Source organism: Aquipuribacter sp. SD81 (genome assembly GCF_037153975.1).
Lineage (GTDB): Bacteria > Actinomycetota > Actinomycetes > Actinomycetales > JBBAYJ01 > Aquipuribacter.
The window spans coordinates 1-56,167 of record NZ_JBBAYJ010000022.1 but is presented as its reverse complement, the minus strand read 5'-3'; the positions used below and the strand labels follow the sequence as shown (position 1 = coordinate 56,167).

At 76.4% G+C, this 56,167-nt stretch carries 58 protein-coding genes, 2 tRNA genes and 1 other RNA gene (1 of these 61 cut by a window edge); 20 read left to right on the top strand and 41 right to left on the bottom strand.

Annotation, left to right across the window (positions count from 1 at the left end; translation table 11 throughout):
- The 3 genes in view from WAA21_RS13715 to WAA21_RS13705 are tightly spaced (at most 51 nt apart) and all read left to right on the top strand, a layout consistent with a single transcriptional unit that may run on beyond the window.
- A protein-coding gene (locus tag WAA21_RS13715; protein ID WP_336923382.1) for an endo-1,4-beta-xylanase crosses the window boundary here: on the top strand, positions 1 to 498 show its final stretch. Its footprint begins 732 nt before the window's first position; only the last 498 of its 1,230 coding nucleotides appear in the window; its start codon lies off the left edge, out of view; its stop codon occupies positions 496 to 498.
- Between the two features lie 34 nt (positions 499 to 532).
- Complete coding sequence (gene arfA, locus WAA21_RS13710; protein WP_336923381.1) at positions 533 to 2,089, top strand: arabinosylfuranosidase ArfA; 1,557 nt, start codon at positions 533 to 535, stop codon at positions 2,087 to 2,089.
- Positions 2,090 to 2,140: 51 nt separating this feature from the next.
- A complete protein-coding gene (locus tag WAA21_RS13705) occupies positions 2,141 to 2,332 on the top strand; it encodes a PspC domain-containing protein (protein WP_336923380.1) in 192 nt (63 codons plus the stop codon).
- Positions 2,333 to 2,336: 4 nt separating this feature from the next.
- On the opposite strand, the gene WAA21_RS13700 is transcribed toward WAA21_RS13705, so the two are convergent.
- The 7 genes from WAA21_RS13700 to WAA21_RS13670 all read right to left on the bottom strand — a co-directional run bounded on the left by WAA21_RS13700 (position 2,337) and on the right by WAA21_RS13670 (position 11,458).
- Positions 2,337 to 3,491, bottom strand: a complete 1,155-nt coding sequence (locus WAA21_RS13700) for a glycosyltransferase (RefSeq protein ID WP_336923379.1) — start codon at positions 3,489 to 3,491, stop codon at positions 2,337 to 2,339.
- Positions 3,481 to 4,713: a hypothetical protein gene (locus WAA21_RS13695; RefSeq protein ID WP_336923378.1), complete on the bottom strand. Its 1,233-nt coding sequence runs from the start codon at positions 4,711 to 4,713 to the stop codon at positions 3,481 to 3,483. Before WAA21_RS13695 ends, WAA21_RS13700 begins: the two co-directional genes overlap by 11 nt.
- Entirely contained in the window at positions 4,710 to 5,849 is a 1,140-nt protein-coding gene (locus tag WAA21_RS13690; protein ID WP_336923376.1) for a glycosyltransferase family 4 protein, read from the bottom strand. Before WAA21_RS13690 ends, WAA21_RS13695 begins: the two co-directional genes overlap by 4 nt.
- Positions 5,846 to 7,282, bottom strand: coding sequence for a lipopolysaccharide biosynthesis protein (locus tag WAA21_RS13685; RefSeq protein ID WP_336923375.1), 1,437 nt, complete (start codon positions 7,280 to 7,282; stop codon positions 5,846 to 5,848). Before WAA21_RS13685 ends, WAA21_RS13690 begins: the two co-directional genes overlap by 4 nt.
- Complete coding sequence (locus tag WAA21_RS13680) at positions 7,279 to 8,712, bottom strand: glycosyltransferase family 4 protein (RefSeq protein ID WP_336923374.1); 1,434 nt, start codon at positions 8,710 to 8,712, stop codon at positions 7,279 to 7,281. The genes WAA21_RS13685 and WAA21_RS13680 overlap by 4 nt, the downstream gene beginning before the upstream one ends.
- Positions 8,709 to 9,593: a glycosyltransferase gene (locus WAA21_RS13675; protein WP_336923373.1), complete on the bottom strand. Its 885-nt coding sequence runs from the start codon at positions 9,591 to 9,593 to the stop codon at positions 8,709 to 8,711. The genes WAA21_RS13680 and WAA21_RS13675 overlap by 4 nt, the downstream gene beginning before the upstream one ends.
- Positions 9,594 to 9,763: 170 nt before the next feature.
- A complete protein-coding gene (locus tag WAA21_RS13670; protein WP_336923372.1) occupies positions 9,764 to 11,458 on the bottom strand; it encodes a phospholipid carrier-dependent glycosyltransferase in 1,695 nt (564 codons plus the stop codon).
- Between the two features lie 161 nt (positions 11,459 to 11,619).
- Between WAA21_RS13670 and WAA21_RS13665 the strand changes: the two genes are divergently transcribed.
- Positions 11,620 to 13,692: an Ig domain-containing protein gene (locus WAA21_RS13665; RefSeq protein ID WP_336923371.1), complete on the top strand. Its 2,073-nt coding sequence runs from the start codon at positions 11,620 to 11,622 to the stop codon at positions 13,690 to 13,692.
- 30 nt (positions 13,693 to 13,722) lie between these two features.
- On the opposite strand, the gene WAA21_RS13660 is transcribed toward WAA21_RS13665, so the two are convergent.
- Positions 13,723 to 14,502, bottom strand: a complete 780-nt coding sequence (locus WAA21_RS13660; protein WP_336923370.1) for an alpha/beta fold hydrolase — start codon at positions 14,500 to 14,502, stop codon at positions 13,723 to 13,725.
- A gap of 117 nt (positions 14,503 to 14,619) precedes the next feature.
- Between WAA21_RS13660 and wrbA the strand changes: the two genes are divergently transcribed.
- A complete protein-coding gene (gene wrbA, locus WAA21_RS13655) occupies positions 14,620 to 15,222 on the top strand; it encodes an NAD(P)H:quinone oxidoreductase (RefSeq protein WP_336923369.1) in 603 nt (200 codons plus the stop codon).
- Positions 15,223 to 15,240: 18 nt separating this feature from the next.
- On the opposite strand, the gene WAA21_RS13650 is transcribed toward wrbA, so the two are convergent.
- Positions 15,241 to 16,146 carry a DMT family transporter gene (locus WAA21_RS13650; RefSeq protein ID WP_336923368.1) on the bottom strand — a complete coding sequence of 302 codons (906 nt, stop codon included), beginning with the start codon at positions 16,144 to 16,146 and terminating at the stop codon, positions 15,241 to 15,243.
- 4 nt (positions 16,147 to 16,150) lie between these two features.
- On the bottom strand, positions 16,151 to 18,895 hold the full coding sequence (locus WAA21_RS13645; RefSeq protein WP_336923367.1) for a cation-translocating P-type ATPase: 2,745 nt from the start codon (positions 18,893 to 18,895) through the stop codon (positions 16,151 to 16,153).
- A 248-nt stretch (positions 18,896 to 19,143) separates the two neighbouring features.
- Between WAA21_RS13645 and WAA21_RS13640 the strand changes: the two genes are divergently transcribed.
- From WAA21_RS13640 to WAA21_RS13625, 4 genes are all read left to right on the top strand, one after another.
- Positions 19,144 to 19,386 (top strand): hypothetical protein, encoded by a 243-nt coding sequence (locus tag WAA21_RS13640; protein WP_336923366.1) that lies wholly within the window; start codon positions 19,144 to 19,146, stop codon positions 19,384 to 19,386.
- A 60-nt stretch (positions 19,387 to 19,446) separates the two neighbouring features.
- Positions 19,447 to 19,519: transfer RNA gene (locus tag WAA21_RS13635), tRNA-Lys, on the top strand.
- A 56-nt stretch (positions 19,520 to 19,575) separates the two neighbouring features.
- Positions 19,576 to 20,283, top strand: a complete 708-nt coding sequence (locus WAA21_RS13630) for a DUF308 domain-containing protein (RefSeq protein WP_336923365.1) — start codon at positions 19,576 to 19,578, stop codon at positions 20,281 to 20,283.
- Positions 20,283 to 21,539, top strand: coding sequence for an AI-2E family transporter (locus WAA21_RS13625; protein ID WP_336923364.1), 1,257 nt, complete (start codon positions 20,283 to 20,285; stop codon positions 21,537 to 21,539). Before WAA21_RS13630 ends, WAA21_RS13625 begins: the two co-directional genes overlap by 1 nt.
- Here the strand turns inward: WAA21_RS13625 and WAA21_RS13620 are convergent.
- From WAA21_RS13620 to WAA21_RS13585, 8 genes are read right to left on the bottom strand one after another with little or no spacing between them, the layout of a single operon-like run.
- Positions 21,496 to 22,479, bottom strand: coding sequence for a DUF3152 domain-containing protein (locus WAA21_RS13620; RefSeq protein WP_336923363.1), 984 nt, complete (start codon positions 22,477 to 22,479; stop codon positions 21,496 to 21,498). The two genes, WAA21_RS13625 and WAA21_RS13620, sit on opposite strands and share 44 nt — an antisense overlap.
- 51 nt (positions 22,480 to 22,530) lie before the next feature.
- Positions 22,531 to 23,925 (bottom strand): cytochrome P450, encoded by a 1,395-nt coding sequence (locus WAA21_RS13615; RefSeq protein ID WP_336923362.1) that lies wholly within the window; start codon positions 23,923 to 23,925, stop codon positions 22,531 to 22,533.
- The gene (locus WAA21_RS13610) at positions 23,922 to 24,215 is read right to left on the bottom strand and encodes a GroES family chaperonin (protein WP_442893294.1); all 294 of its coding nucleotides are present in this window, start codon (positions 24,213 to 24,215) and stop codon (positions 23,922 to 23,924) included. Before WAA21_RS13610 ends, WAA21_RS13615 begins: the two co-directional genes overlap by 4 nt.
- 41 nt (positions 24,216 to 24,256) lie before the next feature.
- Positions 24,257 to 24,751 (bottom strand): DUF427 domain-containing protein, encoded by a 495-nt coding sequence (locus WAA21_RS13605; protein WP_336923361.1) that lies wholly within the window; start codon positions 24,749 to 24,751, stop codon positions 24,257 to 24,259.
- 33 nt (positions 24,752 to 24,784) lie between these two features.
- Positions 24,785 to 25,105 (bottom strand): DUF3618 domain-containing protein, encoded by a 321-nt coding sequence (locus WAA21_RS13600; RefSeq protein WP_336923360.1) that lies wholly within the window; start codon positions 25,103 to 25,105, stop codon positions 24,785 to 24,787.
- 21 nt (positions 25,106 to 25,126) lie between these two features.
- Complete coding sequence (locus WAA21_RS13595) at positions 25,127 to 25,954, bottom strand: energy-coupling factor ABC transporter ATP-binding protein (protein ID WP_336923359.1); 828 nt, start codon at positions 25,952 to 25,954, stop codon at positions 25,127 to 25,129.
- Between the two features lie 5 nt (positions 25,955 to 25,959).
- Positions 25,960 to 26,823: a cobalt ECF transporter T component CbiQ gene (gene cbiQ, locus WAA21_RS13590; RefSeq protein WP_336923358.1), complete on the bottom strand. Its 864-nt coding sequence runs from the start codon at positions 26,821 to 26,823 to the stop codon at positions 25,960 to 25,962.
- 7 nt (positions 26,824 to 26,830) lie between these two features.
- A complete protein-coding gene (locus tag WAA21_RS13585) occupies positions 26,831 to 27,901 on the bottom strand; it encodes an energy-coupling factor ABC transporter permease (protein ID WP_336923357.1) in 1,071 nt (356 codons plus the stop codon).
- A 92-nt stretch (positions 27,902 to 27,993) separates the two neighbouring features.
- Here WAA21_RS13585 and bcp point away from each other — a divergent pair, with 92 nt between their 5' ends.
- Entirely contained in the window at positions 27,994 to 28,497 is a 504-nt protein-coding gene (bcp, locus tag WAA21_RS13580; RefSeq protein WP_336923356.1) for a thioredoxin-dependent thiol peroxidase, read from the top strand.
- Positions 28,498 to 28,541: 44 nt separating this feature from the next.
- Here bcp and WAA21_RS13575 read toward each other — a convergent pair whose 3' ends face one another.
- Positions 28,542 to 29,051, bottom strand: a complete 510-nt coding sequence (locus WAA21_RS13575) for a Fur family transcriptional regulator (protein ID WP_336923355.1) — start codon at positions 29,049 to 29,051, stop codon at positions 28,542 to 28,544.
- Positions 29,052 to 29,104: 53 nt separating this feature from the next.
- On the opposite strand from WAA21_RS13575, the gene WAA21_RS13570 reads away from it, so the two are divergent.
- From WAA21_RS13570 to WAA21_RS13560, 3 genes are all read left to right on the top strand, one after another.
- A tRNA-Leu gene (locus WAA21_RS13570) sits at positions 29,105 to 29,190 on the top strand.
- Between the two features lie 57 nt (positions 29,191 to 29,247).
- Complete coding sequence (locus WAA21_RS13565; protein WP_336923354.1) at positions 29,248 to 29,877, top strand: hypothetical protein; 630 nt, start codon at positions 29,248 to 29,250, stop codon at positions 29,875 to 29,877.
- A gap of 5 nt (positions 29,878 to 29,882) precedes the next feature.
- Positions 29,883 to 30,512, top strand: coding sequence for a hypothetical protein (locus WAA21_RS13560; protein WP_336923353.1), 630 nt, complete (start codon positions 29,883 to 29,885; stop codon positions 30,510 to 30,512).
- 178 nt (positions 30,513 to 30,690) lie between these two features.
- Here WAA21_RS13560 and WAA21_RS13555 read toward each other — a convergent pair whose 3' ends face one another.
- From WAA21_RS13555 to WAA21_RS13500, 12 genes are all read right to left on the bottom strand, one after another.
- The gene (locus tag WAA21_RS13555; protein WP_336923352.1) at positions 30,691 to 31,590 is read right to left on the bottom strand and encodes an endonuclease domain-containing protein; all 900 of its coding nucleotides are present in this window, start codon (positions 31,588 to 31,590) and stop codon (positions 30,691 to 30,693) included.
- Between the two features lie 215 nt (positions 31,591 to 31,805).
- Positions 31,806 to 33,350, bottom strand: coding sequence for a molybdopterin-dependent oxidoreductase (locus tag WAA21_RS13550; protein ID WP_336923351.1), 1,545 nt, complete (start codon positions 33,348 to 33,350; stop codon positions 31,806 to 31,808).
- 52 nt (positions 33,351 to 33,402) lie between these two features.
- Positions 33,403 to 34,314 (bottom strand): cytochrome c biogenesis CcdA family protein, encoded by a 912-nt coding sequence (locus WAA21_RS13545; protein ID WP_336923350.1) that lies wholly within the window; start codon positions 34,312 to 34,314, stop codon positions 33,403 to 33,405.
- Between the two features lie 11 nt (positions 34,315 to 34,325).
- Positions 34,326 to 35,006, bottom strand: a complete 681-nt coding sequence (locus WAA21_RS13540; protein ID WP_336923349.1) for a redoxin domain-containing protein — start codon at positions 35,004 to 35,006, stop codon at positions 34,326 to 34,328.
- Between the two features lie 49 nt (positions 35,007 to 35,055).
- Positions 35,056 to 36,102 (bottom strand): sensor histidine kinase, encoded by a 1,047-nt coding sequence (locus tag WAA21_RS13535; RefSeq protein WP_336923348.1) that lies wholly within the window; start codon positions 36,100 to 36,102, stop codon positions 35,056 to 35,058.
- Entirely contained in the window at positions 36,099 to 36,818 is a 720-nt protein-coding gene (locus WAA21_RS13530) for a response regulator transcription factor (protein WP_336923347.1), read from the bottom strand. The genes WAA21_RS13535 and WAA21_RS13530 overlap by 4 nt, the downstream gene beginning before the upstream one ends.
- A 63-nt stretch (positions 36,819 to 36,881) precedes the next feature.
- Entirely contained in the window at positions 36,882 to 37,523 is a 642-nt protein-coding gene (gene rdgB, locus WAA21_RS13525) for an RdgB/HAM1 family non-canonical purine NTP pyrophosphatase (RefSeq protein ID WP_336923346.1), read from the bottom strand.
- A gap of 11 nt (positions 37,524 to 37,534) precedes the next feature.
- Complete coding sequence (gene rph / locus WAA21_RS13520; RefSeq protein WP_336923345.1) at positions 37,535 to 38,299, bottom strand: ribonuclease PH; 765 nt, start codon at positions 38,297 to 38,299, stop codon at positions 37,535 to 37,537.
- 66 nt (positions 38,300 to 38,365) lie between these two features.
- On the bottom strand, positions 38,366 to 39,148 hold the full coding sequence (locus tag WAA21_RS13515; RefSeq protein ID WP_336923344.1) for an MBL fold metallo-hydrolase: 783 nt from the start codon (positions 39,146 to 39,148) through the stop codon (positions 38,366 to 38,368).
- The gene (gene murI, locus WAA21_RS13510; protein WP_336923343.1) at positions 39,145 to 39,969 is read right to left on the bottom strand and encodes a glutamate racemase; all 825 of its coding nucleotides are present in this window, start codon (positions 39,967 to 39,969) and stop codon (positions 39,145 to 39,147) included. Before murI ends, WAA21_RS13515 begins: the two co-directional genes overlap by 4 nt.
- Positions 39,970 to 39,987: 18 nt before the next feature.
- A complete protein-coding gene (locus tag WAA21_RS13505; RefSeq protein ID WP_336923342.1) occupies positions 39,988 to 40,935 on the bottom strand; it encodes a PLP-dependent cysteine synthase family protein in 948 nt (315 codons plus the stop codon).
- 8 nt (positions 40,936 to 40,943) lie between these two features.
- The gene (locus WAA21_RS13500) at positions 40,944 to 41,243 is read right to left on the bottom strand and encodes a MoaD/ThiS family protein (RefSeq protein WP_336923341.1); all 300 of its coding nucleotides are present in this window, start codon (positions 41,241 to 41,243) and stop codon (positions 40,944 to 40,946) included.
- A gap of 85 nt (positions 41,244 to 41,328) precedes the next feature.
- On the opposite strand from WAA21_RS13500, the gene WAA21_RS13495 reads away from it, so the two are divergent.
- On the top strand, positions 41,329 to 41,880 hold the full coding sequence (locus WAA21_RS13495) for a pyridoxamine 5'-phosphate oxidase family protein (RefSeq protein WP_336923340.1): 552 nt from the start codon (positions 41,329 to 41,331) through the stop codon (positions 41,878 to 41,880).
- 20 nt (positions 41,881 to 41,900) lie between these two features.
- On the opposite strand, the gene WAA21_RS13490 is transcribed toward WAA21_RS13495, so the two are convergent.
- Genes WAA21_RS13490 through clpS form a run of 3 tightly spaced genes read right to left on the bottom strand, consistent with a single transcriptional unit; the run spans position 41,901 to position 43,428 of the window.
- Positions 41,901 to 42,314 (bottom strand): M67 family metallopeptidase, encoded by a 414-nt coding sequence (locus tag WAA21_RS13490; RefSeq protein WP_336923339.1) that lies wholly within the window; start codon positions 42,312 to 42,314, stop codon positions 41,901 to 41,903.
- A gap of 54 nt (positions 42,315 to 42,368) precedes the next feature.
- Entirely contained in the window at positions 42,369 to 43,088 is a 720-nt protein-coding gene (locus WAA21_RS13485; RefSeq protein ID WP_336923338.1) for a DUF2017 family protein, read from the bottom strand.
- Position 43,089: 1 nt separating this feature from the next.
- Positions 43,090 to 43,428 (bottom strand): ATP-dependent Clp protease adapter ClpS, encoded by a 339-nt coding sequence (clpS, locus tag WAA21_RS13480; protein WP_442893293.1) that lies wholly within the window; start codon positions 43,426 to 43,428, stop codon positions 43,090 to 43,092.
- A gap of 112 nt (positions 43,429 to 43,540) precedes the next feature.
- Here clpS and WAA21_RS13475 point away from each other — a divergent pair, with 112 nt between their 5' ends.
- Both WAA21_RS13475 and WAA21_RS13470 read left to right on the top strand, forming a co-directional pair.
- The gene (locus tag WAA21_RS13475; protein WP_336923337.1) at positions 43,541 to 44,836 is read left to right on the top strand and encodes a nicotinate phosphoribosyltransferase; all 1,296 of its coding nucleotides are present in this window, start codon (positions 43,541 to 43,543) and stop codon (positions 44,834 to 44,836) included.
- Entirely contained in the window at positions 44,833 to 45,453 is a 621-nt protein-coding gene (locus WAA21_RS13470) for a cysteine hydrolase family protein (RefSeq protein WP_336923336.1), read from the top strand. Before WAA21_RS13475 ends, WAA21_RS13470 begins: the two co-directional genes overlap by 4 nt.
- 49 nt (positions 45,454 to 45,502) lie before the next feature.
- Here WAA21_RS13470 and WAA21_RS13465 read toward each other — a convergent pair whose 3' ends face one another.
- A complete protein-coding gene (locus tag WAA21_RS13465) occupies positions 45,503 to 47,311 on the bottom strand; it encodes a DEAD/DEAH box helicase (protein WP_336923335.1) in 1,809 nt (602 codons plus the stop codon).
- Positions 47,308 to 47,637 (bottom strand): DUF3039 domain-containing protein, encoded by a 330-nt coding sequence (locus tag WAA21_RS13460; RefSeq protein ID WP_336923334.1) that lies wholly within the window; start codon positions 47,635 to 47,637, stop codon positions 47,308 to 47,310. The genes WAA21_RS13465 and WAA21_RS13460 overlap by 4 nt, the downstream gene beginning before the upstream one ends.
- 121 nt (positions 47,638 to 47,758) lie before the next feature.
- Here WAA21_RS13460 and WAA21_RS13455 point away from each other — a divergent pair, with 121 nt between their 5' ends.
- Positions 47,759 to 48,631: a GTP-binding protein LepA gene (locus WAA21_RS13455; RefSeq protein ID WP_336923333.1), complete on the top strand. Its 873-nt coding sequence runs from the start codon at positions 47,759 to 47,761 to the stop codon at positions 48,629 to 48,631.
- 29 nt (positions 48,632 to 48,660) lie between these two features.
- Here WAA21_RS13455 and WAA21_RS13450 read toward each other — a convergent pair whose 3' ends face one another.
- Positions 48,661 to 49,260: a YqgE/AlgH family protein gene (locus WAA21_RS13450; protein WP_336923332.1), complete on the bottom strand. Its 600-nt coding sequence runs from the start codon at positions 49,258 to 49,260 to the stop codon at positions 48,661 to 48,663.
- A complete protein-coding gene (locus tag WAA21_RS13445) occupies positions 49,257 to 50,651 on the bottom strand; it encodes an NAD-dependent malic enzyme (protein WP_336923331.1) in 1,395 nt (464 codons plus the stop codon). The genes WAA21_RS13450 and WAA21_RS13445 overlap by 4 nt, the downstream gene beginning before the upstream one ends.
- Before the next feature lie 209 nt (positions 50,652 to 50,860).
- On the opposite strand from WAA21_RS13445, the gene WAA21_RS13440 reads away from it, so the two are divergent.
- Positions 50,861 to 51,103 (top strand): hypothetical protein, encoded by a 243-nt coding sequence (locus tag WAA21_RS13440; protein ID WP_336923330.1) that lies wholly within the window; start codon positions 50,861 to 50,863, stop codon positions 51,101 to 51,103.
- Between the two features lie 48 nt (positions 51,104 to 51,151).
- Here WAA21_RS13440 and WAA21_RS13435 read toward each other — a convergent pair whose 3' ends face one another.
- Together WAA21_RS13435 and WAA21_RS13430 are read right to left on the bottom strand one after the other, a co-directional pair.
- Positions 51,152 to 52,087, bottom strand: a complete 936-nt coding sequence (locus tag WAA21_RS13435; RefSeq protein ID WP_336923329.1) for a ribokinase — start codon at positions 52,085 to 52,087, stop codon at positions 51,152 to 51,154.
- Between the two features lie 152 nt (positions 52,088 to 52,239).
- Positions 52,240 to 53,574 (bottom strand): LVIVD repeat-containing protein, encoded by a 1,335-nt coding sequence (locus WAA21_RS13430; protein WP_336923328.1) that lies wholly within the window; start codon positions 53,572 to 53,574, stop codon positions 52,240 to 52,242.
- Between the two features lie 326 nt (positions 53,575 to 53,900).
- Between WAA21_RS13430 and WAA21_RS13425 the strand changes: the two genes are divergently transcribed.
- Both WAA21_RS13425 and WAA21_RS13420 read left to right on the top strand, forming a co-directional pair.
- Complete coding sequence (locus WAA21_RS13425; protein ID WP_336923326.1) at positions 53,901 to 54,572, top strand: DUF305 domain-containing protein; 672 nt, start codon at positions 53,901 to 53,903, stop codon at positions 54,570 to 54,572.
- 79 nt (positions 54,573 to 54,651) lie between these two features.
- Positions 54,652 to 55,566 carry a diacylglycerol/lipid kinase family protein gene (locus WAA21_RS13420; protein ID WP_336923325.1) on the top strand — a complete coding sequence of 305 codons (915 nt, stop codon included), beginning with the start codon at positions 54,652 to 54,654 and terminating at the stop codon, positions 55,564 to 55,566.
- Between the two features lie 51 nt (positions 55,567 to 55,617).
- Here the strand turns inward: WAA21_RS13420 and ssrA are convergent.
- Positions 55,618 to 55,985, bottom strand: a transfer-messenger RNA (tmRNA) gene (gene ssrA / locus WAA21_RS13415).
- Between the last annotated feature and the right edge of the window lie 182 nt (positions 55,986 to 56,167).

The window sequence follows — 56,167 nt, the reverse complement described above, 5'->3', positions numbered from 1 at the left end:
GTCGAGCGCACGACCGAGGTGCTCGACCGCTTCGCCCGCTACGGCCTGCCGCTGCACCTCACCGAGACGACGCTGCTGTCGGGCGACCTCATGCCCGCAGACGTCGAGGACCTCAACGACCACCAGCCGGAGCACTGGCCCTCGACGCCGGAGGGCGAGGCGCGGCAGGCCGACGAGCTCGTGCGGCACGTCGAGGCGCTCATGGCGCACCCGTCCGTCGAGGCCTTCACGTACTGGGGCCTCACGGACACCGGCGCCTGGCTGGGCGCGCCCGCCGGGCTCGTGCGCCGCGACGGCACGCCCAAGCCCGCGTACGACGCGCTGCGCTCGCTCGTGCGCGGCGAGTGGTGGCACGCCCGGCGCGGCTACCGCACCGACGCCGACGGCCGGGTGCGGGTGACCGGCTGGCGCGGGGACTACGCCCTGCTCCTCGGGGGCAGGAGCGTCGACTTCGCAGTGACGGTCGACGGCCACGCCGACGTCACGCTGCCGTCCTGACCGAAGGTCCACCCCACCCCGCGAGGAGAGCCCCGTGACCGAGCCCGCCCGCCGCGCGACCGTCTCGCTGGCCCGGGACTTCACCGTCGGCCCGGTGCCGCCGCGGCTGTTCGGCTCGTTCGTGGAGCACATGGGCCGCAGCGTGTACACCGGCATCTACGAGCCGGGGCACCCCAGCGCCGACGAGCACGGCCTGCGCGGTGACGTGCTCGACCTCGTGCGGGACCTCGGACCGGCGGTCGTGCGCTACCCGGGCGGCAACTTCGTGTCCGGGTACGACTGGGAGGACGGGGTCGGGCCCGTCGGGGACCGGCCGCGCCGCCTGGACCGGGCGTGGCGCTCGGTCGAGACCAACGAGTTCGGCCTGTCGGAGTTCGTGCGCTGGGCCGGCCTCGTCGGCACGGAGCCGATGATGGCGGTGAACCTCGGCACCCGTGGCGTGCAGGAGGCGTGCGACCTGCTGGAGTACGCCAACCACCCCAGCGGGACGCGGCTTTCGGACCTGCGCCGCGCCCACGGCGACGCCGACCCGTACGGGATCCGGCTGTGGTGCCTCGGCAACGAGATGGACGGCCCCTGGCAGGTCGGGCACAAGACCGCGCACGAGTACGGCCGCCTCGCGGCGGAGACCGCCCGCGCGATGCGCCTCGTCGACCCCGGCGTCGAGCTCGTCGCGTGCGGCTCCTCCGCCCGCTCGATGCCGACGTTCGGGGAGTGGGAGCGGGTCGTGCTGGAGGAGTGCTACGACCAGGTCGACCACGTCTCCGCCCACGCCTACTACGAGGAGCACGAGGGCCCGCACGGCCTGGCCGACTTCCTCGCCTGCGCCGCGGACCTCGACGCCTTCGTCGAGCAGGTCGTCGCGACCGCCGACGCCGTGCGCGCGCGCGGCCGGCACGCGAAGCGGCTCACGGTCTCCTTCGACGAGTGGAACGTCTGGTACATGAGCCGGCACCTCGGCTCCGACGTCGCGCAGGGCCGCAGCGAGTGGCGGGTCGCGCCGCGCGTCATCGAGGACGAGTACTCCGTCACCGACGCCGTCGTCGTCGGCACGCTGCTGCACGCGCTGCTGCGTCACGCCGACCGCGTGGCGATCGGCTGCCAGGCGCAGCTGGTCAACGTCATCGGCCTGCTGCGCAGCGAGCCCGGCGGCCCCGCGTGGAAGCAGACGACGGCGCTGCCCTTCGAGCGCGTGCGGCGCCACGCCCTCGGCGACGTCCTGCTCGCCCGCCCCGGCGGCGACCGGCACACCAGCGACGCGTACGGCGACGTCCCGGTCGTCGACGCCGCGGCGACGTGGGAGACCGAGGGCGGCACCCTGTCGCTGTTCCTCGCCAACCGCGACGCCACGGCACCGACCGCGGTGACGGTCGACCTCCACGGCTTCCCGTCCCTGCGTCCCCTCGACGCCGTCGCGCTCGACGCGCCCGACGGCGACCGGCACGCGAGCAACACGCTCGAGCGGCCCGGCCGGGTCGCGCTGCGACCGCTCGACGGGGTGGTGTGCGACGCGCCGGAGCGGGGCACGGCGAGCGCCGAGGTGGTGCTGCCGCCGCTGTCGTGGGCGCACGTCCGGCTCGTGCGCCGCTGAGCGGGTCGTCGGGCAGGCGTCGGTCCGGGCCGGCGCGGGTACTGCTCCCGCATGGCCTCCTCGCGACTGGTCCGACCCCGCTCCCGCAAGGTGATCGCCGGCGTGTGCGCCGCCCTGTCCGACCGGTTCGGCCTGCCCCGCTGGGTCGTGCGGCTCGGCTTCGTCCTGTTCGGGCTGTTCGGGGTCGGCGAGCTCGTCTACATCGCGCTGTGGATCATCATCCCCAAGGAGACGACCGCCTGACGGCTCAGGTGGCGCCGAGCAGCTCGGCGTACAGCTCGCGGTAGCGCCCGACCATCGCGTCGCGGGAGAACTGCTGCTCGACGAGGGCCCGGCCGCGCCCGGCGACCACCTGCCACTGCTGCGGCCGCTCGAGCAGGTCGCGGACGGCGTCGGCGAGCAGGTCGACGCGGCCGGGCGCCGTCGTGACGGCCGTGCCGACGAGCGCCCGCATCTCCGGCAGGTCGGTGACGACGACGGGGCGGCCGGTGGCCATGGCCTCCAGCACCGTGAAGGGCACGTCGGCCTTGCCCGCGAGGCGCCTCGCGGGCAGCAGCAGCAGGTCGACGCCGACGAGCGCCGCGGGCATGTCGTCGACCCGGCCGCGCACGACGACGTCGTCGAGACCCGCGGCCCGGGCGCGGGCGGTGAGACGGTTCGCCTGCTGCCGCTCGTCCTGGCCGGGACGGGGCCGCATGAGGAACAGCCCCCGCAGGGCCGTGCCCTCGCGCGCGAGCCGGCCGAGCGCCTCGACGGTGTCCCAGAGCCCACCGTCGTCGTCGTAGTGCCCCGCGAAGGCGGCGACGGCGGGGCCGCCCGACGGTCGCGGCGAGGCGGCCCAGCGGGTGAGGTCGATGCCGGGCGGGAACAGCCGCACGTCGGGGTAGCCGGCGTCGAGCAGCAGGTCCTGGGTGGCCTTCGACAGGACGACCGTCGTCCCGAGCGCCGGCGCCTCCCGCAGCGCGGCCGGGTCGGCGACGGCCGGCACGGTGTGGACCGCCGGCCGGGCGCGCCGCCCGAGCAGCCGGCGACGCAGCCGCACGTAGTCGGCGAAGCGGGGCCCGACCGTCACGACGGCGTGCAGCAGGTCGACGCGGGGCTCGAGGGCGAGCGCGAGCCCGGCGGCCTGCGCCCGCTCCCCCGGCCCCGGCATGCCGTCGAGCGAGGCGAGCGCGACCCGGCGGCCTCGGCGCAGCGGCTCCCGGCCACGGGCGCCGGAGCGCCCGAACCACGTGAAGCGCACGTCGTGCAGGCCCTCGACGACCGCGACGGCGAGCTCCTTGTCGGCGCCGTCGCGTGCGTCGACGGGGTGGCTGGTCAGCAGCAGCGCCCGCGTGCCGGCGAGGGACGGTGGCGTCCCGGGGTCCTCCGGGGGGCTGGTGCGTGGCAGGTCAGTCGTCATCGTCGTCGGCTCCCATCCGGGCGGCGGCCCGCCGCAGGTCGTCGAGGTCGGCCCGGCCGTCGTCGCCGAGGTCGGCCGCCCCCATCCAGAACAGGCCGCCGAGCCCGAGCCCGAGCACGCGGTCCACGCACCGGTCGAGGTCGGTGGCGTCGTTACCACCGGTGTTCTCCCCCCACACCGGGACGGCGTAGCGCGCGGCCACGCCGGTGAGGTAGCGGCCGGGGCTGGTGTCCGCGGGCGAGGGGCCCTGGTCCGGCGGGTCCAGCCACGTCGTGCACGCCGCGACCCCCGGCACCCCGTCGAGCGCCGCGAGCTGCCGGTCCCAGTCCAGCCCCTCGGTGACGGTCCCCTGGCGCTCGCCGCGCGAGGTGCCGTCGAGACCCGCCTCGACGGCCCCCGCCACCTCGCCGGGCCGCAGGCCCCACGACGGCATGAGGACGAGCAGCAGGGTCTCCTCGGCCACGAGGCCGCGCAGGAGCTCCGCCTGCCGGCGCCCGTGGTCGGCGAGCGCGTCGAGGTACCACTCGAGCACGACCTCGGCGTCCTCGTCCGTGCCCTCGCCGGGCCGGTACCCCGGCATCGGCGACCGCTCGAGCGCGGGGGCGCTGTACGCCCACAGCGTCGTGGCGTCGCCGTCGCGGTCGTCGAAGGGGTAGCGGAGCTCGCCGCGGCCGAGCCCGCCGACGCGCACCGCGGCGAGCGGGAGCCCGTCGAGGGCGCCGAGCAGGCGCCGCAGGAAGGACTCCTGCGCCTCCTGCACGAGCGGGTCGAAGACGGCGTCGAGCACGTCGTCGCCCGTCTCGCCGTGCCACTCGCGCCCGTCCTGGTCGACGAAGCGCGCCGCGCCGCGCTCCTCCAGCCACGAGGGCGGGTACTGCAGCCCCGGGCTCAGCGACACGGCGAGGCCGTCGTCACGGGCCGCCTCGACCGTGCCTCGCAGGTCGTCGACCACGCCGTCGTCGAGGCGGCCGGGCTCGGGCTCGGCCTGCGCCCACGGCACCCCGAGGGTCACCGCGCCCAGGCCCGCGTCGGCGATGGCCGGCAGCTGCTCGCGCGTCGCCTGCAGCAGCCCGAGCACGGGGGCGTGGCCGGGGCGGCGCCACATGGCCCGGTCCGGCGCGGCCTGCCGCGTCGCCAGCACGATCGTCGTCCCCGCGACGGCGACGAGCGCCGTCCCGGCCCCGGCGCGCAGCACGTCGCGGCGGGTCGGCCGCCGGCTCACGCCGGCCCGTCCCCGACCGCGGAGAGGTAGACCTCCTCCTGCTGCGACGCGACCACGTCCCAGTCGTAGCGCCGCGCGAGGCGCCGCCCCTCGGCTCCCATCGCGTCGGCGCGGGCGGGGTCGCGCAGCAGCGCGACCACCTCGCGCGCGAGCGCGCCGGTGTCGAAGGCGGGCACGAGCACCCCGGTGCCGGGCACGACCACCTCGCGCAGGCACGGGATGCCGAACGCGACGACGGGCGTGCCGCAGGCGTGCGCCTCGGCCGCGACCATGCCGAAGGTCTCGAAGCGCGACGGCATGACGACGACCCGGGCCGCCGCCAGCCGGCGGAGCTTGTCCGCGCCCTCGACCCGACCGGCGAAGTCGACCCGGTCGGCGACGCCCAGGCGGGCGGCGCGCCGCTCGAGCTCCCGGCGGTCCGGGCCGTCGCCGAGCAGCACGAGGCGCCCGGCGACCTGAGGTGCCGCGGCCGCCCACGCGTCCAGGAGCAGGTCGAGGCCCTTCTGGGCGATCTCGAGCCGACCGAGGAACACGACGTCGTCGCCCTTGGGTGCCTGCGTGCCGAAGGCCTCGACCGGCACGCCGTTCGGCACGACGTGCACGTCGGCGCCCGGGTTGCCCTCGGCGAGGCGGGCGCCGAGGTCCTCCGACATCGCGACGAAGCGGTCGTGGCGGCGCACGCCCGCCGCCTGCACGCGGTCGAAGGGCAGGTGGTACTGCCGGGCCTTCTCCTCGGCGTTGAGCCACTGCACGACCGCCACGCGCGGCAGGCGGCTCCACCAGGCCGGCAGGACGCTGCCGACCGGGGCGGCGAAGTCCTCCACGAGCAGGTCGGCCCGGCGCCGGCGGGCCGCGAACGGCACGCTCAGCAGGTAGCTGACCATGCCGCCGAAGTAGCCGAGCGGCAGGCCGACCGGCACCCAGCGGACGCCGTTCTCCACGCGCTCGCGCGCCCCGCGGTAGCGGCTCACGAGGACGGTGACGTCGTGGTGGCGCGCGAGTCGCTCGTTGACCTCGCGGGTGCGGACGGCCCCGCCGCCGCTGCCCGGCTTGCGCCAGTCCTCGAACCCCAGGTGCAGGATCCGGAGCCGGCGGGCCGGGCCGGCGGGTCGGTCGGTCCCGGGAGCGGCGCTCACGTCGCCGCCCGCCCGGTCCGGACGCGGGGCGGGCGCCCGCGGAGCGCGACGACCGCCGCCGCCAGACCCGTCGTGCCGACGACCGGGACCCACGCCCACGGCCACGGCTGCAGGAGCACGAAGACCGGGACGACGGCCGCGCCCAGCGCGAGCACGTCCGGGGTGGGGACGAGGGCGCGGCGCCAGCGCGCGGGGGCGGCGACGAGGAGCGCGACGAGCGAGGCCGTGGTCCCCACGACCGCGCCGACCGCCATGCCGACGAGGCCGTCGAGCGCCGCGCCGACCGTGAGGGCGCCCGCGTGCACCGCGAGCCCGGCCACCTGGGCGACGACGCTGCGGACGTAGCGGCGCCGGGCCTGGAAGACGGTCGTCACGAGGTTGACCGCGCCGATGGCGGCGCCGGCCACCGCCGTGAGCGGCAGCACGACCGACATGCGCGAGTACTCGGGCGGGAACACGAGCGCGAGCAGCGGCGCCGGCACGCAGGCCAGCGCGACGGCGTACGGCACGACCATGAGGAGGAAGGAGCGGACGGCCCGCCGGACCACGTCCTCCAGGCCGTCCGGGTCGCGCGACAGGAGCGGGAAGACCGTCGCCGCGACCGCACCGGCGAGGAACAGCGGCACCCGCGACAGGATCATGCTCGCCTGGTACGTGGCGGCCGCCTCGTCGGGCAGCAGGTAGGCGACGAGGACGACGTCGAGCGTGACGAGCAGCGACAGCAGCGCCTGCACCGCGCCGACGCCCGCGGTGGTCCGCCACAGGTGCGGGGCGCGCAGCGTGCCGCGGACGGGGCGGCGCAGGTCGCGGCGCGCGACCCAGCCGCCGGCGGCGATGAGGAGCAGGGAGCCCGCGGCGAAACCGCCGAGGGCGCCCGCCGCGCCCGTCCCGACGGCCACGAGCGCGAGCCCCACGGCGATCTTGAGCGCGGAGTCACCGACCTTGAGCACCCCGAGCAGGCCGAAGCGCCGCGCGCCCTGGAGCACCCCGACCGTCGAGGACGCCACGAACACGAGGAACGTCGCGACGGCGAGGACGAGCGAGGTGCGCGGGCCGGCGAAGCCGAGCCCGAGCCCGTACAGCAGCGCCCCGCCCAGCACGCCCAGCCCCGTGTTGAGCGTGAGGCCGAACCAGACCGCGCGGCGCCGGTCCTCGGCGCCGGTGGCGGTGCTGAGCGTCTGCGCGAGCACCCACGGCACCGCGGCGTTCGACACCGTGCCGGCCGTGAGCAGGAGCGCCTGGCCGGCGGCGAACACGGCGAACGCGCCGACGTCGAGCAGGTGGGTGAGGCCGAGGGAGTAGACGTAGTTGAGCAGGCTGAGCACGAGGGTCGACACGGTGAGCCACCGCACGCCCCGCACGAGCCCGGTCGCGGTCGACTCCTCCTCGGCGCGGGCGCCCGCGTCGGTGCGGCTGTCGAGCCGCCCCGTCACCCGCCGGCCCCGACGAGGAGCTCGCTCGGGGTCGCCAGACCGATGCCGGCGACGTCGGCGCAGCCGTCGAGGCGCGCCACCACGAGCTCGGCCCCGGCCTCGTCGCAGCCGGGCAGCACGAGCCGCACGGCGCCGGAGGCGACGGACACCTGGTCGGAGCGGCGCAGCCGCGCCCGGACCGTCGCCGCGACGTCCTCGGCCGGGACCGCGGGGTCGGCGAGCAGGTCCACGCGCGCGGCGAGGTCGGTGGCGGCCCGACGGCTGCGCGGCAGGTGCCGCACCCGGTCGAGCTCCCCGAGCGCGACGGCCGCGAGGCGCTCGGCCGTGGCGTCCCAGGAGAAGCGGGAGGCCCAGCGACGGCACTCCTCGGCGACGGCCCGGGCGGCCGCGGGGTCCGAGACGTGGATGAGCGCGCGGTCGATGCCGTCGGCGAGGTCGCCCTCGGGCGGCACGAGCCAGCCGGTGCGCCCGTCGACGACGCTGTCCTTGAGGCCGGGCACCGCGAAGGCGACCGCGGGGACCCCGGCGGCGTTCGCCTCCACGACCGTCAGGCCCCACCCCTCGTTCTGCGACGGGCTGACGGTCAGCCACGCGCGCTCGAGGAGCTCCTCGCGGAACGCGGCGCTGACGAAGCCGTGCAGCCGGACCCGGTCCCCGAGACCGCGCTGGTCGACGAGGCGCTGCAGCTGCGCGCGCTCCGGGCCGTCACCGGCGATGTCGACCTGCAGCCCCGGCCAGCGGGGGAGCAGGCGGGGCACGGCCTCGACGAGCAGGTGGAAGCGCTTGTGGCTGACCAGGCGGCTCACGACGACGACGCGCGGCGCCTCGTCGGGCGCGCGGTCGACGTCGCGGACGGGCGAGGCCAGCCCGTTGGGCACGACGTGGATCGGCCCGCGCAGGCGCAGCCGGCGGCGGACGTCGTGGCGGGTCGACGGCGAGACCGCGACCACCGGGCGGCGGCCGTACACCACGCGGCTCACCGGGCCCTCCAGCACCTGCCCGACGCGGCTCGCCGGCCACGGGAAGTGCAGGAGGAACTGGTCCTGGTGCACGTGGTGGACCACGAGGACGACGGCGGTGCGCCGCGAGGCGAACAGCGAGGCGAAGAAGGGGATGCCGTTCTGGAAGTCGAGGACGACGTCGAAGCGCCGCCGGTTGCGCAGCAGGAACAGCGCGGCCGCGAGGTACACGCCGAACGTGCCGCCGCGGCGGACGACGCGCACGCCGGCGTCCTCCTCCTCGGGCGCCGCACCGGGGTGGGCGGCGGTGAACACCGTCACGGCGGCGCCGGCCGCGGCGAGCCGCGTCGCCACCTCGTGCACGTACACCTCCGCACCCCCGGCCCGCGGGTGGCGGCGGTCGCGCCAGTTGAGCAGGAGGACCCGGCGACCGGCGAGGTCGGCGGTGTCGGCGAGCGTCCGCCCGCTCACCGGGCGGCGCCGACGCGGTCGCGCAGGTCGACGACGCGGGTGCCCGCCGGGGTGCGCGAGGGCTGGCCGACCGCGCGCCGGATGCGGACGGTGTCGGCGAAGGAGCGGACGCCGTGGCGGACCGGGTTGAACGACGAGCCCGCCTTGTCCGTCCACACGACGGGCACCTCGAGCACCGGGTGCCCGTCGCGCCACAGCCGCGCGAGCAGCTCGAGGTCGAAGCTGAAGCCGTCGACCGTGCAGCGGCCGAGCACGTCGCGCACGACCTCGCCGCGGAAGAACTTGAAGCCGCACTGGCTGTCGGCGATGTGCGGCAGGACGGTGCGGGCGGTGGCCCGGAACACCTCGCCGCCCATGCGGCGGACGAGGCCCTGCGGCACGACGCGCTGCGCCTCCGCGACGGACCGGGAGCCGATGACGGCCGCCGTGCCCGCACGCAGCAGCGGCATGACGCGGTCGAGGGTCTCAACGGGGGTCGCGAGGTCGGCGTCCATGAAGCCGACGAAGTCCGACGTGCCGGTGGCGAAGCCGCGGCGCACGGCGGCGCCCTTGCCGGGCAGGGCGCAGCCGACGAGGTGCACGGGTACCGGGCCGCCCATGGCCGCCCGCACCACCTCGGCGGTCCCGTCCACGCTGCCGTTGTCGACGACGACGACCGCGCTGGAGAAGGGCTGGTCGGCGAGGTAGCCCAGGGTCGCGGCGAGCGTCTCCGGCAGCCGCCGCTCCTCGTTGAGGGCGGGGACGACGACCTCGAGGTCGACGCGGGGACGGGTGAGACCGGCCGTCGGCCGAGGGGCCGGCGCGGGGGTCGGCGCGGGGGTCGGCGCGGGGGTCGGCGTGGGGGTCGGCGTGGGACGGACGTCGAGCGAGGAGGTCAACACATCTCCGATGGGGGGTCGTTGGCGTACAGGAAGCGCCCGAGAGCCCCTGAGGGCGTGGGCTCTCATCCCCGAGAATTCAGCGCGTGGCCATCTGCTCGTAACCCGCGCTCCGCCAGAAGTGTTCCACCACGGGCGCGACATGACACATCGCGACAGGACCGGACCGGGTCTCAGTCCGCCGCGGGGTCCGGCGCGAGCTCGACGACGAGGAGCTCCCCGACCGTCCGGGTCGAGGACCGGAACACCACGTCGCCGTCCTCGACGAGGGCGGCGAGCTCGTCGTCGACCTCGCTGTACCCCTGGTCGACGAGCTCGCTGACCACGAGGACGTGGGACGCGCCGAACTCGCGCACCTCCGCCCCCGTGCCCAGGCGCTGCACGAGGTGGTCGTCGAGGAGGAACTGCAGCGTCTCCTCCGTGGTGGCCACCCGCGCCCCGTCCGGCAGGCCGGTGGCGGTCCACTCCAGCAGCCGCAGGTACCCGTCGTCCGGCACCGACCGCAGCCGCCACCACACCCCGGCCTCCCACACCAGCAGCAGCGCCGTGCCCACCGCCAGCGCGGCCGCGAGGGAGCGGGACCCCGCCCGCACGCCCGTCGCGCGGCGACGCGCTCCCGCCGTGCCGTCCGGTGTGCCGTCGGGCGTGCTGTCGGGCGTGCCCTCGCTCGTGCCGTCGGTCGTGGTGCCCGCCGACCGCGTCGTCGCACCGGCGCCCGCGACGCGCAGGGCGACCGTGGCCGCGACGGCGAGGACCGGCACCGCCGTGGCCACGAGCAGGTAGAACATCTGCTCCTCGAGCGTGCCGAGGGTGAGCGCGTAGGCCGCGTGGGCGTCACCGCAGGCGACCCACACGAGCAGGACGACGAGCGGCCCGCGTTCGACCGGCACGGGCCGTCGCCGCCACAGCCGCCACACGAGCCACGCGGTGGCGACGCCGCCGAGCCCGATGAGGAGGTACGTGGAGCCGAGCACGCCGAGGTTCGCCACGAGGCGGTCGACGAAGCCCGGGCTGCCCTCGCGGTTGAACCCGGTCTCCTGCACGAGGCCGAGCAACCGGCGCACGCCCGTCGTCTTCTCCTCGAACCACACCCCGAGCAGCCCGTCGGCGGCGACGGAGGCGACGTAGAGCAGGTAGCCGGTCACCGCCGTGCCGAGCGCCACCGCGCTGCTGCGCCGCGGGAGCCCCCAGCCCGTCACGAGCAGCACCGCGAGGGGGAACACGCTGACGAAGGCGTACGTCTCCTTCGACAGCAGCGCCCCGCACGCGAGCAGGCCGACGCCGACCGGCAGGAGCGTCGCCGGCCGGCCGTCGCCCGCGCGTCGCGACGCGCGCGCGGCCACGAGCAGGGCCGCGGCGGCCAGCAGCATGGCCTGCGCCTCGAGCAGCACGCGGCTGTCGAAGCGCAGGAGGAACGGCTCGAGCGCGAGCACGAGCCCCGCCGCGGCGGCCGCGGGCCAGGACCGGGTGACCGTGCGCACGACGAGGGCGAGCACCCCGGGCGTGAGCGCCCCGAGCAGGGCCGGCACGACGCGGAACGAGTAGGCCGACGCCGCCAGTCCGGCGTCCTGCAGGCCCAGGAGGCGCTCGGCCCCGGCCAGCACCCAGAACACGCCGGCCGGGTGCAGGAAGAACGGCTCACCGTGCAGCAGGACGCCCTCCCCCGCGGCGACGCTGCGGGCGATGTCGGTGTACGTCACCTCGTCGATGAAGAGGTCGTACGCGGTCGGCAGGCGCCAGAGCCGGGCCAGCCCGCCGACGAGCACGACACCGAGCAGCACGACGAGACCCGTGACCGACCACCCCCCGCCGGGCGAGGCGTGCCCGGCCCGCAGCGGCGTGGGGCGAGGGCGGGTGTCCGAGGGCATCCGCCGTCCTCCCTCCGGGCCGGCCACCGCGGCCACCCGTGACCTGTCGTCACCTTCGTTACCCGTCGTGGCCGGTGCCTACTCAACGTGATGGTCTCCACCGGCGGTGGACGCCGGGGAAGGCTAACAAGCGACGGGCCGGCACCGACGATCACAGCAGCGTGCCCCTCTCGCCGGCCCGACGCCCCTCCGCCCGCTCCGCGGCCACGGCCGCCGTCGTCGTGCTCGCCCTCGCGCTGCTCGGCCCCCTGCTCGGCGCGCCCGCCCGCGCCGGGACCACCGGCACGACCGGCGGTGCCACCGCGGCCGGACGGGTCTACGGCACCCTGCAGACCTCGCCGGCCCGGCTGGCGGAGACCGGTGCCGCGGGCGTCGACACGGCGACGCTGCAGGTCGTGTGGCGCCGCTTCGAACCGGTCGAGGGTCAGGTCGACGCCGCCTACGTCGCGCAGGTGCGCGAGGAGCTCGCGGCGTACCGCGCCGCGGGGCGCCACGTCGTGCTCGGCACCGGCGTGCAGTACCCGCCGGACTGGCTGCTCGCCTACCCGGACAGCCGTTTCGTCAACCAGTACGGCGACGCCTACGCCCCCGCGGAGACCGGCAAGAAGGTCGCCAACATGGTCTTCAACCAGACCATGCGCGACAAGCAGGCCGCGTACCTGTCCCGTGTGCTCGCGACGTTCGGGACCGACTTCTGGGGCGTCCGGCTCGGCGGCGGCTGGTACGGCGAGCTCAACTACCCCGAGGCGGTGTACGGGACCCGGACGAACGCGTACTGGGGCTTCGACCGGCTCGCCAGGGGAGCCGCGCCGGGGCTGCCGCCGGGTGTGCGTCCGAACCCGGTGCCGGGCTGGGTGCCCGGCACCCCCTCGCCCGACCACGCCGCGGCCGCCGCCTTCGCCGAGTGGTACATGGCCTCCCTCGACGACTACCACGACTGGCAGATCGCGACGGTGCGGCGGCTGTACCCCGGCAGGCTCCTCATGATGTACCCCTCGTGGGGCGTCCGGCCGGGACAGCTCGACGCCGCGGTCGCGGCGGACCTCGCCGGGACCACGTCGGCCGAGCGGAACGGCGAGGTGCAGCGCGGCTTCGACGTCGCCCGCTTCGTCGGCGGCATCACCGACCCGGACGTCGTCGTCTACACGACGTGGCTCAACGCCGACGCCAGCCGCGACGCCGGCACCGACCAGCGGTACTGGAGCCCGGTCCGCTACCTCGCCCACCTCGCGCGCTCGCGCACCGTGCCGCTGGAGGTGATGGGCGAGAACACCGGTCGGGACACCGTCGAGGACATGGCGCTGTCCTTCGAGCAGGCCCGGCGGCTCGACCTCCTCGGCGTGGTGTGGGCCTTCGAGCCCGACCTCTTCGGCGGCGTCTACGCCGGCGTGGGCGACCTCGCCGCGGCCATCGCGGAGGACCGGCGCCTCAGCGCCCCCACCCCCTCCTCCTCGCCGACGCCGACGGCGTCGCCCACACCCACGGCATCGCCCACACCCACGGCATCGCCCACCCCCACCACCACGCCCACCCCCACCGCATCGCCCACCCCCACCGCATCGCCCACACCCACGGCCACGCCCACACCCACCACCGGTCCGACCACCGGCCCGACCCCGCCGCCCGCGCCCCTGGTCGTCACGACGGACGCCCTGCCCCGGGCCTCGACCGCGCTGCCCTTCTCCGCCGCCCTCGACGCCGGCGGCGGCACGGGCGCCCTCACGTGGACCGCGTCCGGCCTGCCGCAGGGCCTCGGCCTCGCGAGCACGACGACCGGCTGGCGGCTGCAGGGCCGCCCCACCGCGACGGGGACGTCGACGGTCGTGCTCACCGTGACCGACGCGACCGGCACCCGCAGCTCCCGGTCGCTGCCGCTGGAGGTGCGCGCCGCGCCGCGCGTACGGCAGCGGAACCTGCCGGGCGCGACGAGCGGCGCCACCTACGCCACGACGCTGACCGCCGAGGGCGGCTGGTGCCCGTGCACGTGGCGGGCGGTCCAGCTGCCGCCGGGGCTCACCCTGAGCGGGGCCGGCGAGCTCCGCGGAACCGCCCCCGCCGCCGGCACGTGGACCGTCACGGTCGAGGTGGTCGACGACCTCGGCGCGGTGGGGCGCACCTCGCTGTCGCTCAAGGTGTCGCCCGCCCGGCTCGTCCGGAGCCGGACGCTCCTCCGCTCGGCCACGACCACCCGGTGGTCGCGCTGGACGCCGACGCAGGAGCTGCGCCTGCGCTGACCGGCACGCTCCCGTCCGGCTCAGCGCCCATCAGCCGGCGACGGGGGCCTCCCGCGCGCGGGCGGCGAGCACGTCCCGGACGACCCGTGCCACGGCGTCCGGGCGCGACCACTGGACGGCGTGCGGCCCGTCGAGCTCGACGAGCCTCGCGTCGGGCAGGCCGTCGACGACCCGACGGGCCCAGCCCCCCGGGACCAGGGGGTCGTGCTGCCCCCGTACCACCACGGCGGGCACCGCGACGTGCGGCAGGAGGTCCTCGACGTCGTGGTCCAGCGCGGAGGAGAACGTCCGGACGAAGCGGCGCGGACCGGTCCGCAGCGCGTCGACCACCTGCACCGACCGCAGGCCGCGCGCCTCGCGGACCAGGTCGAGCGCGAGGCGGGCCGCCTGCCGCGGCCAGCTGCGGTTCGCGGGGTCGACCGTGGGCGCCACGAGCACGAGCGGGCCGACGAGCGACGGCCTGCGGGCCGCGAGGTCCAGCACGACCTGGCAGCCGATCGAGTGGCCGAGCAGCACGCTGCCCTCGCGCCCGGTGGCGAGCAGCCAGTCGGCGAGGGCGTCGGCCAGGTCGGGGACCGCCAGCACGCGGCCGTCGGCCGGCGTGGCACCGAAGCCGGGCAGGTCCGGCGCCGCCACGCGCGCGTCGGCGCGCAGCGCCCCGGCCAGCCGCGCGAGGTAGCGGTGCGAGCTCGAGTGGCCGTGAACGAGCACGACGGACGGGCGTCCAGGCGCGCCGGTCACCCCGGCGACGACCCGGGTCCCGGCGGCCGACGTCACCTCCGTCACGGTCCACACCGGGCGCCTGCTCACGCACCCACCGTCTCCCACCCGGGGCGGCGTCAACCCCTCCGCCCCTCCGGTTGCGCCGTCAACCACCGTGGGGTCCCCTGGCGGTGACCGATGCACCCGAGGAGGAAGGCAGCACGCATGACCCAGGTCGCCGTCGTCTACTACAGCTCGACCGGCACGCAGCACGCGATCGCCCAGGCGGTCGCCCAGGGCGCGGAGGACGCCGGCGCGGACGTGCGTCTGCGCATCGCGCCGGAGACCGTGCCCTACGAGGTCCTGTCCTCCAACCCCGCGTGGAAGGCCTTCGTCGACGACGTCCGTCCGGGCCTCACCGAGGTGAGCGCCGACGACATCGTGTCCAGCCACGGCATCGCCTTCGGGTCGCCGACCCGGTACGGCGCGGTCGCGGCGCAGCTCAAGGCCTTCATCGACTCCCTCGGCGGGGAGTGGGGCCGCGGCGAGCTCGCCGACAAGGCGTACACCGCCTTCACGAGCGCCGCGAACACGCACGGCGGCAACGAGGGCACGATCCACTCGCTCTACAACATCGTCATGCACTTCGGCGGCATCATCGTGCCGCCCGGCTACACCGACGACGCCGTCTTCGCCGCGGGTGGCAACCCCTACGGCACGAGCTGGGGCACCGGCATGAACGGCGACCCGGTCCCCGAGACCGTCCTCGCCGCCGCCCGCTACCAGGGCCGTCGGCTCGCGACCTTCGCCGGACGCCTCGCCGGCTGACGCACGGGGCCGCGCCCGTCACCGGGTGGCGCCACCCGGCGCCTCCGGGACGGGCGCGGCCTCCGCCACCGGCGGGTGCGAGCGGGTCGCGAGCACCGAGCCGATCAGCACGAGCGGGAAGCCGACGGCCATCCCGGCGCTCACCCGCTCCCCCAGCAGCACCACCCCGAGCAGGAGCGCGACGGCCGGGTTCACGTAGGTGATGACGGTCGCGCGGGCCGCGCCGACCTCGGCGATGAGGCCGAAGAACAGCACGAACGCCAACGCGGTGCACACGAGCCCGAGGACCGCGACGGAGCCGAGCGCCGGCCACGACGGCAGCGCCTCCGGCGGGCGCACGAGGGCGAGCGGCACGTAGACGGCGGCGGCCAGGGCGAGCGCGAGCGCGTTGACGCCGAGGGCCGGCACGGCGCCCAGCCGGCGTGCCACGAGGACCGGTCCGACCGCGTAGCACAGCGCCACGGCGAGGAGCTGGCCGACGGCGCGCGCGTCGACGCCCCCGGCGAGGTCGACCCCGAGCAGCAGCGCGACCCCGGCGAGCCCGACGAGCAGTCCCACGGCGCGCACGAGGCCGAGCCGCTCCCGGTGCAGGCCCCACGCGAGCCCCGCACCCCACAGCGGCACCGTCGCGATGACGAGCCCGGCGAAGGCGCTCGGCACCCGCTGCTGCGCGTCGGACAGCAGCCACCACGGCACCGCCATCTCGACCGCCGCGTACGCCGCGACCACCCACCGGTGCCGCCACGCCGCCCGCAGCGCGCCACGGTGCAGCGCGAGCGGCACGAGCACCGCGGCCCCCAGCGCGAGGCGGCCGGCGACGAGCGGGACGGGCCCGAGCTCGGCGACCGCGACAGCGGTGAAGAGGTACGGCACACCCCACACGAGGGACATGGCGGCGAAGAGCACCGCCCCGCGCCTGGTCACCGGATCACCGCCGCCTCGCCCGGACGACCGCCTTGCGCACCTCCTCGACGAGCAGCACCGACGTGGCGACGCCCGCGCACATGAGCCACTCGGTGAGCGTGAGCGCCGTGGTGTCGAACACCGGCTGCGCGACGGGCACGTGGACCACGAGCACCTGCAGCACGAGCACCGCCGCGAGCGCGACCAGCAGCCGCCCGTTCGCGAGGCTGTGCCGCCGGAACGCCGTCGCGGTCTCGCTGCGCGCGTTGAACGCGTTGACCACCTGGAACAGCACGAAGGTGCTGAACGCCATCGTCGTCGCGACCGCCTCGTCGCCGATCACGAGCTCGCCGTACAGGAACATGGCGAGCGTGCCGGCGGCCATGGTCGCGCCGATGAGGGCGAGCACGAGCAGCCGCCTGAGGTCGAGGACGTGCGCGTCCGGGTCGCGGGGCCTCCGTTCCATCACGTCCGGGTCGGGCGGGTCGACGCCGAGGGCGAGGGCGGGCGGGCCGTCCATGATGATGTTGACCCAGAGGATCTGGACGGGCGAGAAGGGTGTCGGCAGCGTGGCCGCGCGCGCGACGACGATGGCGAGGATCGCCCCGATGTTCGTCGACAGCTGGAACCGGACGAACTTGACGATGTTGTCGTAGATGGCCCGACCGCGCTCGACCGCGTTGACGATCGTGGCGAAGTTGTCGTCGGTGAGGACGACCTCGCCCGCCTCCTTGGCGACGTCCGTGCCGCTGCGGCCCATCGCCACGCCGATGTGCGCGGCCTTGAGGGCGGCGGCGTCGTTGACGCCGTCACCGGTCATGGCGACGACCTCGCCGCGCTCGCGCAGCGCCTCGACGATCCGCACCTTGTGGTCGGGGCTCACGCGCGCGAAGACGCCGGTGCGCTGCACGAGGTCGTCGAGCTCGGCGCCCTCGACGCCGTCGAGCTCCCTGCCCTCGGCCGCCTCGGTCGCGATGCCGAGGTCGGCGGCGATGGCGGACGCCGTCACCTTGTGGTCGCCCGTGATCATCTTGACCGTGATGCCCGCGTGCGTGCACGTCGAGATCGCCTCGGCCGCCTCGGGCCGGGCCGGGTCGACGATGCCGACGACGGCCTGCAGGTGCAGGTCGTGGACGTGCTCCTCGGCGAGGGCGTCCTCGTCGGCGTCCGCGTCGGCGGGGGCGTCCATCGCGCGGCTCGCGACCGCGAGCACCCGGCGGCCCTGCTCCGACAGCGCCTGCACGGCCTCGCGCACCTGCTCGCGGCGCTCGTCGTCGAGGTCCTCCTTGCCGTCGGCGCCCCACCAGGTGGCGCACATGGGGAGCACGACGTCCGGGGCGCCCTTGACGAGGACGACAGGCTCGTCCTCCCCGTCGCGGCTACTGTCCTCGCCGGTCAGCACGTGGAACGTCGCCATGTACTTGCGCGCGGAGTCGAAGGGGACCGTGGCGACGCGCGGGTACGCCTCCCGCACCTCGTCGGCGTCGACCCCGGCCTTCAGGCCGACCACGAGCAGCGCGCCCTCGGTCGGCTCGCCCTTGAGCTCGCCGTCGTGCACCTCGGCGTCGCTGCACAGCACGACGGGCAGGAACACGTCGCGCGGCGTGGGGAAGTCCTCGCCGTCGTCGCCGATGCGGCCCTCGGGGTCGTAGCCCTCCCCCGACACCTCCCACGTGCGGCCGTGGCTCACGACCTCCCGGGCCGTCATCTCGTTGAGGGTGAGGGTGCCCGTCTTGTCGGTGCAGATGACGGTCGTGGACCCGAGCGTCTCCACGCTCACGAGCCGCTTGACGATCGCGTTGCGCTTCGCCATCTGGTTCATGCCGACCGCGAGCGTGACGGTGACGACGGCGGGCAGGCCCTCCGGCACCGCGGCGACCGCGAGCGCGACGGCGTCGAGCAGGACGTCGGCGAACGCGTCGCCCTGGAGCAGGCCGAGGGCGAAGACGAGCGCGCACGCGACCCCGGCCACGACCGCGAGGCGGACCGTGAGGCCGCGCAGCTGCCGCTGCAGCGGCGTGGTGTCGTCGTCCTCCTCGCGCAGCCGCTCCGCGATCCGGCCGACCTCGGTGGCCATGCCCGTCTCGGTGACGACCATCTCCGCCTCGCCGCGCGCGACGGTCGTGTTCATGAACAGGCGGTTGTGGCGCTCGGCGAGCGGCGCGTCGGCGTCGACGACGTCGAGGGTCTTGTCGACCGCGGCGGCCTCGCCGGTGAGCGCGGACTCCTCGACCTGCACGCCCTTCGCGCGCACGAGGCGGCCGTCGGCCGGCACCCGGTCCCCGCCCCGCAGCACGACGACGTCGCCGGGGACGAGCTCGGACCCCTCCACGTCGCTCACCCGTCCGCCGCGGCGCACCCGGGCGGAGAACGTGAGCATCGACTGCAGCGCCGACATCGAGTGCTGCGCCTGGTTCTCCTGGTAGAAGCCGATGCCCGCGTTCAGCAGGAGCACGACCCCGATGACGATCGGGTCCTTGAGGTCGCCGACCGCGCCGGCGACGACGGCCGCGACGAGCAGGATGACGACGAGCGGGTCGGCGAACTGCGCCAGGAGCAACCGCCACCACGGCGTCTGCTCGGCCTCCTGCACGACGTTGCGGCCGTGCTCGTCGAGGCGGCGCCGCACCTCGTCGTCGCCGAGGCCCTCCGACACCTCGACCCCGAGCGCGGCCGCGACGTCGTCCGCCTCCCGCGCGTGCCAGCCGGGGTCCCCACCCGGGCCCGCCCCACCCGACCGCGACCCCGGCTGCTCCTTCGTGGTGCTCACAGCGCACAGCCTGGTGCCGGTGCGCGCCCGACGCGCGTCGGCGCCACGGGCACCCGCCGTTCCCCCGCTCACCCCCTCGGGTCCGTCCCGTCACCCGGTTCCCCCGCCGCGGGCACCGCGCGCGCACGCGCGACGGCAGGCGCTCCGGCGAGCGGGCGAACCGGGTCCTACCAGGTCAAGGCCGGGAGCCGGCGCGACGACTCCTCGAGGGTGGACCGCGTGCGCGGTCCCGTTCTGGAGGAGGAGCGATGACGTACCCGGGGGACACGACCGCGGCGACCGGACCGGTGGCCGACGGCCCGGTGGCGGGCGACGGCGCCGGCCACGACGCCGTCGACGGTGCCGTCGACGAGGCCGTGATGGGGCTGCTCGCCGAGCACGTGCCGCTCACGCTGCTCGTCGACCTCGTCGACGCCCCGACATCGGCCGAGGTCCTCGTCGAGGAGGGGCTGCCCGGAGAGGAGTGGTGGGACCGTCCCGAGCCGTCCTGACGCGCGTCCGCACGCCCGCGCGATTTCTGCTGCGCCGCCCGCCGCTGCTACCGTTGCCCCGCACCGCTAGCTCAACTGGCAGAGCAGCTGACTCTTAATCAGCGGGTTCGGGGTTCAAGTCCCCGGCGGTGCACTTCCGCCGCCTCGCAGAGCGGCCACGCCGGGCGTCCGCACCGATACGGTGCCGTCATGGCGACCTCGGACCGGTCCGGAGCGCAGCCGGCGGACCCCGTGGCCCGCGCGCGCCGGCAGGGCGTGCTCACGTGGGTGTGGCTGGCGGCGTCCGGGGCCCTGTGCGTCGTGCTCGGGCTGGTGAGCGTCCTGTCCCCCGGCACGTCGCTGACGGTCCTCGGGGTCGTGCTCAGCCTGCTGCTGCTCGGGATCGGCCTGTCCCGCATCGCGCTGGCGGTCGGGGTGCGCGGCTGGCCGCCGGCGCGCCGGGCCGTGCAGGGCGCCCTCGGCGCGGGGCTGTGCGTGGCCGGTCTCGCGGGCGTCGCCGGCGCGTGGAGCGCCGTCACGGTCGTCGGGATCGTCGTCGGCGCCGCGTTCCTCGTCACCGGGGTGGCCGACCTCGTGACGGCCGGGACGGGCCCCCGCGGGGTCGGGCGCGCCGCGACGGGCGGGCTCGGCGTCGTGCACGTGCTCGTCGGGCTGTTCTTCCTCCTCGTGCCCGACGTCGGGCTCGCGGTGCTCGCGGTGCTCGTCGGGGTCGTCCTGGTGGGTCTCGGGCTGCTGCAGCTGGCCGCGGCCGGGCTCGTGCGCGCCCTGGTGCGCCGCGCCGACGCCCTCGTCGCGCGCATGCGCACCGACGGCGCCGGACGCGACCGGCTGCGAGGGGGCGGCCCGGACGACGGTCCGGACGACGGACCCCGCGTCATCCCCGGTGAGGTCATCTGATGGCCGGCGGCCCGCTCGGCCGGCTCCTCGGCGGAGGCCGGCGCGACACGGACCCGACCCCCGCCGCCGCGTCGCTGCCACCCGGGCCGCTGCTGCCGCCGCCCGTCGTCACCCTCCTCGGACTGGCCGCGGCGCTCGTCGTGCTCGGCGGGCTGCGGACCGCGCAGTCCGTCGTCGCGCCGGTCCTGCTCGCCCTGGTCATCGCCATCGCCGTGCACCCCGTGCAGGCGTGGCTGCGAGCCCGGGTGCCCGGGTGGCTCGCCCTCGTCGTCACGCTCGTCGTGACCTACGCCTTCCTCACCGCCTTCGCGGGCGCGCTCACGCTGTCGGTGCTCCGCTTCGCCGACCAGGCCGGGCGCTACCAGGCCGAGCTCAACCAGCTCGTGCAGGACGCCGAGAACCTCCTGCGAGAGGTCGGCGTCGACCAGGAGCAGATCGACGCCTTCGTCGGCGGCTTCGACCTCAACCGGATCTTCGACCTCGCCCTCGACGTCGCGCTGACCGGCTTCTCGGTCGTGAGCAACCTGTTCTTCGTCCTCCTGCTGCTGTTCTTCCTCCTCATCGACGCCGGCGGCGCCGACGACCGGATGCGCGCGGTCGCGGCCCTGCGCCCGCGGGCGGCCGAGGCGCTGCACTCGTTCACGTACGGCACGCGGCAGTACCTCGTCGTCACGGCCGTCTTCGGTGCCGTCGTCGCGGCCCTCGACGTCGTCCTGCTCGTCGTCCTCGGGGTGCCGCTGCCGCTGCTGTGGGGGCTGCTCGTCTTCCTCGCGAGCTTCGTGCCGACCGTCGGGCTCATCGTCGGCATCGTCCCGCCCGCGGTCATCGCCCTGCTGGACGGCGGTCCCGTCGAGGCGCTGTGGGTCGTCGTCGGGTTCCTCGTCGTCAACAACGTCATCGACAACTTCGTCAAGCCGAAGTTCGTCGGCGACGCGGTCGGCATCAGCATCACGCTGGCGTTCCTGTCGCTCGTCGTGTGGGGCTTCGTCCTCGGGCCGCTCGGCGCCCTGCTCGCGATCCCGGCGACGCTGCTGACCCGCGCGGTCCTGCTGTCGCCCGCCGACCCCCGCCACCGCTGGGTGACGTGGCTGCTGGCCGACCGCGCCCCGACCGACGAGGAGGTCGCGGCCACCGTGGCCGAGGCGAGGGCCGCGGCCGGGTCCGGCGAGGACCGGCCCGGGTCGCTGCCGCCGGCACCGGGGGCCGCCGGGGTCAGGGGAAGGGCCAGGCGTTCGGCTCGCAGCCGTCGAGCCTGATCGTCTGCTGCAGCATGACGGGCGCGGCCTCGCCGGTGGCGGGGCACGGCACGTGCCCGTGGCCCAGCAGGTGGCCGACCTCGTGGTTGACGAGGTACTCGCGGTAGCCCTCGACGTCCTCGCCCCACGTCGTCGCGCCGCGGGTCCAGCGCACGGCGTTGAGCACGACGTCGTCGCCGTTGCGGCACGACACCTGTCCGCGGGTGCGCAGCGGCGCGCACAGCCGGTCGGTCGTGTCGGGGCTCGTCACGACGACGCGGGCGTCACCGTCGGCGGCGACGCGCTGCAGCGCCCAGCGACCGTCCGCGGTCCACGACCTGGGGTCCGCCAGCACGGCGTCGACGACGGCCGCGGCCGCGGCCGCGTCGACCGGGACGCCGCCCTCCACCTCGACGGTGTACGTGACGAGCTCACCGTCGCCCACGACGTCGCTCCCGCCGGGCGCCACGGCGAACGTGCCGTCGCCGGCCTGCGGCACCTCGACCGGCGACGCCGGCTCGGGCGGCGCGGCGGCCGGGTCCTCGCCGGCCGGGTCCTCGCCGGCCGGGTCCTCGCCGGCCCGACCCTCGGCGGCCCGACCCTCGGCGGCCGGGTCCTCGCCGGCCGGACCCTCAGCGGCTGCGTCCTCGACGGCGGGGCCGGGTGCCACGGCGGCGCCGGCCGGGCGCCCCGGCACCCGGTCGGGGAGCGCGGCGCCCTCCCCCGGCTGAGCGTCCGGGACCGCCTGCGGCGTTGGACCGGCCGTCGCCGGGCCGGCGACAGGGGCACCCACCGGCTCGCGGTCGGCGCCGCCGGGCACGGCGAGCCACACGCCCCACAGCACGAGCACGACCGCCGCGGCCCCGAGCGCGGCCGAGCGCTCCCGGCGCGACGCCCGCGGGTCGCGGGCCTCGCCGTCCGGCGCCCCGCCCCGCCGGCGTACCCGCTCGGTGGTGGCCACCACCCGACGATAGGGGCACGAGGGGCGCGGACGCGGCTGACGCGCGCGCCGTCAGCGGCGGCGGGGCCGCGACGCGAGGTGCATGCCCCCGCGGGGGCGCAGCGTCACCGACGCGATGACGCCCGGGCGCGGGCCGGCCGGCGCCACGGTGCGGTCGCGCAGCAGCTCGGCGAGCACGACGACGGACTCCACGAGGGCGAAGTCGCGCCCGATGCACAGCCGCGGCCCGGCGCCGAACGGGATGTAGGCCTCCCGCCGGGCACCGGCGTCGCGGTCGAGCCAGCGAGCGGGGTCGAAGCGGTGCGGGTCCCGCCACACGTCCGGGCGGCGGTGGTGCACCCACGGGGACGTGATGACGAGCGTCCCGGCGGGCACGGCGACGCCGTCGAGGACGTCGGGCTCCAGCGCCCGGCGCGAGACGACCCACGCGGGCGGGTACAGCCGGAGCCCCTCGTCGACGACCGCCCGCGTCACCCGCAGGGCCGGCACGTCGTCCCAGCCGGGGCTGCGCCCGGGGAGCACCTCGTCGAGCTCGGCGTGGACGAGGTCGAGCGCCGCGGGGTGCTCGGCGAGCAGCCGCAGCGTCCACGTGAGGCTCGCCGCGACCGTCTCGTGCCCGGCGATGACGAGCGTGACGAGCTCGTCGCGCACCTCGCGGTCGGTGAGGCCGGCCGCCAGCAGCAGGCCGAGGACGTCCGCGCCGTACCCCCCGCCGGCCGCGACCTCCCCGCGCCGGACGCGCACGAGGGCCGCGCACGCCTCGTCGAGGGTGCGCCGGGCCCGCGCGAGGCGGCGCGAGCCCGGGGTCGGGACGCCGGGCGGCGCCGTCCACGGCTGCTGGGCGCGGCGGACCACCACCGCGAGCGACTCGTGGACCGCGGCCACCAGCCGGCGTCCGTCGGCGGCGCCGCCGTCGACGAGGTCGGCCCCGAACAGGGTGCGGCCCACCACCGCGAGCGTCGCCCGCATGAGCACGTCGTCGACGTCGACGACGCCGCCGGGCGCCGCGTCCCACTCCCGGGCCACGAGCCCGGCCGCGCGCAGCGACTCCGCGGCGACGTGGTCGAGGGTGTCGCGGTGGAAGGCCGGCTGGACCGCGCGGCGGTGCTGCCGCCACACCTCGCCGTCGGTCGTGAGCAGGCCCGCGCCGGTCACCAGCGACAGCGACGTGTACTGCACCGTCGCCTTGCCGTAGGCGCGGTGGTTGTCCTGCAGCACGCGGCGCACCCCGGCCACGCCGTTGACCAGCACGGCCGGGCGTCCCAGCACGGGGAACGGCACGACGTCGCCGTAGCGCGCGGCCGTCCGCTCGAGGAACGGCAGGGCGTCCCGCATGATGCCCGGCACCGCCGCGACCATGTGCCACGGGAGCGGGCCGTCGGCCTCGACGTCGGTGAAGCGGGCGTTGCGCCGGGGGGCGTCGGCGGACGCGGCGCCCGCGCTCACAGGTACAGGCCCGTGCCCCCGTCGGGCACGCGGGGCGCGGCGACCGCGTGCAGGTCCCGTTCGCGCAGCACGACGTAGGTGGCCGCGTGCAGCTCGACCTCGGCCTTGTCCTCGGGGTCGAACAGGACCCGGTCCCCCACCTCCACCTGCCGGACGTGCTGCCCGACGGCGACGACCTCCGCCCAGCCCAGCCGCCGCCCCATCGTGGCCGTCGCCGGGATCACGATGCCGGCGCCCGAGCGGCGCTCGCCGTCGGACTCCGCCCGCACGAGCAGCCGGTCGTGGAGCATGCGCACGGGCATGCGGGCGTCTGCGCCCGCGGTCGTCGGACTCACCAGCCCATGCTGCCAGGTGCGCCCTTGAAGGGTCCGACCACGTCGTCGGTCACCCAGCCGCCGTAGAACGAGCCGGGCTGCGGCCGCACGCGCTCCCCGGCCACCGTCACCTCGTCGACGGCGGCGGCGTAGAGCGCGACGTGGTCGCGTAGCTCCTCGTAGGCGGGGTACGGCTCGCGGTAGGTCCACGCGGCACCCGCGGCGACGCGACCGTCGGAGGCCACGACGTCGAGGTAGGAGGCCTGGCCCTTCCACTCGCACAGCGACCGGCCCTGCGCCGGGCGGAGGGCGCCCGGCCGGAAGTCCGCCAGCGGGAGGTAGAACGTCGGCGGGTGCGACGTCTCACGCACCCGCAGGGCGCGCGTGGTGCGGCACACCTCCTCCCCCGCCGGCCCGAAGCGCACGACGACCGGACGGCGGTCCGCCACCACGTCCGGCGGGCGGGGGTAGTCCCACACCGACTCCTGGCCGGGGCCGGGCTCCTCGGGCACGACCCCACGCGGCAGGCGCACACGAGCCACCGGTCAGCGCCGGCGTCGGCGCACCTGGCGCACGACCACGAGCGCCACGAGGGCGACGACGGCCGCCGCGACGGCGGCGACGCGCTCCTTGAGCAGGTTGCCCTCGTCGTCCGTCACGGCCGCGCGGCCCTTGGCGACCGCCTTGTCCTTCGCCTCGGCGGCGAGGTTGGCGGGCCGGACGCGCTCGACGAGCTCGTCGAGGGTGCCCGCGAGGTGCTCGCGGCGGGCCTCGATGGCGGCCGAGATCGCCTCGGGGGTCTGCGGCACGGGAGCGGGGTCCGCCGTCCCGGACGCGGGGCGGGGGGTGCCGTCGGCGTGGCTCATGGCCCCCACGGTAGTGAGGCCTCAGCCCGGGCGCCCCCGCACGGTCACCCGGGACGGGTCGAAGCCGACGGGCAGCTCCAGCCGGTGCCGGTGCAGCGTCGCCGGGTCGGCGAGCAGCTCGGCGGTCGGCGCCTCGTGGACGACCCGGCCGCCGTCGAGCACGACGCTGCGCTCGCACAGCTCCAGGGCGAACGGCAGGTCGTGGGTGACGACGAGGACCGTCACGGGCAGCGCGGCGAGGACGTCGAGCAGCTCGCGACGGCTCGCGGGGTCGAGGTTGCTCGACGGCTCGTCGAGCACGAGCACCTCGCAGTCCATGGCGAGCACGGTGGCCACCGCCACGCGCCGGCGCTGCCCGAACGACAGGTGGTGCGGTGGCCGGTCGGCGAACCCGGCCATGCCGACGGCCTCCAGCGCCCGCCGCACCCGCTCGTCGAGCTCGGCGCCGCGCAGCCCGAGGTTCGTGGGCCCGAACGCGACGTCGTCGCGCACGGTCGGCATGAACAGCTGGTCGTCGGGGTCCTGGAACACGAGGCCGACCCGGCGCCGCACCTCGCGCAGGGTGTCCTTGGCGACCGTCACGCCGCCCACGCGCACCGACCCGACGGCGTTGGAGCCGGCCGCGGCGCCGAGGACGCCGTTGAGGTGCAGCAGCAGCGTGGTCTTGCCGGCCCCGTTGGGCCCGAGCACCGCGACCCGCTCGCCGGCGCGCACGACGAGGTCGACGCCGAACAGCGCCTGGTGCCCGTCGGGGTAGGCGAAGGCGACGCCGTCGAGCTCCAGCGCCACCGGCGCGCCGGCGTCGCCGTCACCCCGCCTCGCCCCCGGCGCGGCGCCCGTCGTGGTCACGCCCCTCACCCTGCCACCTGCCCCGCCACCGGGCCCGGGCCCCCCTGCGCGTCGACGAGCCACGTCTCCACCGAGGTCGCCGGACCCGCGAGGAGCGCGGCCGCCGTCACCCCCGCCACCACGGCCCACGCACCCGCCACCAGAAGCCACTGGCGCGGCCGCGCCCGCGGCGCGGACAGGGCGGGCATCGTGCCGGTGAAGCCGCGCGACACCATCGCCAGGTGCACGCGCTCGCCACGCTCGAAGGCACGGACGAACAGGGCGCCCGCACCGCGGGCGACCACCGGCACGTGGCCGAGGTGACGGGCCTCGAACCCGCGCGAGGCCCTCGCGACGGCCATGCGGCGCATGTCGTCGACCACGACGTCGAGGTAGCGGACCATGAAGGCGACGATCGTGACGAGCAGGGCGGGCACGCGCAGGCGCTGCAGCCCCACGAGGAGGTCGCGGGGACGGGTCGTGGCGGACAGCAGGATGGCCGCGACGACGCCGATGGTGCCCTTGGCGAGGACGTTGAACCCGCCCAGCAGCCCCTCCACCGACAGCGGGACCCCGAGCACGTCGACGCGCTCGCCGAGCGCGACGAGGGGCAGCAGGAGCGCGAAGACGACGAAGGGGACCTCGATGACCATCCGGCGGGCGACCGTGCGGGCCGGCAGCCCGGCGACGACGACGAGGCCCGCGAGCAGGGCGGCGTGGACGGCGAAGGCCCACGCCTGCTCGCGCGGCGTGGCCACGACCGTCACGACGACGAGCACGAGCCCGACGACCTTCACCTCGGCCGGCAGCCGGTGCAGGACCGAGTCGCCCTCGACGTAGAGCCCGTCGGAGACGCTGCCGCGGGAGCCGTGGGCGTGACCCGCCCCCACGCCCCCCTCAGACCCTCTCGGACTCGGCGGTCCGGGGCCGCGGCCCGGACCGACGCCCGGCGGCCAGCCGGGCGACGAGCAGCATGACGGCGAGCACGACGACGACGCCGAGCAGCCCGGCGAGCCCGGTGGCCAGCACCGGGTTGTCGATGCCCAGGACCGCGTAGTCGCCGACGGGGCTGCCCGCGACGACCGAGTCCTCCGCCGCGTCGAGGAAGCCCAGCCGCTCCGCGACGTACTCCAGGCCGTCGGGGTTCGCGCTCGCGACGCTCGAGACGAGGCCGGCGAGCACGACGATGACGCCGAGCGCCCCGGCCACCCAGCCGAGCCCGATCCGCCGGACGCCGGCCGTCACGGGCCCCTCGGACGCGCCGGCGACGACCTCGCGCGAGGTGCCGTCGGCCCCGGTGACGACGAGGCTCGTGCGGTAGCGGCGGACGAGCCGGACGAGGTCGGGGCGGGTCGCGACGACCGCACCGACCGTCAGGGCGGTGATGACGGCTTCGCCGGCGCCGATCGCGACGTGCCACGTGAGCATGAACGCGGTCAGCTGCCCGAGGTCGAGCGGGGCGGCGCCGCCGACCGCGTACAGCAGCACGAAGACGAGCGAGGTCGCGGGGACCGACACGAGGGCCCCGACGGCCGCCGCGGGCACGGCCGAGGCCGGCCGCTTCGGCAGGAGCGCCATGACGCCCCGGGCGACCGCGTAGCCGACCGCGACGGTGACGACGGCGATGAGCAGCACGTTCGTGCCGAGGGCCGTGATGCCGCCGTCGGCGAAGAGCAGGGCCTGCAGCACCACGACGACCGTGACGGCGAGCAGGCCCGTCCACGGCCCCACGAGCACCGCCGCGAGGGCGCCTCCCATGAGGTGCCCCGAGGTCCCCACGCCCACCGGGAAGTTGAGCATCTGCACCGCGAAGACGAAGGCCGCCACGAGGCCGGCCATCGGCGCCGCGGCGGTCGACTCCGCCACCTCCTCGCGCGCGCGGCGGAGCGCCACCGCGACGACCGCGGCGGAGGCGACGCCGGTGGCGACGGAGGTCGTGAGGTCGAGGAAGCCGTCGGGCACGTGCACGGGAGCTCCTGTGGCAGCGGTCGGGACCCGCAGGGGGCGGTCCGTCCGATCCTGCTCGCGCGGTGCCGGACACGCAATGCCAAACTGCAACCGTGTCGCAGGTTGCCGAGCCCGTCCCCTCCGCCGCGCGCCGCCTGCGGGCCGGTGACGCGGCGCCCGACCTCGACCTGCCCGCGCACGACGGCACGAGGGTGCGGCTCGCCGACCTGCGAGGGGAGAAGGTCGTCGTGTACTTCTACCCCGCCGCCATGACACCCGGGTGCACGACGCAGGCGTGCGACTTCCGCGACAGCCTCGCCGCTCTCACCGGCGCCGGGTACCGCGTGCTCGGGGTGTCACCGGACCCCGTAGAGCGGCTCGCCGCGTTCGCCGAGCGCGACGGCCTCACCTTCCCGCTCCTCAGCGACACCGACCGCGACGTCATGACCCGCTGGGGCGCGTGGGGTGAGAAGACGTTGTACGGGAGGACGGTCACCGGCGTCGTCCGCTCGACGGTCGTCGTCGACGAGGACGGGACCGTGGCGCTCGCCCGGTACAACGTCCGGGCCACCGGGCACGTCGCCTCCCTGCGGAAGGCCCTCGGCGTCGACGCCTGACGGGCGCGGTCCCAGCGCGGTGCCAGCGCGGTATCAGTGCGGTATCAGCGCCGGTCGGTGCCCGCGTCGGGCCCGTCCCCGTGCTCGGCGCACGCCTCGCACGTGCCGGACAGCGCGACGTGCGTGGCGTCGAGGCGGAAGCCGTGCTCGCGTCGCAGGCGACGCGCCGCCGAGGTGAGGACGGTCGCGGGCGCGTCGACGACCCTGCCGCAGCGCTGGCACTGCAGGTGGAGGTGGCGGTCGCCGGCCCCGGGCCCGAGGTCGGCGAGGTGGTAGGCCGTCCCGCCGTGACCGAGGTGGACGTGCTGCACGACGCCCGCCGAGGCGAGCGACTCCAGCGCGCGGTACACGCTCGCACGGTGCACGTCGGGGGCGCGCGAGGCCACCGCCTGCACGACGTCCTCGGCCGACAGGTGCGCCCCGCGGTCGGCGAGGGCCTCGGCGACCACCCGGCGGGGCCGGGTCATGTGCCTGCCCTCGGCGCGCAGCCGCCGCGCCACCTCACCGGACAGCCCGCCGGACAGCCCGGGCACCGCGCCGTCCGCCTCCGCCATGTCCGCGAGCGTAGGTCCGCGACGGCCCTACGCTGGAGCCGGCGCGAGGTCGCGCGGGAGTGGTGGAACTGGCAGACACGCAGGATTTAGGTTCCTGTGCGCTCGGCGCGTGAGGGTTCGAGTCCCTTCTCCCGCACCACCGCTCCCTCGCGCCGTCGTCCGGGGTTGTGACCGGTGGTGCCCCTACGCTCGCTGCGTGTTCGTCCTCACCGCCGACCAGCGCGGCAGCCGCGCCTCGGCGGACCGGGTGGGCACCGGCCTGTCCGCGCTGGCCGCCGCGGTCGCCCGGCCGGTGCGCACCTTCGAGCGGACCGCGGGCGACGAGGTGCAGGGGGTCCTCGCGTCGCCCGACGACGTGCTGCGCGCCGTGCTCGCGCTCGTCCGCGACGAGCGGTGGTGGGTGGGGGTCGGCGTGGGGGCCGTCGAGCGGCCGCTGCCCGCCTCGACCCGCGCGGGCCGCGGACCGGCCTTCACGGCCGCGCGCGAGGCGGTCGAGCGGGCCAAGCGGCGCCCTCACGCCGTCGCGGTCGTCGGTGGCGGGCCCGGCGCGGAGCTGGCGTCCGACGCGGACGCGGTGCTCGCGCTCGTGCTCGCCGTCCAGTCGCGCTGGTCGCCCGAGGCGCGCGAGGCCGTGGACCTCGTCTCGGCCGGTCTCACGCAGACCGCCGCCGCCGGGCGGCTCGGGGTCACGCGGCAGGCCGTCGGCCAGCGGCTGCAGGCCGCGCTGTGGCGCCAGCACACCGACGCCCTGGCGGTGTGCGCCCGGCTGCTGGCCCGCGCCGACGCCGCCGGCGAGCGCGACGCGCCCTCGCGCGGGGGACGGTGACCGCCGTGCCGGACCCGCTCCTCGTCACGCTGCTCGTGCTCGCGGTGGTCCTCGCGGCGGGCTGCCTCGTCCTGCTGCCCTTCTCGATGCGGCCCGGCATCGTCACCGGGCCGCCCTGGCTCGGCGCGCTCGTCGTGGCGGGGCTGCTCGTGCCCCTCGCGCTCGTCGCCGTGCTCGCGCTCGCGGTGGCGCCGGTGCGGGGCGTCCCGCTCGGGGTGCTCGTGACGGCGCTGCTCGTGGCCGCCGCCGCAGGTGGCTCGCCGATGGCCACCGGGGTGCTGCGGCTCGCCGACCCGGCCGCCGCCCGCGCCAACGAGGGCGTCGCCGTCGAGCGGCCGGCGGGTCCGCTGCAGCTGTCCGCACCGCCTCCCACCCGGCCGCCGGCCGCGACGCTCAGCGCGCCGGGCCTGCTGCGCGGCGGGGCCACGCTCGGCCTGCTCGAGCGGCTCGCGACCTTCGGCACGCTCGCCGCCGGCAGTCCCGAGGGCATCGCCGTCGTGCTGGCCGTCAAGGGTCTCGGCCGCTTCGGCGAGCTCAAGATCCCGGCCGCCCCGGAGCGCTTCATGATCGGCACGTTCGCGAGCGTGCTGTGGGCGTGCGCCTGCTGGGCCGTGGTCGTCGCCGCCTACCGCTGAGGTCGCCGGCGGCGCGTCCCGGGTGGCCGGGCGACCACGCCCCACGGACCCGAACGCTCGGGACACACCGGCGGGTCGTCGCAGAACCGTCCACGCCCCCGCCCCGGCCGCACCCCGCGGACACGAACGCGCGGGACGCACCGGCGCGTCGTCGCGGAAGCGTCCGCGCGTGAGTCGCTCAGGCGACCCGGGGACGCTCGAGGGCCTCCCGCACCCACCCGACCACCTGCCGCGGGGACGACAGCAGGTCCGCCCCCGTCACCTCGACGACGCGCCAGCCGAGGGTCTCCAGGCGTCGACGTCGCGAGAGGTCCTGCCGCCACTGCCGCCGGTCCCGGTGGTGGTCGCCCTCGAACTCGACGACCACGCGTCGCGACGGGTACGCCAGGTCGACCCGGGCGACGACACACCCCCGCCGGTCAGTCACCCGGTGCTGCACCGCCTCCGGCGCCAGTCCGGCCAGCACGAGCAGGAGCCGTAGCCGGGACTCCATCGGCGACTCGGCCCGCGGGTCCCGCAGCCGGAGCGCCTCGAGCGCCAGCGCGGTCCCGCGGCGGCCGCGCCGCGACGCGAGCAGCGCCCGCACGGGCGCCTCGACGCCGGGGTCGGCTCGCAGCAGCGCGTCGAGCGCCGCCAGGAGGTCCGCGAGGGCCGACGTCGCGCTGGGCGACGGCGTCACGGGCGCGGTGACCGTGGCGGCGACGTCGCACCAGGCCCACCCGGGCCCGCTGACGGGCAGCTCCCCGGGCCGCGGGAGGGCCGGTGCCGCCGAGCGGTGCACGATGATCCCGTCCAGGCGGCACCGCGTGGCGGTCGGGACGGTCAGGTGGATGCGGTCCTCCTCGGCCGTCGGGACGGGCAGGCCCGCGAGCTGCAGCGCGGTCCAGTGGGACACGACCCCGGCCGGGACCGCGTCACAGACCGCGGCGCAGCGCGTGCGCAGGTCGTCGGCCCAGCACGCCTCCACGTAGCGGCCCCGCACCACCCGGACGAACTCCACCCCGCCGGTCAGGACGCGCACGCTCAGCCCCTCACGGCGCGCCCGCTCCCGGGTCCACACGCGATCCCGGACGCCCACGACGACACGATGGCTGCTGCGAGGGCATCGTGCCGGAGCCCCTGTGGACGACTAGCGGACACATACGCACCCGCCACGCCGGCGTGCCGTGACGCAACCGTCCACACCCGCCCGGCGACCACGCGCCACGGACACGTGCGCGCCCCACACGCCGGCGTGTCGCACCGGAACCGTCCACCGCGGGGGCAGGAAGCGGGGCACCGGCACGCCGGGCGTCAGGTGACGGTGACCTCGACCTCGTCGTAGCCCTGGGCGCCGTCCGGGGCGGGCGGTGCCGGTTCGGCGAGCTGCACCTGGCCGTTCGCGTCGACGGCGCGCACCCGCACCACGTGCGGCCCGGGCTCCGCCTGCCACTCCCAGCGCCACTGCCGCCACGTGCTGCTCGTGCCCGCGTCGGACAGCTCGGCCTCCTGCCAGTCGCCGTCGTCGACCTGCACCTCGACCGCGCCGACGCCGACGTCCATCGCCCACGCGAGGCCCGCGACGACGACGGTGCCGGCCTCGACGCTGCCGCCGCCCGGTCGGTCGATGCGCGAGGAGATCTTGACCGGGCCCATGGCCGACCAGCCGCGCGGTGTCCAGTAGCCCTGGTCGGTGTCGAAGCGGGTGAGCCGGAGCTCCGTCACCCACTTGGTCGCGGAGACGTAGCCGTAGAGCCCGGGCACCACGAGCCGGGCGGGGAACCCGTGCTCCAGCGGCAGGGGCTCCCCGTTCATGCCGATGGCGAGCAGCGAGCCGCGGTCGTCGGTCATCGCCTCGACGGGGGTGCCCGCCGTGAAGCCGTCGGAGCTGCGCGACAGGACCATGTCGGCCTCCGGCAGCGGACGCGCCTCCGCGAGCAGCTCCCGGGTCGGCAGGCCGAGCCACAACGCGTTGCCGACGAGCTCCCCGCCCACGGGGTTGCTCACGCACGACAGCGTCGCCCACTTCTCGACGAGGCGGCGCTCGAGCAGCTCGTCCCACGTGAGCTCGACCTCCTGCTCGACGAGACCGACGACGCGCAGCCGCCAGTCGGCGGCCGCGAGCCGGGGCACGACGAGCGCGGTGTCGATCCGGTAGAAGTCGGGGTTGGGCGTGCGGAACGGCTCCAGGCCGGGCACGTCGTCGAACGTCGCCCCGGCGCCCACGCGAGGCGCCTGCTCCGCCGCCGCCGGCAGCGCGACCGCCGCGCGGGAGGCCGCACCGCCCGAGGCCCCGACCCGGCCGAGCGCCCGGGCGCCGAGCCCGACGGCGAGGGCCGCCGCGCCGGTCCCGCCCAGCAGGACGGTCCGCCGACGCAGGCCCGCCCCGGACGCGGCCAGCCGCCGCAGCAGCAGTCGGAGGACCCCGACGCCGACGAGGAACGCCACGGCCCCGGGCACGACCCCGAGCAGCCCGGCGTCGGGCCGCGTCGCGGCCGCGACCATGACGACGACCGCCAGCGCCGCGGTGAGGACGGCCCCGAGCGGCGGGCGGCGGCGCTCCAGAACGCCGGCGGCGGCGCCGAGCGCCAGCGCCACGAGACCCACGACCGTGAAGAGGAACAGCTTGTCGCCCGTGCCGAACAGCGAGATGACGGCGTCCTTCGCCCACGGCGGGGTGAGGTCGACGACCCCGTCGGAGACCGCCACGACCGGCGTCGACCCCCGCCCCGTGACCAGCCCGACGGCCTCCGCGGCCGCGAGACCGGCGCCGAGCGACACCACGCCCGCGGCGGCGTCCCACCAGGCGCCGGGTCGGGCGGTGCTCTCGCGGGCGGGGGCGGTCTCGACGGTCGTCACGTCCCCAGCATGCGACGCCGTGGCGCCCGGCGCCGCACGCGCGCGGGGACCGTCACCGCTCCGTCATCTCCCGCGGGAGGACCCCGGCCGGGTCGGCACCGCGCGCCGGGTGACGCCGTCGCGCCGCGAGGGTCGCCGCGAGGGCGACGACCACCGCGAGCGCGGCCGCGGCGACGAGCGGCCACGGCCCGACGGCTGCGAGGCCCCGGGACAGGGCACCCTGCACCGCGAGCGCCCCGCCGACGACCGGGTCGGCGAGCCCGCCGCCGGCGAGCACCCGCAGCTCGTAGACGCCGTAGTACGCGACGTAGCCGCCCGCGACGGCGAGCAGCGCGCCGCTGGCCCGCGAGACGAAGGGCGTCGCCCGCCGCAGCCGGTCGACGAGGCCCCGGCGCGCGAGGGCCACCGCCACCGCGAGCACCGTGACGACGGCGCCCATGCCGAGGGCGTACACGAGCAGCACGGCGACCGCGCCGAGCGGCCCGCCCGTCGTGACGGCCGCCGTCGTCACGGCGAGGAACGGCGCGACCGTGCACGACAGGCTCGCGAGGGCGTAGGCGACGCCGTAGCCGACCATCGACCACGCGGTGCCGGTGGGGGCCGACCCGGCCCGGGGCGCCACGACGCGGAGCTCGCGCCCGGCCAGCAGCCAGGCTCCCGCCCCCACGAGCAGCACGCCGACGACCACGGTGACCCACGGCAGGAACCGTTCCACCGACAGCGCCAGCGGCACCGCCACGGCCCCGAAGGCGCCGAAGACGGCGACGAAGCCGAGCGTCATCGCCGCGGACATGAGCAGCGCCCGGCCCGTCGCCTGCACCCGCCGGGACGGGGCGGCGCCGTCCGGCCCGGCCGCCCCCTGCACCACGAGCGTGAGGTAGGCGGGCAGCATGGCGAAGCCGCACGGGTTGAGCGCCGCGAGCAGCCCGGCGGCGAGCGCGAGCGACAGGGTGGCGGGGTCCACGCCGAGCCCGCCTAACCCAGCAGCGCGTCGAGCTCGGCGCGCAGCCCGTCGACCGGCACCGGGCCGGACACGAGCATCGGCACGCCCTCGGCGTCGAGGATCACGGAGTCGTACTGCGAGGCGACGCCGAAGCGCGTGTACAGCGTGCCGTCGAGGTCGGCGAGGGACACGACGTCCTCGAGCCCACCGCGCTCGACGAACGCCGCCATCGCCTCGGCGTCCCGCGACAGCCCCGCCACCCCCACGACGTTCGCGCGGCCCTCGTACTCCGCGGCGAGCTCGGCGACCTCGGGCGCCTCGCGCGCGCACACCGTGCACCACGGCGCCCAGAACCACAGCAGCGTGGGCGCCCCCGCGAGCGAGGCGCCCTCGAAGGTGGCGCCGTCGAGGGTCGTGGCGGTGAAGTCGAGGGCGGGCGGGACGCCGGTCGGACCGGCGGCATCCCCCTCCGACGCCACGGGCTGCGACGTCACGGGCTCCGACGTCACGGGCTCCGACGTGATGCCCTCCGACGTCATCGGCTCCGGGGTCATCGGCCCCGTCGTCGTCCCGGCGGCCGCCGTCCCGGTGGAGCCGTCCGCCGGGTCCCCGCCGTCGTCCGCCCCGCAGGCGGCGACGGCGAGCAGCACGACGGGCAGGACGGCGGGCAGGACGCGGGCGAGGGGCGGGCGGCGACGCGCAGGGGTGCTCACGCCGTCCATCGTGCGGCCGGCACCGGCGCCCGCGACAGGTCCCGGGTGGTTACGAGGTGCTGACGTCACGAGGCAGCCACAGCTCCGCGACGCAGCCGTCGCCCGCGTCCCGCACCGCGGCGCTGCCCCCGTGCCGGTCCGCGACCGAGCGGACGATCGCCAGCCCCAGGCCCGCACCGGCCCCACCCGGCCCGTCGGGCGCCGCGGGGGTCCTCGCTGGCTGCGCCCGCCAGCCCGGCTCGAACATGCGCTCGGCGGTCGCCGGGTCGAGGCCGCCGCACGCGTCGCGGACCGACACGAGGACGCCCTCGCCCGCCCGGACGGCCCGCACGCGGACGGTGGCGCCGTCCGGGCTGTACTGGACGGCGTTGACGACGAGGTTGGTGACCGCGCGACCGAGGTCGCGGTCCCGTCCCCGCACGCGCAGCACGTCCGCGCCGTCCGGCGGTGACGCGACGAGGGCGACCCCCCGGCGTCGCGCGAGCGGCGCCACCGAGGCCACGGAGTCCGACACGAGGTCGCCGACGTCGACCGGCTCGTCCCCGTCGGCGGGCTCGTCCGCCGACTGCAGCCGTGACAGGGTCAGCAGGTCGTCGACCATCCCGCTCGTGCGGTTCGCCTCCGTGCGGATGCGTGCGAGGTAGCGCGCGGGGTCGTCGGCGAGGCCGTCCTCCAGCGCCTCGACCATGGCGCGGATGCCCGCGAGCGGGGTGCGCAGGTCGTGCGACACCCACGCGACGAGCTCGCGACGGCGCTGCTCGACCTCGGCCTCCCGGCGGCGGGCGGCGGCCGCCTCGGCCGCGCCGCGGACGACGAGCGAGACGCGGCGGGCGAGCAGCCCGCCGAAGAGCAGGGCCACCGGCACGGTCGCCGCGAGCACGACGAGGACCACCGTGAGGTCCTCCGGCGACAGGAACATCGCCCGGGCCGCCGCGGCGGTGCCGGCGGCGACGGAGGCGACGGCCACGACGGGCGCGACGACCGCCGCCGCCGCCACGGCACGGCGTGCGAGCAGGGCGACCACGACGGCCCCGACCAGGCCGACGACCACGGCGACCCCCGCGGCCAGGAGGACGACCTCCGCGGCGGCGCTCACGGACCCTCGTCCCCCGCGTCGTGACCGCCCCCCGCGTCCCAGCGGTAGCCGACCCCCCACACGGTCACCAGCCGGTGCGGCCGGCCGGGGTCCGGCTCGACCTTGTGGCGCAGGCGCCGCACGTGGACCGTCACCGTCGACAGGTCGCCGAAGTCCCACCCCCACACCTGCCGCAGCAGGTCCTCGCGCGAGAAGGCCTGCCCGGGGTGGCGCAGCAGGTGCTCGAGCAGCGCGAGCTCACGGCCGGTCAGGGCGAGCTCGCGCCCGGCGAGCGCGGCGCGCCGCGCGGCCACGTCGACCTCGAGGTCGCCGTCCCGCAGCACCTCGGCGGGCCCCGACCGCGCCTCGGCCGCCGTCGTCCGGCGCAGGACCGAACGGACCCGCAGCACGAGCTCGCGGGGGCTGAACGGCTTGGCGACGTAGTCGTCGGCCCCGGCGACGAGGCCGGCGACCCGGTCCCCCTCCTCGCCGAGCGCCGTGAGGAGGATGACGGGCACGTCCGCCCGGTCGCGCCGCAGCGCCCGGCACACCTCCAGACCGGAGCCGCCCGGCAGCATGACGTCGAGCACCACCAGGTCCGGGACGTGCACGCGCGCGGAGTCGAGGGCCGCCGCGGCGTCCGCGGCCTCGTCGACGTCGTGGCCGTCGCGGGTCAGGTAGGCGCGGACGACCTCGCGCACGGTCGGGTCGTCGTCGACGACGAGGACCCGCGGCACGCTGGCAGCGTAGGCGCGCCGCGCCGGGCGGGGGCCACGGTCCTCGGGGACGTCACCGTCCCGTCACACCTCGCCCCGCCCGGCACCCGTCCCGCCCAGCACGTCGGTGAGCCTCGGCAGCAGGGCGCGGACCGCCTGCCCGCGGTGGCTGATCGCGTCCTTCTCCGCCGGCGCGAGCTCGGCGCACGTGCGCGTGTCCCCGTCGGGCACGAGCACCGGGTCGTAGCCGAAGCCACCGTCGCCACGCGGGGCGGTGGTGAGCGTGCCCGTCAGCCGGCCCGTCGTCACCGTCTCGTCCCCGTCGGGCAGGCACAGCGCCGCGGCGCACTCGAACCACGCCGCGCGGTGCGGCTCGGGCACGTCGGCGAGCTGGTCGAGCAGCAGCCGGAGGTTCGCGGCGTCGTCGCCGTGCCGGCCCGCCCAGCGCGCGGAGAAGACCCCGGGGGCGCCGCCGAGCACCGCGACGCACAGCCCGGAGTCGTCGGCGACCGCGGGCAGGCCCGTCGCGGCCGCGACCGCACGGGCCTTGAGCAGCGAGTTCTCCGCGAAGGTCACCCCGGTCTCCGCGACCTCACCCGGGTCGGGCAGCCCGAGCGCCACGGCCCCGGCGACCGAGACGACGGCGTCGTCGGCGAGGCCGGGCACGTGCGGGGCGAGCAGGCGGTGCAGCTCGACGACCTTGTGCTCGTTCCGGGTGGCGAGCACGAGCCGGACCGTCACGACGAGCGCCCGCCCGACCCGCCGGGCAGCGGCGCGGCCAGCGCCTCCTGCTGCCGCGCGGTGAGGTCCGCGCAGCCGGCGACGGCGAGGTCGAGCAGCGCGTCGAGCTCGGCCCGGTCGAAGGGGGTGCCCTCGGCCGTGCCCTGCACCTCGACGAACCGGCCGTCGCCGGTGCACACGACGTTCATGTCGGTGCCGGCGTCGACGTCCTCCGGGTAGTCGAGGTCGAGCACGGGCCGCCCGTCGACCACGCCGACGCTGACCGCCGCGACGCTGCCGGTGAGCGCCTTCGCGCCCCGGGCGACGTGGCCCTGCTCGACCGCCCACGCCAGCGCGTCGGCGAGCGCGACGTAGGCGCCGGTGATGGCCGCGGTGCGGGTGCCGCCGTCGGCCTGCAGCACGTCGCAGTCGACCTGGACGGTGTTCTCCCCCAGCGCGCCGGTGTCGACGACCGCGCGCAGCGCGCGGCCCACGAGCCGGGAGATCTCGTGCGTGCGCCCGCCGACGCGGCCCTTGACGGACTCGCGGTCGCTGCGCGTCGAGGTCGAGCGCGGCAGCATCGCGTACTCCGCGGTCACCCACCCCTGCCCGGAGCCCTTGCGCCAGCGCGGCACGCCCGGGGTGAAGCTCGCGGTGCACATGACCCGGGTGCGGCCGAACTCCACGAGCACGCTGCCCTCGGGGTTGTCGGTCCAGCCGCGCGTGAGGCGGACCTCGCGGAGCTGGTCGGGGGCACGGCCGTCGTGGCGGGGGGAGGTCACGCGCGACACCCTATGCGCGCGCGCCGACCACCCCGTCGGGACGGTCGGCACGGCGGTCGACCTCGCTCACACCTCGACGGCGAGCCCGGGACGGGCGGTCGCCACCGGCCCGTCGAGGACCTCCCGTGCCTCCCGCTCGGCGACGCCGGGGTCGTTCCAGGCGGGCACGTGCGTGAGCAGCAGCGAACGGACCCCCGCCTCGCGCGCCGCCTCCGCCGCCCGCCGGCCCGTCAGGTGGATGCCGCGCTCGGTGTCGCGGCCCTCGACGAACGCGGCCTCGCACAGCAGCAGGTCGGCGCCGCGGGCGGCGTCGAGCAGGCCGTCGCAGCTGTCGGTGTCGCCGGAGTACGCGAGCACCCGCTCGCGGCCGTCCGCGCCCGGGCCGACCACCCGCAGCGCGTACGCCTCGACCGGGTGCCGGGCCGGGAACGCCGTCACGGTGAGGCCGCCGACCCGGACCGGCACCCCGGGCCGCCACTCTCGGACGTCGAGCTCGCCGGACATGGCGGCGGGGTCGTCGAGGTCGTACCCGCGCGCGAGCCGCGCGCCGGTGCCGGACGGCCCGTGCACCGGGACACGGCGGCGCGCCGGGCCGTCGGGGTGGTGCCGCTGCATGACGTACAGGCCGGTGAGGTCGAGGCAGTGGTCGGCGTGCAGGTGCGACAGCAGGACCGCGTCGAGCGCACGCGGGTCGAGGTGGCGCTGCAGCGGCCCGAGCGCGCCGCTGCCGAGGTCGAGCACGACCCGCGTGGTCGTGCCGTCCGCCGCGGGCGCCTCGACGAGGTAGCACGAGGCGGCGGAGTCCGGTCCCGGGAACGAGCCGGCGCAGCCGACGACGGTGAGCCTCACACGGGGCTCCCGCTCGGCGCGCTCGACAGCTCGACCGCCCCGACGACGGGCCCGAGGAAGCGGCCGGCGAGCGCGCGGAACGACGCGGCGTCCCCGGTCGCGAGGAAGCGGTGCCGGGGCGGGGGCGCGTCGTCGGGGCGGTGCAGGCCGTGCCGGGTGAGGACGCGGTACACGTCCTTGGCGGTCTCCTCCGCGCTCGACACGAGCGTGACGTCCTCCCCCATGACGTAGCCGATCACCCCGGTGAGCAGCGGGTAGTGCGTGCAGCCGAGCACGAGGGTGTCGACCCCGGCCCGGCGCACCGGCTGCAGGTACTCCTCCGCGACCGCGAGCAGCTCCGGCCCGCTCGTCACCCCCTGCTCGACGAACTCCACGAAGCGCGGGCACGCGCGCGTCGTGAGGTCGAGGTGGACGGCGGCGGCGAAGGCGTCCTCGTACGCGCCGGAGGAGACCGTCGCGCGGGTCCCGATCACCCCGACCCGCCCCGAGCGCGTCGCGGCGACCGCGCGGCGCACCGCGGGCTGGATCACCTCCACGACGGGGACGTCGTAGCGCTCGCGCGCGTCGCGCAGCATGGCGGCGCTCGCGGAGTTGCACGCGATCACCAGCAGCTTCACGCCGTCGTCGACGAGGCGGTCCAGGCAGTCCAGCGCGAAGCGGCGCACCTCGGCGATCGGCCGCGGGCCGTACGGCGTGCGGGCGGTGTCGCCGAGGTAGCGGATCGGCTCGTGCGGCAGCTGGTCGAGCACCGCCCGGGCCACGGTGAGCCCGCCGACCCCCGAGTCGAAGATCCCGATGGGGGCGTCGAGCTCCTCCAGCACGGCCCGGATGCTACGCGCCTACGCCCACAGACGACCCTCGAGCGCCTCCTCGGCGGCGTCGAGGTCGCCGTCGAAGGCACCCGTCGACAGGTACTTCCAGCCGCCGTCGCACACGAGGAAGGCGATGTCGGCGCGCTCACCGGCCCGCTGCGCGCGGGCGGCGACGCCGAGCGCGGCGTGGAGGATCGCGCCGGTCGAGACCCCCGCCCAGATGCCCTCCTCGGCGAGCAGCTCGCGGGTCCGCCGCACCGCGTCCCGCGGGCCGACCGAGAACCGCCGGTCGAGGACGGTCTCGTCGTACAGCTCCGGCACGAACCCCTCGTCGAGGTTGCGCAGCCCGTACACCAGCTCGCCGTAGCGCGGCTCCGCCGCGACGACCTGCACGTCCGGCACCTTCTCCTTGAGGAAGCGCCCGGCGCCCATCAACGTGCCCGTCGTGCCGAGACCGGCGACGAAGTGGGTGATCTCGGGGAGGTCGTCGAGCAGCTCCGGGCCCGTCGACTCGTAGTGCGCGCGGGCGTTGGCCTCGTTGGCGTACTGGTCGAGCATGACCCAGTCCGGGTTGTCGGCGGCCAGCCCGCGGGCGACCCGGACGGCCTCGTTGGAGCCCCCCGCGGCCGGGGAGAAGCGCACCTCGGCGCCGTACAGGCGGAGCAGCCGGACCCGCTCCTCGCTCACGTTCTCCGGCACCACGACGACGAGGCGGTAGCCCGCCCGCCGTGCGGCCATCGCCAGCGAGATGCCCGTGTTGCCGCTCGTCGGCTCCAGCAGGGTCGCGCCCGGCCGCAGCCGCCCGTCGGCCTCCGCGGCGCGGACCATCCACGTCGCCGGACGGTCCTTGACCGAGCCCGTGGGGTTGCGGTCCTCGAGCTTCGCCCACAGCCGGACCGTGGGCGACGGCGACAGCCGCGCGAGGTGGACGAGCGGGGTGCCGCCGACGGTGTCGAGCAGCGACTGCGCGCGCACCGGTCGGCTCAGCCGCCCGCGACGGCGGGGAGGATGGTGACCTCGTCGCCGTCCGCGACGGGCGTGTCGAGGCCGCCGGTGAACCTCACGTCCTCGTCGTTGACGTAGACGTTGACGAACCGGCGCAGCGCGCCGCCGTCGAGCACGCGCTCGCCGATGCCGGGGTGGCGCGCGTCGAGGTCGCCGAGCAGCTCACCGAGCGTCGACCCGGTCGCGCTCGTCGTCCTCTCACCGCCGGTGTAGGTCCGCAGGATCGTGGGCACCCGGACGGTCGCGCCGGTGGCGCCGGTCGTCTCCGCAGCAGTCACGCCGTCGGCAACGACGCCTGCGGCCCGGCTGTTCCCGGGACCTAGGGCCCGGGTGCGTGCCGCCGGACCGGTCGATCCTCGGGGGGTGGACGACGACAGCGACGACGCACCCGACCTGCCGGACACGTCCTGGGGTCCGGGCAGCGGCCCCGACCGCCGGGTGAGCGTGCTCGACCGGACGGCGTGCCTGCAGCACCTCGCCGGCACCGGCACCGGCAGGGTCGCCTTCACGGACCCCGACGGCAGCGTCGAGGTGCTCCCGGTCGCCTTCGCGCTCGACGCCCGCCACGTCGTGCTGCGGACGTCGGCCGGCAGCCTGCTGGAGCGCCGGGCGCGCGAGGGCGCCGTCACCTTCCAGGCCGACGAGGCCGACGTCCTGCGCCGGACCGGCTGGTCGGTGATGGTCCGCGGCGCCGTCGACGTGCGGCGCGAGCCGCCCGGTGACGCCCGCCACCTCGCCGACGCCCTCGCACCGTGGGCGCCGGGGGTCCGGGACGTGTGGATCCGCATCGCGACGGAGCGGGTGACGGGGCGGCGCATCCACCCGCTCGACGTCGCCGACCTGCGCCACCACGACGTGCCGGTCACGTGGCAGGTCGCCTCGCGCTCGTGGTCGACGCCCTACGACGGCCGCTGACGGTCGCTGGCGGACGTCGCTCAGGCGCCTTCGACGACCTCGACCGGCTCCTCCGTCACGACGCCCTCGACGATCCGGAAGCTGCGGACCTCCTCGGCGTCCGGGTCGCGCGTCGACACCAGCAGGTAGTGGGCGCCGGGCTCGGACGCGAGGGCGACGTCGGTGCGCGAGGGCGCCGCCTCCGTCGCGGTGTGGGAGTGGTAGACGACGACCGGGTCCTCGCCGCGCTCGTCCATCTCGCGGTACAGCCGGAGCAGCTCGCCGCTGTCGAACTCGTAGAACGTCGGTGAGCGCGCCGCGTTCAGCATGGGCACGAGCCGCTGCGGGTCGTCGCTGCCCTCGGGTCCGGCGATCACACCGCACGCCTCGTCGGGATGGTCGCGGCGCGCGTGCTCCACGACGGCGTCGAGCAGGGAGCGGCGGAGGCGCAGCACGGCGCGAGCCTAGTGCGGGGCCGGTGGCGCGGTCCTCGCACCCGTCGTGGCGGCTCAGCGGTCGACGGCCCGCACCACCATCTCCAGCAGCGCGGACAGGAAGTCGTAGACCGCGATGCGGTAGGCGCGCAGCGCCCGCTCCGTCCCGGCCGCCGAGCCGTCGGTGTCCGCGTCCTCGGCGTCGTCGTCGCCGGCCGCCGCCTCCGCGAGCAGCTCGGCCTCGTAGGCGTCGAGCTCGGCGTGCAGGTCGTCGTCCTCGCCCAGGGCGAGCAGGGTGCCGAGCGCGAGGCGGCAGTCGTTGAGGGCGGTGAGCCACGCCTGCGCGCGGTCGGGCGCGACCACGACGCCACCGTCCTGGCGGCGCAGCAGGGCGAGGTCCTCCAGGACCGAGTCGATGGCCGCGACCTTCGCGTCGCGGACGCCGGCCCCCGCGAGGCGGCGGAACTCGGCGGCCTCCTCGGGGTCCTCGAGCGTCGCGTCGGGCAGGAGGCGGCGCAGCACCGGGTCGTCCGGCACCGGCGCCTCGCCCCCGAGGCGCGACACGATGGCCTCGAACTCGTCGTCGACCTCCTGGGACGGCCCTGCCCCCGCACCGCCCGGCGCCGGGGGGCCGGCGGTCGCGGCCGGGCCGGAGGGCGCGCCCTCCCCCTCGGCGAGGACGGCCCGGGTCTGCTCGAGCGCCTCCGCGACCACCCCGGCGTGGACCACGTCGAGGTCGAAGGCGACGTGGCCGTCACGGCGACGGCGGACCATCGCGGTCATCCGCTGCGCCACCTCAGGCCGCCTCGCGCTGCAGGGTCGCCCACAGGCCGTAGCGGTGCATGGCGCTGACGTCGGTCTCCATCTTCTCCCGGCTCCCGGAGCTCACGGTGGCGCGGCCCTCGTTGTGCACCCGCATCATGAGCTCCTCGGCCCTCTCGCGGGGGAACCCGAAGTAGGTGCGGAACACGTACGACACGTACGACATGAGGTTGACCGGGTCGTTCCACACGACCGTCGTCCACGTGCCCGGCAGCTGCTGGACGGGCTCCTCCGCGAGCGCCGTGCCGGCTCCGGGCGAGGTGCCGGGGGCCTCCGGCTCGCCGACGGCGAGCACGGGCAGGTCGAGTGCCACCCCGACAGCGTAGGCACCCGTCGCGGCCGGCGGGACCCGGTGCGCGCCCCGGACCGTCCCGCGCGGGTCCGCGCCCCGGGGCGCCCGCGCGCCCCGGCGCTAGCGTGGTCGGGTGCGTGTCCCCGCCCTCGCCACCGACCGCTACGAGCTGACCATGGTGCAGGCGGCCCTCGCCGACGGCACCGCCGACCGCGAGTGCACCTTCGAGGTGTTCGCGCGCCGGCTGCCGGCCGGACGCCGGTTCGGGGTCGTCGCGGGACAGGCCCGCGTGCTGGAGGTGCTCGAGGGCCTGCGGTTCGACGACGACGAGCTCGAGCACCTGCAGGCCACGGGCGTCGTCGACGAGCGGACGTGCCGGTGGCTCGCGGACTACCGCTTCGACGGCGACGTCGACGGCTACGCCGACGGCGAGCTCCACGTGCCCGGCTCCCCGCTGCTGCAGGTGCGGGCCCCGTTCGCGACGGGCGTGCTGCTGGAGACGGTCGTGCTCAGCATCCTCAACCACGACTGCGCGGTCGCCGCCGCGGCGGCCCGCATGGTCGTCGCCGCCGAGGGCCGCCCGATCGTCGAGATGGGCTCCCGGCGCACGCACGAGGCCGCCGCGGTCGACGCCGCCCGGGCCACGTACCTCGCGGGCTTCGCCTCCACGAGCAACCTCGAGGCCGGGCTCCGGCACGCCGTCCCGACCGCGGGCACCGCTGCGCACGCCTTCGTCCTGCTGCACGACAGCGAGCGGGACGCCTTCGCGGCCCAGGTGGCGGCCCAGGGCACCGGCACGACGCTGCTCGTCGACACGTTCGACATCGCCGAGGGCATCCGCACCGCGGTCGAGGTGGCCGGCCCCGGCCTCGGCGCGGTGCGCATCGACTCCGGCGACCTCGCCGTGCACGCGCGCTTCGCCCGCGGCCTGCTCGACGACCTCGGCGCCACCGGGACCCGCATCGTCGTGTCCGGCGACCTCGACGAGCACGGCATCGCCCGGCTGTCCGGCGCCCCGGTCGACGCCTACGGGGTCGGCACGTCCGTGGTGACGGGCAGCGGCGCCCCGACGGCGGGGCTCGTGTACAAGCTCGTCGAGGTCGACGGTCGCCCGGTGGCCAAGCGCTCCTCGGGCAAGGCGACGCACGCCGGGCGCCACCACGTCGTGCGACGGCACCGGGCCTCGGGCATCGCGACCGAGGAGGTCGTGGTCTCCGGCGCCGCGGAGGTCGCCGACCTGCCCGGTGACACCTCCCCCCTCGTCCCGCTGCTGCGGGACGGAGCCCGGGTGCCCGGCGCGGACGGCGCGGTGGACCTCGCCACGGCGCGGACGCGGCTCGCCGAGCGGCTCGGGCAGCTGCCGTGGGACGCGCTCAGCCTGTCCGAGGGCGACCCCGCGTTCCCCACGACGTACGTTGGGGAGCCATGAGCGCAGCTCCTGGCCCGGACCCCTCGGAGGTCGGCTACGACGCCTCGACGGCGTTGCTGGTCGTCGACCTCCAGAACGACTTCGCCGACCCGGCGGGCGGGCTCCACGTCGCCGGCGGCGAGGACCTCGCGGCCCTGCTGCGACCGCACCTGGCCGCGGCGCGGGCGGCGGGCGCGCCCGTCGTCCTCACGCAGGACTGGCACCCGCCCCGCACGCCGCACTTCGACACCGACGGCGGGCCGTGGCCGGTCCACTGCGTCGCGGGCACGTGGGGCGCCGAGCTGGTCGACGGCCTCGACGTGGGCCCCGACGACCCGGTCGTGCGCAAGGGCAGCGACGGCGGCGACGGCTACTCGGGGTTCTCGGTGCGCGACCCCGTCACCGGCGACGTCGAGCGGACGGCGCTGCAGCGCCTCCTCGACGAGCGCGGGGTGCGGCGCGTCGTCGTGACGGGGCTCGCGGGCGACGTGTGCGTGGCGGCGACCGCGCGCGACGCCGTGGGCCTCGGCTACCAGACGGTGTACCCGGTCGCGCTCACCCGCTTCGTCGAGGCTCAGGCGGGCGACGGCGAGCGCGCGCTCGCCGAGCTGCGTGGCCTCGGCGTCGCCGTGGTGTGAGAGCCGTCGGCAGCGGGCCGAGGTCGGTCGACCGGCTCGACAGCCTGCGTCAGCCGGTGAGCAGCCAGCGCCGGACCGTGTCGACGCGGGCCCGCACCTGGTGCAGGTCCGCCTCCGGCACCGGCGGGCCGCCGCACGTCGAGCGCAGCCGGGCGTGCACGACGGCGTGCGGGCTGCCGGTGCGCCGCGCGTAGGCACCGACGAGGCCGCTCAGCTCCTTGCGCGCCGCCGCGACCGCCCGGTGGTCGACGACCGGCACGGGCTCGGCCGGGGGCGCGGCCGCGGCGCGGGACGGACGGCGGCGCAGGTGCTCGCCCATCTCGTCGGCCTCGACGAGGCCGGGCAGCGCGAGCAGGGCCTGCTCGCCGTCGCCGTCGTCCTCGCCCGCCCACGACGTGTGGTTGGTGAACTCGTCGCCGTCGTACACCGCGCGGTCGAAGGCGGCGTCGGACTCCAGCGCCTCGAACGGCAGCTCCTCGGCGCCCGGCGTGGACCGTTCCGCGCGGGCCTCGGCGAGCAGCTCCTCCTCCGGCGACCACAGGTCGTCGGGGTCGGAGCGGCGCGGCCGGTCCAGCACGTGGTCGCGGGCCACCTCGAGCTCGGCGGCGTAGCGCAGCAGCTGCGGCACGCTGGGCAGGAACACGGACGCGGTCTCGCCCCGTCGCCGCGCCCGCACGAACCGGCCGACGGCCTGCGCGAAGAACAGCGGTGTCGCGGTGGTCGTCGCCCACACCCCGACCGAGAGGCGGGGCACGTCGACGCCCTCCGACACCATGCGCACCGCGACCATCCAGCGCGGCCCCTCCTCCCCGGCCGCCGCGAAGGACTCGATGCCCGCGGAGGCGTCGGGGTCGTCGGACAGCACGACGGTGGGCCGCTCGCCGCTCAGCCGGTGCAGCAGCGCGGCGTACGCGCGGGCGGAGGCCTGGTCGGTCGCGATGACGAGGCCGCCGGCGTCCGGCACGGTGCGGCGGACCTCCGTCAGGCGACGGTCCGCGGCGCCGAGCACGGCCGGCACCCACTGCCCGACGGGGTCGAGGGCGGTGCGCAGGGCCTGGGCGGTGAGGTCCTTGGTGAGCGGCTCGCCGAGGCGCGCGGCGACCTCGTCGCCCGCGCGCGTGCGCCAGCGCATGTTGCCGGCGTAGGCGAGGAACAGGACGGGACGCACGACGCCGTCCGCGAGCGCGTCGCCGTAGCCGTACGTCCAGTCCGGGCGCGAGCGCCGCGAGCCGTCCGGCTCCTGCACGTACGTGACGAAGGGGATGGGCGAGGTGTCGGAGCGGAACGGCGTCCCGGTGAGGGCGAGCCGCCGCTCGGCGTCCTCGAAGGCCTCCGCGACGCCGTCGCCCCACGAGCGCGCGTCGCCCGCGTGGTGGATCTCGTCGAGCACCACCAGGGTGCGCCGGGCGCGGCAGCGGCCCGCGAACACGTGCGGGCGCAGCCCCACCTGCGCGTACGTGACGACGACCCCGTCGTAACCGGCGGCGAGGGTGCCCGCGGTGCTGCGGAACGACGGGTCGAGCCGCACCCCCACCCGCGACGCGGCGTCGGCCCACTGGGTCTTCAGGTGCTCCGTCGGGCACACGACGACGACCCGCTCGACGGTCCGCGCCGCGAGCAGCTCCGTCGCCACCCGCAGGGCGAAGGTCGTCTTGCCCGCGCCGGGGGTGGCGGCGGCGAGGAAGTCGCGTGGCGCCCGGCTGCGGTAGGCCTCCAGCGCCTCGCGCTGCCAGCGACGCAGCGCCCCGGCCGTCCCCCACGCGGCGCGCTCGGGGAACGCCGGCGGCAGCTGCGCCGCAGCGGCGGTGCTGGGGTGCTCGGGCTGGTGCTGGGGGACGGGGCGGTGCGCCCCGCTCAACGGTCCGATCCGGAGCCGGAGCCGGAGCCCTCGTCGCCACCGCCCGGCTTGAGGCCCTCGTAGATCTCCTTGCACGTCGGGCACACCGGGAACTTCTTCGGGTCCCGGCTCGGCACCCACACCTTGCCGCACAGGGCCGTGAGCGGCTCGCCCGTCACGGCGCTGGCGACGATCTTGTCCTTCTTCACGTAGTGCGCGAAGCGCTCGTGGTCACCCGGGTCGGCGGGCTCGACCGTGCGCTCGGGCTCGAGCACCGCCGTGCCGGCCGGCTGGGTCGCGGGCGCGCCCGGCCCCGTGGGGGCGGACGGGAAGGACGGCTCCGACATGACCTCGAGTGTAGGACCCCATCCGCCGCCGCAGGCGGTGCCGGACGTCCTGTGCACGACGGGCGCGGCCGACCCGCGCCGGATGCCGCTCCCGTGCCGCCGACCCGTCCCCGGAGGTCCTGTGTCCCTCTCCAGCATCGACATCGACGCGCAGCTCGACCGGATGGAGGCCGAGGGCCCCATCGACCTCGCCGCCGTCGACTACTCGGTCCGCGACGCGCGCGTGGTCCGCGAGGAGCTCGGCCCGAGCCTCGACTACTTCGCGCGCGTGGAGCGCGAGGTGGAGCGCAACGTGCTGGAGCTGCAGGTGCTGCTCCCTCAGGCCGACGACACCACGCGGCGCTTCATCCGCGTGTGGGAGGAGCAGGAGCTGCCGCACGGCTGGGTGTTCGACCGGCTGCAGGCCGAGGTCGGGCTCCCGCCCTCGCAGCCGGAGCTCACGGCCATCAGCCGGTCGCTGCGGGTCGCGGGCGCCCTCGCGCACCTGCCGGGGGTCCACGACGCGCTCATGTTCCTCTACCTGTCGGTCGGCGCCATGCACGAGCGCCTCACCGCCGTCGGCTACGACCTGCTGAGGAAGCGGCTGGTCGCGCTGGGGGCGCGCGGCTTCGCCGAGACCGCCGTCGGGCCGATCCGGGGGCAGGAGTCGACGCACTTCGCCTACTACCGCAACTCCGCCCTGCTGCACCGGCAGCGCCTCAGCCCGTGGCAGCTGCATTTGTGCCGGGTCGTGCGCACCCGCACCTACCGCCCGATCGGGGCGACGACCCCGGCGAACGCCGCGGCCTTCGGCCGGGTGGCGGGCGCCCTCGCCGGCGACGCGGGCGTCGACCGCTTCGTGTCGCCCGTGCAGCGCGTCGCGCAGGAGCTGCTCGTGCGCGAGGGCGCGGGCCTGCAGCTCCCGCCCTTCGTGGCGCGTGCGCTGCGCGAGGCCCTCGACCTCGGTCGCGCGGCTCCGCCGGCGCGCACCCCCGGCGGCATTGCACTGGTCTGAGCGGCACCCTCCGCCCTGGCGCGTGCGTGTCAGTTGACCTCGGGGTCGCCGCGGTAGGTGGCGGCGAGCGCGACCGTCGTGGTCTGGCGCAGCAGCACGTCGCGCCACAGCGTCTCGGTGTCCCCCCGGAAGCCGTCGCCCGGCTCGGAGTCGACGACGAACCACGCGCCCTCGGCGAGCTCGTCGTCGAGCTGGCCCGCGCCCCAGCCGGCGTGCCCGGCGTAAACGCGCAGGCCCGCGGCCGCGGGCGCCACGATCTCCGGCGGGGCGTCGAGGTCGACGACCGCGATCGAGCCGACGAGGCGCTTGAGCCCCGGCGGCTCGCCGTCGTCGCCGGGCAGCCGGGCGAGCCCGATCGCCGAGTCCAGCCCGACCGGACCGCCCTGGAACAGGTGCGGCGGCTCGGTCACGTGGTCGTGCCACACCGGGAGCACGTCCGCGACGTCGCTGACGAGGGGCCGGTTGAGCACGAGCCCGAGGCTGCCCTCCTCGGAGTGGTTCAGCAGCAGCACGACGGTCGCCCGGAAGTTCGGGTCGACCAGCGACGGGTGCGCGACGAGCAGCGCCCCCGCCCGCGGCGCCGGTGGCGGCGGCGGGAGCAGCGGCCCGAGCGCGTCGCGGCCGATCACGCCGGCGGAGCGCCCTTGGCGGCGCGCTCGACGGCCGCGGCCACCGCGGTGGTGGCGTCCGTGTTGAACACGCTGGGCACGATGTAGGTCGCGTTGAGCTGTTCGGGGTTGACGGTCCCGGCCAGCGCCCTCGCCGCGGCCAGCAGCATCGCCTCGTCGACCGTCCGGCTCCGGGCGTCGATGAGGCCGCGGAAGACGCCGGGGAACGCGAGCACGTTGTTGATCTGGTTGGCGAAGTCGCTGCGGCCCGTGGCGACGACGGCCGCGTGCTCCGAAGCCTCCGCGGGGTCCACCTCGGGCGTCGGGTTGGCGAGCGCGAACACGATCGAGTCCTCGGCCATCGTCGCGATGTCGTCCCCGGCGAGGATGCCGCCGGCCGACAGACCCACGAACACGTCGGCGCCCACGAGCGCATCCCGCAGGGTGCCGCTCATGCCGCGGGAGTTCGTGTTGTCGGCGGTCCACGCCAGCTCCGGGGCGAGGCCGGGCCGCTCCCGGTGGATGATGCCGTCGACGTCGACGACGACCGCGTCCCGGACGCCCGCGGCCAGCAGCAGCTTGAGGACCGCCGTGCCCGCGGCACCCGCCCCGGACATGACGAGGCGCACCTCGCCGACGTCCTTGCCCACGACCGCGAGCGCGTTGGTGAGGGCGGCCAGCACGACGATCGCCGTGCCGTGCTGGTCGTCGTGGAACACCGGGATGTCGAGCTCGTCGCGCAGCCGTCGCTCCACCTCGAAGCAGCGCGGCGCGGCGATGTCCTCGAGGTTGATGCCGGCGAAGACGGGGGCGATGGCCTTGACCGCGGCGATGATCTCCTCGGTGTCCTGGGTGTCGAGGCAGATCGGGAACGCGTCGACGTCGGCGAAGCGCTTGAACAGGACCGCCTTGCCCTCCATGACCGGCAGCGCCGCGAGCGGGCCGAGGTTGCCGAGACCGAGGACGGCCGACCCGTCCGTGACGACCGCGACGGTGTTGCGCTTGATCGTGAGGCGACGGGCGTCCTCGGGGTTGCGGGCGATGGCCTCGCACACGCGCGCGACCCCGGGGGTGTAGGCGAGGGAGAGGTCGTCGCGGTTGCGCAGCGGGACCTTGCTCCGCACCTCCAGCTTGCCCCCGAGGTGCGCGAGGAAGACCCGGTCGGACACCTTGCCGATCTCGACGCCCTCGATGTCCCGCATCGCCGCGACGAGCTCCTCGGCGTGCTCCTGCCCGCGCGTGGCCGCCGTGACGTCGACGGCGAGGCGCCCGTGGCCGGAGGCGGTGACGTCGAGGGCGGTGACGATGGCGCCGCAGCGTTCCATGACGGTCGTGAGCTCGCTGACGGCGGTGGGCCGGGCGGGCAGCTCGAGGCGGATCGTGACCGAGTACGACACGCTCGCGGTGGGCATGGGCCGATCCTGTCGTGCGGCGGGGTCCCGGTCCACCTCCGTCGCACGTGCCGCGCCCCTCACCCTGTTCGTCCGCCTCGCAGCGGGCTCTCCCGCGCCCCGCCCCGCCCGCACCGGAGCTCGTCACGACGTGCGGGGCCACCCGGTGGCCCCTAGCGTCCGGCGGACGGCCTCGTCGACCGGCGGGGCAGCGACCCCCAGGAGGCACCATGAGCACGTCCCGCACCCGAAGCACCCTCGCCCGACGCGCCCCCGCGGTCGTCGCCGTCGCCGCCGCGGCGGTGCTCGGCCTGGCCGGCTGCGGCGACGACGTCGTCGACGACGGCGTCGAGCAGGAGGTCGAGGACGCCGGCGAGGACGTCGAGCAGGGCGTCGAGGACGCCGGTGAGGACGTCGAGGACGCCGGCGAGGACGTCGAGCAGGAGGTCGAGGAGGAGAGCACGGACGGCTGAGGCCCTCGCGGCCGCCCCGGCGCCCGGCCGAGCGGTCGGGGCCGGGGCTCAGCGGCCGGGACGCTCCGCGCCGGCGAGCAGCCGGTCGACCGCGGCGGCGTCGGGCAGAGACGGAACGGCCCCCGCCGTGCGTACGGCGAGCGAACCGGCCGCGCACGCCCGACGCAGCGCCTCCTCGAGCCCACGCCCCGCGGCGAGCCCCGCTGCGAGGTGACCGACGGCGGCGTCCCCCGCCCCCGTGGTGTCGACGACGTCTGCGGGCGGCGCGGCGACCGTCAGCTCACGGCCGTCGCGGCTGCACAGCAGCGCTCCGGCCGCGCCGAGGGTGACGACCACGTCGCGTGGCCGCCCGTCCCCTCCGGAGCGGACCAGCCGTCGAGCCGCCTCGCGCACCCCCGGGGACCCCGGTCGCAGGGCCAGCGCCTCGTGCTCGTTGACGACGAGCACGTCCACGTCGGCGAGGAGGTCCGTCGCCTCCGGCGTGGCGGGGGCCGCGTTGAGGACCACGCACGCCCCGGCGTCCCGCGCGTGGCCCAGGGTGTCGGCCACGAGCGCGGAGCCGACCTCCAGCTGGACGAGCACGACCGGAGCCCCGGCCAGGGCGGCGAGCGCGGGGCCCGGCAGGGCCGTGACCGTCGCGTTGGCGCCGGGCACCACGACGATCGCGTTGTCGCCGTCGTCCTGCACGAGCACGTGGGCGGCGCCCGTGGGGGCGTCGGCGACGAGCACGTGGTCGGTCGTCGCGCCCTCGTCCGCGAGCACGGCCCGCAGCCAACGCCCGCCGTCGTCGTCGCCCACGGCGCCCACGAAGGTGACCTCGGCGCCGGCGCGCGCGGCCGCGACCGCCTGGTTCAGGCCCTTGCCGCCCGGGTGCCGTCGGGCCGGGCCCGTGGCGAGGACGGTCTCGCCGGCACGGGGGACGCGCGCCACCGGGAGGACGAGGTCGACGTTGGCGCTGCCGACGACGACGACCCGGCCGCTCACCTCCCGCAGTCTGCCAGCGGCCGCCCGTCGGGGCCGCCGCACGACCCTGCCGGCCCTGGCGCGCGCCGGGACGCCGACGGGCCCGGCCCCCTCGCGAGAGGGGACCGGGCCCGTCGGTGCGGTCGTCCGGTGCGGGTCCTGGGACCCGACCGTCAGTACTGCGGCTGCGTCTGCGGGTTGAAGTCCTCGGCGTACTTGCCGGACTTGCCGTTCGCGACGCGACGGTCACGGATCTCCAGCACGTCCAGGCCCTGCTGGATGTCGTTGGAGTAGATGTAGCCGTCGTAGTAGTACGCCGACCACGAGCCACCGATGATCAGGCGCTCGTCCGAGAGCGGACCGCGGTCGAAGTGGCCGATCTCGACCGGGTTGGCCGGGTCGGTGAAGTCCACGACGTTGATGCCGCCCTGGTACCAGGCCTGGACCATCACGTCCTTGCCCTTCACCGGGATGAGCGAGCCGTTGTGGGCGACGCAGTTCTCGGTGCTCGACTGCTCGCGCGGGATCTTGAAGTAGCTCTCGAACGACAGCTCGCCGTCCGACAGCGTGTAGTAGGCGTTGGCGCCCTTGTTCGGCCCGACGGCCGGGTTGCACGTCGCGCCACCGCCGCCGCCGAGCTCGTCGGTGAACATCACGGTCGTGGCGTCGTTGTTGAAGGTCGCCGAGTGCCAGAAGGCGAAGTTCTCGGTGTCCGCGACGCGGTCGAGCAGGACCGGGTTCGCCGGGTCCTCGATGTCCATGACGACGCCCTCACCCATGCAGGCGCCGGCCGCGAGGCCCACCTCCGGGTACGCGGTGATGTCGTGGCAGCCGGCCGTGCGCGTCGTGAGCCCACCGTCCGGGAAGAGCACCGGCTCGGCGATGACCGCTGCAGCGGTCGGGTCGTCCACCGGCACCTCGACGATCGAGATCTTGTCGTGCGGCGGCTGGCAGTTCGCGAGGTTCGGGTTGGGGCCGTAGGACGACACGTAGACGTACACGGTGTCGCCGTCCGGGACGAGCGTGTGGGTGTGCGAGCCGCAGTCGGTGGCGACCGACTTGACGTACACGGGCGCCAGCGGGTCGCTGATGTCCCAGATGCGGATGCCCTCCCAGTAGTTGCCCGCCTGCGCGTCCGCGAGGCTGCTCAGGGAGGAGCTGTTGCAGCTGTCGTCGGTGCGCGTGGAGTCGACGGACAGGAACATGAGGTCGCCGTAGACCGTGATGTCGTTCTGCGAGCCGGGGCACGCGACCTGCAGAGCCTGCCTGGCCTTCCGCGGGTTCTTGATGTCGTAGACCGTGAAGCCGTTGTAGTTGCCGGCGAAGGCGTAGTCCCCCTTGAAGGCGAGGTCGCTGCTGAAGGCGCCCTCGCTCGCGAAGGCCCCGTTCTTGGGGATGTTCGTGAGCAGGTGCATGTTCTTGCTCTTGTCGATCTCGCCGGGCTCGAGCACGTCCGCCGCGGCGGCGGGCGCGAACGCGGCCAGGCCGATGGCGACGGACGCCGCCATCACGGCACCCAGGACGCGCGAGCGCCTGGGTCGAAGGGCTGCTGTCATGGTGGGACGACCTCCGGGGTCAGGGTGGTCGGGACCGCCTGCGTCGGCGGTTCCCGACCGTCCGGGCTGGATGACACAGCCTGTCCTGGCGGCCGTCGGCGCAAAAGGGCGAACTTGGTCACGGATCGATAACGATCGACCGGAACGGGAACACGGGTGGGCGACCGGGGTCATTGTGACCGACGGCTGACCGGCCGTTCGGCCGGACCTGTCGGAGCGCCGCACGCCTGACGTACCCTCGCCCTGTCGATGCCCGTCGAGACCCTTGGGACAGCCGCGTGCTCCACCGACTCCTCCGCCCCGTCCTACTCGCCTCCACGGTCGCCGTCGCGGCCGGCCTGAGCGCGTGCGGGGGCGGCACCGAGGCCGCCCCGCCGCCCGCGACCATCGCCTACACGGCCGCCGACGTCCCCGTCGTCGTCCCCGGCCGACCCGGCGAGCCGACGACCACCATCGAGCCGGGCGAGGTGGGGTCCATGTCCAACGTCGCGGCGTGGGACGAGGCCGACGTCGCGTTCGTGCGCGCCATGGTCCCCCACCACGCCCAGGCGCTGGAGATGGCGGCGTTGGCTCCCGACCGCGCCGAGGACGAGCGCGTCCTCACCCTGGCGGACCGCATCTACGACGGGCAGGGGCCGGAGATCGACGCGATGCAGGGGTGGCTGGAGTCGAACGGCCTGGCCCGCGCGGACGAGGACGACCACGGGCACGAGCTCATGCAGGGCATGGCGACGACGGAGCAGATGCTGGCGCTCGACGCCGCCCGGGGCGCCGAGTTCGACCGCCTCTTCCTCGAGCTGATGATCGCCCACCACGAGGGCGCGCTCGACATGGCGGCCGATGCGGCCGGCGCCCGCAACTACCGGATCGTCGAGATGGTGGAGGACACGGCGCTCAAGCAGTCGGTCGAGATCTCGCGCATGGAGGAGCTCCTCGCCGACGTCTCCTGAGCCGCGCTCGGCCCGACGTCCGGCGGCGCTCGGCCTGCAGCACCTCGTGCCTGCACGGACCGGGCCGTAGGGTCGTCGGATGGGTCGGGTCGTCGCGGTCGTCAGCGAGGTGAAGGCCCAGGAGTCCCCGGACGACGTCGCGGCCGCGTTGGACGCCCTGCGCGCGCACGCCGCCGTGGACGTCGAGCGGGTCGCCGGCGACGACCACCTCCGGGCCGTCCTCGACGGTGAGCCCGAGCGTCTCGTCGTGCTCGGAGGCGACGGGAGCGTGCACCGGCTCGTGCAGGTGATGCACGACCGGCGTCGTGCCGGCACGGAGAGGGACGCAGCGGTGGCGGTGGCCCTGCTCCCGCTCGGCACCGGGAACGACCTGGCCCGCGGGGTCGGCGTGCCGCTCGACGTCCCGGCGGCGGCGCGCCTGGCGGTACGCGGGGCCGCCCGACCCATGGCCGTCCTCCTCGACGACGAGGAGCAGGTGGTCGTGAACGCCGCGCACGTCGGCGTCGGGGCCGCGGCCGCCCGGACGGCTGAGGAGGCGGCCTCGACCAAGTCGGTGCTCGGCGGGGCCGCCTACTCGGCGGCGGCGGTCGTCGCCGGGCTGCGGACGCGGGGCTGGCACCTGAGGGTCCGTGTGGACGGCCGCGAGGTGCATGACGGCGGGCAGCGGCTGCTCATGGTGGCGGTGGGGCTCGGCCGCACCATCGGTGGCGGCGCTCCGGTCGCACCGAACGCCGACCCGTTCTCGGGGCGGGCGCAGGTGACCGTCTCGCGCTCCACGGGGTGGGCCGCACGCCTCGCCTACGCCGCCGCGCTGCGGCACGGCCGGCACCACGTCCGCCAGGACGTCACCGGCGTCGAGGCGCACGACACCGTCGAGGTGTCCGCGGTCGGTGACGACGCCTTCTCCGTCGACGCCGACGGCGAGCTCTCGGACCCCGTGGCTCAGCGCACGTGGCGGGTCGTGCCGGAGGCGTGGTCAATCGTCGCTCCGTGACGATGCGACGAGGACGCCGCCCTCCGGAGAGGGCGGCGTCCTCGGGTGACGCGGTGGAGGTGGCGGGAATTGAACCCGCGTCCGACAGTGAACGACCAGGGCTTCTCCGGGTGCAGCTTGCTGCTGAGTTTCTCGGCCCCGACGATCACGCAAGCAAGTCGTCGACGGGCTCAGTCACCCAGGTGTCGGTCCGGCCCCGGTGACGGAGGACGGACCCAGTGGCTCCCTAGTCGACGCCGGTCACCGGGACGGGAGCACGCCCGGGCCGACGGACTTCAGAACTCGCTCAGGCGGCGAGCTGGAAGTCGCTGCGCTTGGAATCGGCAGCTATTGGTTTCGCAGGGACGTTAGCGAGATGACCTGCGCTTCTCGACCCGCTTCCCCTGGCTCGACGACTGCCGTCGAAACCTGTCACCCCCTGTGTAGTTGTCGCACCAGCATAGCGCCGGCGGTCAAGCCCGTATTCCGCCGTCCCCGTGGGACGCGGCTCGGGCCAGGGCCGCGCGACGGTCGCCCCGTCGACACGGACCCCGGACATGCAGGACAGGCCGCCCCCGGGTGGGGGCGGCCTGTCCTCAAAGGGTGTCCGGCGGTGTCCTAC

Coding starts and splice junctions, on each gene's coding strand:
- WAA21_RS13640 (WP_336923366.1), top strand. CDS start 19,144: ATGACGTACCCGGGGGACACGACCGCGGCGACCGGACCGGTGGCCGAC.
- WAA21_RS13445 (WP_336923331.1), bottom strand. CDS start 50,651: ATGCCCACCGCGAGCGTGTCGTACTCGGTCACGATCCGCCTCGAGCTG.
- WAA21_RS13700 (WP_336923379.1), bottom strand. CDS start 3,491: ATGACGACTGACCTGCCACGCACCAGCCCCCCGGAGGACCCCGGGACG.
- WAA21_RS13610 (WP_442893294.1), bottom strand. CDS start 24,215: ATGCTCCACGACCGGCTGCTCGTGCGGGCGGAGTCCGACGGCGAGCGC.
- WAA21_RS13430 (WP_336923328.1), bottom strand. CDS start 53,574: ATGGCGGCGTCCGTCGCCATCGGCCTGGCCGCGTTCGCGCCCGCCGCC.
- WAA21_RS13470 (WP_336923336.1), top strand. CDS start 44,833: ATGAGCGCAGCTCCTGGCCCGGACCCCTCGGAGGTCGGCTACGACGCC.
- wrbA (WP_336923369.1), top strand. CDS start 14,620: ATGACCCAGGTCGCCGTCGTCTACTACAGCTCGACCGGCACGCAGCAC.
- WAA21_RS13600 (WP_336923360.1), bottom strand. CDS start 25,105: ATGAGCCACGCCGACGGCACCCCCCGCCCCGCGTCCGGGACGGCGGAC.
- WAA21_RS13420 (WP_336923325.1), top strand. CDS start 54,652: ATGGGTCGGGTCGTCGCGGTCGTCAGCGAGGTGAAGGCCCAGGAGTCC.
- WAA21_RS13625 (WP_336923364.1), top strand. CDS start 20,283: ATGGCCGGCGGCCCGCTCGGCCGGCTCCTCGGCGGAGGCCGGCGCGAC.
- WAA21_RS13705 (WP_336923380.1), top strand. CDS start 2,141: ATGGCCTCCTCGCGACTGGTCCGACCCCGCTCCCGCAAGGTGATCGCC.
- WAA21_RS13575 (WP_336923355.1), bottom strand. CDS start 29,051: ATGGCGGAGGCGGACGGCGCGGTGCCCGGGCTGTCCGGCGGGCTGTCC.
- WAA21_RS13440 (WP_336923330.1), top strand. CDS start 50,861: ATGAGCACGTCCCGCACCCGAAGCACCCTCGCCCGACGCGCCCCCGCG.
- WAA21_RS13670 (WP_336923372.1), bottom strand. CDS start 11,458: ATGCCCTCGGACACCCGCCCTCGCCCCACGCCGCTGCGGGCCGGGCAC.
- WAA21_RS13630 (WP_336923365.1), top strand. CDS start 19,576: ATGGCGACCTCGGACCGGTCCGGAGCGCAGCCGGCGGACCCCGTGGCC.
- WAA21_RS13460 (WP_336923334.1), bottom strand. CDS start 47,637: ATGTCGGAGCCGTCCTTCCCGTCCGCCCCCACGGGGCCGGGCGCGCCC.